Annotated in this window: 53 protein-coding genes and 5 pseudogenes (2 of these 58 cut by a window edge); 14 read left to right on the forward strand and 44 right to left on the reverse strand. The window is 35.7% G+C overall.

Annotated elements, in window-relative coordinates:
- The 5 genes from QUF93_RS19640 to hflX form a co-directional block, all read right to left on the reverse strand.
- A protein-coding gene (locus tag QUF93_RS19640; protein ID WP_289359907.1) for a PadR family transcriptional regulator crosses the window boundary here: on the reverse strand, nt 1-256 show its 5' portion. The gene continues 68 nt to the left of window position 1, outside the view; the window shows 256 of its 324 coding nt (coding positions 1-256); the start codon lies at nt 254-256; its stop codon lies beyond the left edge, outside the window.
- A 386-nt stretch (nt 257-642) separates the two neighbouring features.
- Nucleotides 643-1977 carry a type I glutamate--ammonia ligase gene (gene glnA / locus QUF93_RS19645; RefSeq protein WP_002121536.1) on the reverse strand — a complete coding sequence of 445 codons (1335 nt, stop codon included), beginning with the start codon at nt 1975-1977 and terminating at the stop codon, nt 643-645.
- A 48-nt stretch (nt 1978-2025) separates the two neighbouring features.
- Nucleotides 2026-2415, reverse strand: coding sequence for a transcriptional repressor GlnR (gene glnR, locus QUF93_RS19650; RefSeq protein ID WP_000656782.1), 390 nt, complete (start codon nt 2413-2415; stop codon nt 2026-2028).
- Between the two features lie 176 nt (nt 2416-2591).
- The gene (locus QUF93_RS19655) at nt 2592-3863 is read right to left on the reverse strand and encodes a methionine gamma-lyase family protein (RefSeq protein WP_289359951.1); all 1272 of its coding nucleotides are present in this window, start codon (nt 3861-3863) and stop codon (nt 2592-2594) included.
- Entirely contained in the window at nt 3856-5130 is a 1275-nt protein-coding gene (hflX, locus tag QUF93_RS19660) for a GTPase HflX (protein WP_289359952.1), read from the reverse strand. Before hflX ends, QUF93_RS19655 begins: the two co-directional genes overlap by 8 nt.
- A 92-nt stretch (nt 5131-5222) precedes the next feature.
- Between hflX and QUF93_RS19665 the strand changes: the two genes are divergently transcribed.
- Together QUF93_RS19665 and QUF93_RS19670 are read left to right on the forward strand one after the other, a co-directional pair.
- On the forward strand, nt 5223-5846 hold the full coding sequence (locus QUF93_RS19665) for a trimeric intracellular cation channel family protein (protein ID WP_002121542.1): 624 nt from the start codon (nt 5223-5225) through the stop codon (nt 5844-5846).
- A gap of 99 nt (nt 5847-5945) precedes the next feature.
- A complete protein-coding gene (locus QUF93_RS19670) occupies nt 5946-6083 on the forward strand; it encodes a hypothetical protein (protein WP_002111258.1) in 138 nt (45 codons plus the stop codon).
- Between the two features lie 33 nt (nt 6084-6116).
- Here QUF93_RS19670 and spoVK read toward each other — a convergent pair whose 3' ends face one another.
- Nucleotides 6117-7073 (reverse strand): stage V sporulation protein K, encoded by a 957-nt coding sequence (gene spoVK / locus QUF93_RS19675; protein WP_002111259.1) that lies wholly within the window; start codon nt 7071-7073, stop codon nt 6117-6119.
- Between the two features lie 265 nt (nt 7074-7338).
- On the opposite strand from spoVK, the gene QUF93_RS19680 reads away from it, so the two are divergent.
- Both QUF93_RS19680 and QUF93_RS19685 read left to right on the forward strand, forming a co-directional pair.
- The gene (locus QUF93_RS19680) at nt 7339-8301 is read left to right on the forward strand and encodes a tyrosine-type recombinase/integrase (RefSeq protein WP_289359953.1); all 963 of its coding nucleotides are present in this window, start codon (nt 7339-7341) and stop codon (nt 8299-8301) included.
- A 115-nt stretch (nt 8302-8416) separates the two neighbouring features.
- Nucleotides 8417-12047 (forward strand): annotated as a pseudogene (locus QUF93_RS19685) (Gly-Xaa-Xaa repeat protein).
- 80 nt (nt 12048-12127) lie between these two features.
- Here the strand turns inward: QUF93_RS19685 and hfq are convergent.
- Together hfq and miaA are read right to left on the reverse strand one after the other, a co-directional pair.
- Nucleotides 12128-12352, reverse strand: coding sequence for an RNA chaperone Hfq (gene hfq / locus QUF93_RS19690; RefSeq protein ID WP_000813896.1), 225 nt, complete (start codon nt 12350-12352; stop codon nt 12128-12130).
- 21 nt (nt 12353-12373) lie between these two features.
- Nucleotides 12374-13327 carry a tRNA (adenosine(37)-N6)-dimethylallyltransferase MiaA gene (gene miaA, locus QUF93_RS19695; protein WP_002121553.1) on the reverse strand — a complete coding sequence of 318 codons (954 nt, stop codon included), beginning with the start codon at nt 13325-13327 and terminating at the stop codon, nt 12374-12376.
- Nucleotides 13328-13507: 180 nt separating this feature from the next.
- Here miaA and QUF93_RS19700 point away from each other — a divergent pair, with 180 nt between their 5' ends.
- Complete coding sequence (locus QUF93_RS19700) at nt 13508-13753, forward strand: hypothetical protein (protein ID WP_033711949.1); 246 nt, start codon at nt 13508-13510, stop codon at nt 13751-13753.
- A 62-nt stretch (nt 13754-13815) separates the two neighbouring features.
- On the opposite strand, the gene entD is transcribed toward QUF93_RS19700, so the two are convergent.
- From entD to QUF93_RS19745, 9 genes are all read right to left on the reverse strand, one after another.
- On the reverse strand, nt 13816-14784 hold the full coding sequence (entD, locus tag QUF93_RS19705; RefSeq protein ID WP_289359954.1) for a cell wall-binding protein EntD: 969 nt from the start codon (nt 14782-14784) through the stop codon (nt 13816-13818).
- Between the two features lie 350 nt (nt 14785-15134).
- A complete protein-coding gene (locus tag QUF93_RS19710; RefSeq protein WP_289359955.1) occupies nt 15135-17003 on the reverse strand; it encodes a PTS fructose transporter subunit IIABC in 1869 nt (622 codons plus the stop codon).
- 13 nt (nt 17004-17016) lie between these two features.
- Nucleotides 17017-17928, reverse strand: a complete 912-nt coding sequence (gene pfkB, locus QUF93_RS19715) for a 1-phosphofructokinase (protein WP_289359956.1) — start codon at nt 17926-17928, stop codon at nt 17017-17019.
- A complete protein-coding gene (locus tag QUF93_RS19720; RefSeq protein WP_002121563.1) occupies nt 17925-18677 on the reverse strand; it encodes a DeoR/GlpR family DNA-binding transcription regulator in 753 nt (250 codons plus the stop codon). Before QUF93_RS19720 ends, pfkB begins: the two co-directional genes overlap by 4 nt.
- A gap of 155 nt (nt 18678-18832) precedes the next feature.
- Nucleotides 18833-19996, reverse strand: a complete 1164-nt coding sequence (locus QUF93_RS19725; protein WP_289359957.1) for an iron-containing alcohol dehydrogenase — start codon at nt 19994-19996, stop codon at nt 18833-18835.
- Between the two features lie 117 nt (nt 19997-20113).
- A complete protein-coding gene (locus tag QUF93_RS19730) occupies nt 20114-20656 on the reverse strand; it encodes a DUF420 domain-containing protein (protein WP_002121568.1) in 543 nt (180 codons plus the stop codon).
- 316 nt (nt 20657-20972) lie between these two features.
- Nucleotides 20973-21311 carry a hypothetical protein gene (locus QUF93_RS19735; RefSeq protein ID WP_128281296.1) on the reverse strand — a complete coding sequence of 113 codons (339 nt, stop codon included), beginning with the start codon at nt 21309-21311 and terminating at the stop codon, nt 20973-20975.
- Between the two features lie 310 nt (nt 21312-21621).
- Nucleotides 21622-22839, reverse strand: coding sequence for an amidohydrolase (locus QUF93_RS19740; RefSeq protein ID WP_289359958.1), 1218 nt, complete (start codon nt 22837-22839; stop codon nt 21622-21624).
- Between the two features lie 121 nt (nt 22840-22960).
- On the reverse strand, nt 22961-23854 hold the full coding sequence (locus QUF93_RS19745) for a metallophosphoesterase (RefSeq protein ID WP_289359959.1): 894 nt from the start codon (nt 23852-23854) through the stop codon (nt 22961-22963).
- Nucleotides 23855-24055: 201 nt separating this feature from the next.
- Here QUF93_RS19745 and QUF93_RS19750 point away from each other — a divergent pair, with 201 nt between their 5' ends.
- Complete coding sequence (locus QUF93_RS19750) at nt 24056-24328, forward strand: non-specific DNA-binding protein Hbs (protein ID WP_001043913.1); 273 nt, start codon at nt 24056-24058, stop codon at nt 24326-24328.
- Nucleotides 24329-24359: 31 nt separating this feature from the next.
- Here QUF93_RS19750 and QUF93_RS19755 read toward each other — a convergent pair whose 3' ends face one another.
- The 12 genes and pseudogenes from QUF93_RS19755 to QUF93_RS19810 form a co-directional block, all read right to left on the reverse strand.
- Nucleotides 24360-24827, reverse strand: a complete 468-nt coding sequence (locus QUF93_RS19755) for a GNAT family N-acetyltransferase (RefSeq protein WP_289359960.1) — start codon at nt 24825-24827, stop codon at nt 24360-24362.
- 164 nt (nt 24828-24991) lie between these two features.
- On the reverse strand, nt 24992-27409 hold the full coding sequence (locus tag QUF93_RS19760) for a heavy metal translocating P-type ATPase (RefSeq protein WP_289359961.1): 2418 nt from the start codon (nt 27407-27409) through the stop codon (nt 24992-24994).
- A gap of 95 nt (nt 27410-27504) precedes the next feature.
- Complete coding sequence (gene copZ / locus QUF93_RS19765; RefSeq protein WP_002121588.1) at nt 27505-27711, reverse strand: copper chaperone CopZ; 207 nt, start codon at nt 27709-27711, stop codon at nt 27505-27507.
- Between the two features lie 328 nt (nt 27712-28039).
- Nucleotides 28040-28342: a metal-sensing transcriptional repressor gene (locus QUF93_RS19770; protein ID WP_002121591.1), complete on the reverse strand. Its 303-nt coding sequence runs from the start codon at nt 28340-28342 to the stop codon at nt 28040-28042.
- 324 nt (nt 28343-28666) lie between these two features.
- Complete coding sequence (locus tag QUF93_RS19775; protein WP_149885211.1) at nt 28667-28894, reverse strand: hypothetical protein; 228 nt, start codon at nt 28892-28894, stop codon at nt 28667-28669.
- Nucleotides 28895-29153: 259 nt separating this feature from the next.
- Nucleotides 29154-29327, reverse strand: a pseudogene (locus QUF93_RS19780) (cation diffusion facilitator family transporter); the annotation flags it as partial.
- Complete coding sequence (locus tag QUF93_RS19785; RefSeq protein ID WP_289359962.1) at nt 29324-30142, reverse strand: alpha/beta hydrolase; 819 nt, start codon at nt 30140-30142, stop codon at nt 29324-29326. The pseudogene QUF93_RS19780 and the gene QUF93_RS19785, both read right to left, overlap by 4 nt.
- 13 nt (nt 30143-30155) lie before the next feature.
- Nucleotides 30156-30977 (reverse strand): ABC transporter ATP-binding protein, encoded by an 822-nt coding sequence (locus tag QUF93_RS19790; protein ID WP_289359963.1) that lies wholly within the window; start codon nt 30975-30977, stop codon nt 30156-30158.
- Between the two features lie 14 nt (nt 30978-30991).
- A complete protein-coding gene (locus QUF93_RS19795) occupies nt 30992-32014 on the reverse strand; it encodes a FecCD family ABC transporter permease (protein ID WP_289359964.1) in 1023 nt (340 codons plus the stop codon).
- Entirely contained in the window at nt 32007-33014 is a 1008-nt protein-coding gene (locus QUF93_RS19800) for a FecCD family ABC transporter permease (RefSeq protein ID WP_289359965.1), read from the reverse strand. The genes QUF93_RS19795 and QUF93_RS19800 overlap by 8 nt, the downstream gene beginning before the upstream one ends.
- 27 nt (nt 33015-33041) lie before the next feature.
- Entirely contained in the window at nt 33042-34007 is a 966-nt protein-coding gene (locus QUF93_RS19805; RefSeq protein WP_002121605.1) for an iron-hydroxamate ABC transporter substrate-binding protein, read from the reverse strand.
- 305 nt (nt 34008-34312) lie between these two features.
- Complete coding sequence (locus tag QUF93_RS19810; protein ID WP_289359966.1) at nt 34313-35071, reverse strand: exodeoxyribonuclease III; 759 nt, start codon at nt 35069-35071, stop codon at nt 34313-34315.
- Nucleotides 35072-35225: 154 nt separating this feature from the next.
- Here QUF93_RS19810 and QUF93_RS19815 point away from each other — a divergent pair, with 154 nt between their 5' ends.
- Genes QUF93_RS19815 through QUF93_RS19825 form a run of 3 tightly spaced genes read left to right on the forward strand, consistent with a single transcriptional unit; the run spans nt 35226 to nt 37241 of the window.
- Nucleotides 35226-35822, forward strand: a complete 597-nt coding sequence (locus QUF93_RS19815; RefSeq protein WP_289359967.1) for a bifunctional transcriptional activator/DNA repair enzyme AdaA — start codon at nt 35226-35228, stop codon at nt 35820-35822.
- Nucleotides 35803-36333 carry a methylated-DNA--[protein]-cysteine S-methyltransferase gene (locus tag QUF93_RS19820; protein WP_289359968.1) on the forward strand — a complete coding sequence of 177 codons (531 nt, stop codon included), beginning with the start codon at nt 35803-35805 and terminating at the stop codon, nt 36331-36333. Before QUF93_RS19815 ends, QUF93_RS19820 begins: the two co-directional genes overlap by 20 nt.
- Nucleotides 36330-37241, forward strand: coding sequence for a DNA-3-methyladenine glycosylase family protein (locus QUF93_RS19825; protein WP_289359969.1), 912 nt, complete (start codon nt 36330-36332; stop codon nt 37239-37241). The genes QUF93_RS19820 and QUF93_RS19825 overlap by 4 nt, the downstream gene beginning before the upstream one ends.
- A gap of 39 nt (nt 37242-37280) precedes the next feature.
- On the opposite strand, the gene pepT is transcribed toward QUF93_RS19825, so the two are convergent.
- The 4 genes from pepT to QUF93_RS19845 all read right to left on the reverse strand — a co-directional run bounded on the left by pepT (nt 37281) and on the right by QUF93_RS19845 (nt 40742).
- Complete coding sequence (gene pepT, locus QUF93_RS19830) at nt 37281-38513, reverse strand: peptidase T (RefSeq protein ID WP_289359970.1); 1233 nt, start codon at nt 38511-38513, stop codon at nt 37281-37283.
- 138 nt (nt 38514-38651) lie between these two features.
- The gene (locus tag QUF93_RS19835) at nt 38652-39227 is read right to left on the reverse strand and encodes a histidine phosphatase family protein (RefSeq protein ID WP_289359971.1); all 576 of its coding nucleotides are present in this window, start codon (nt 39225-39227) and stop codon (nt 38652-38654) included.
- Nucleotides 39228-39325: 98 nt separating this feature from the next.
- Entirely contained in the window at nt 39326-40132 is an 807-nt protein-coding gene (locus QUF93_RS19840; RefSeq protein ID WP_289359972.1) for an alpha/beta fold hydrolase, read from the reverse strand.
- Nucleotides 40133-40352: 220 nt separating this feature from the next.
- Nucleotides 40353-40742: a VOC family protein gene (locus QUF93_RS19845; protein WP_289359973.1), complete on the reverse strand. Its 390-nt coding sequence runs from the start codon at nt 40740-40742 to the stop codon at nt 40353-40355.
- Nucleotides 40743-41175: 433 nt separating this feature from the next.
- Between QUF93_RS19845 and QUF93_RS19850 the strand changes: the two genes are divergently transcribed.
- The 3 genes from QUF93_RS19850 (at nt 41176) to QUF93_RS19860 (ending at nt 45624) form a co-directional block, all read left to right on the forward strand.
- Nucleotides 41176-43899: a sensor domain-containing protein gene (locus QUF93_RS19850; RefSeq protein WP_289359974.1), complete on the forward strand. Its 2724-nt coding sequence runs from the start codon at nt 41176-41178 to the stop codon at nt 43897-43899.
- Between the two features lie 167 nt (nt 43900-44066).
- Complete coding sequence (locus QUF93_RS19855; protein ID WP_289359975.1) at nt 44067-45233, forward strand: DUF2515 domain-containing protein; 1167 nt, start codon at nt 44067-44069, stop codon at nt 45231-45233.
- Nucleotides 45208-45624, forward strand: a complete 417-nt coding sequence (locus QUF93_RS19860; protein WP_289361003.1) for a CBO0543 family protein — start codon at nt 45208-45210, stop codon at nt 45622-45624. Before QUF93_RS19855 ends, QUF93_RS19860 begins: the two co-directional genes overlap by 26 nt.
- A 10-nt stretch (nt 45625-45634) precedes the next feature.
- On the opposite strand, the gene QUF93_RS19865 is transcribed toward QUF93_RS19860, so the two are convergent.
- The 8 genes and pseudogenes from QUF93_RS19865 to QUF93_RS19900 form a co-directional block, all read right to left on the reverse strand.
- A complete protein-coding gene (locus QUF93_RS19865) occupies nt 45635-46057 on the reverse strand; it encodes a YfmQ family protein (protein WP_289359976.1) in 423 nt (140 codons plus the stop codon).
- Between the two features lie 65 nt (nt 46058-46122).
- Nucleotides 46123-46794, reverse strand: coding sequence for an LrgB family protein (locus QUF93_RS19870; RefSeq protein ID WP_289359977.1), 672 nt, complete (start codon nt 46792-46794; stop codon nt 46123-46125).
- Between the two features lie 23 nt (nt 46795-46817).
- Nucleotides 46818-47174: a CidA/LrgA family holin-like protein gene (locus tag QUF93_RS19875; RefSeq protein WP_289359978.1), complete on the reverse strand. Its 357-nt coding sequence runs from the start codon at nt 47172-47174 to the stop codon at nt 46818-46820.
- 51 nt (nt 47175-47225) lie between these two features.
- A complete protein-coding gene (gene pdxR, locus QUF93_RS19880; RefSeq protein ID WP_289359979.1) occupies nt 47226-48662 on the reverse strand; it encodes a MocR-like pyridoxine biosynthesis transcription factor PdxR in 1437 nt (478 codons plus the stop codon).
- Nucleotides 48663-48766: 104 nt separating this feature from the next.
- Nucleotides 48767-48955 (reverse strand): annotated as a pseudogene (locus QUF93_RS29070) (alpha/beta fold hydrolase); the annotation flags it as partial.
- A gap of 23 nt (nt 48956-48978) precedes the next feature.
- The gene (bshB2, locus tag QUF93_RS19890; protein WP_289375980.1) at nt 48979-49659 is read right to left on the reverse strand and encodes a bacillithiol biosynthesis deacetylase BshB2; all 681 of its coding nucleotides are present in this window, start codon (nt 49657-49659) and stop codon (nt 48979-48981) included.
- A 32-nt stretch (nt 49660-49691) separates the two neighbouring features.
- Complete coding sequence (locus tag QUF93_RS19895; protein WP_212936882.1) at nt 49692-49886, reverse strand: hypothetical protein; 195 nt, start codon at nt 49884-49886, stop codon at nt 49692-49694.
- Nucleotides 49887-50111: 225 nt separating this feature from the next.
- Nucleotides 50112-50362: pseudogene (locus tag QUF93_RS19900) on the reverse strand (UTRA domain-containing protein); the annotation flags it as partial.
- 68 nt (nt 50363-50430) lie between these two features.
- On the opposite strand from QUF93_RS19900, the gene QUF93_RS19905 reads away from it, so the two are divergent.
- Nucleotides 50431-51768: an NAD(P)-binding protein gene (locus tag QUF93_RS19905; RefSeq protein WP_289359980.1), complete on the forward strand. Its 1338-nt coding sequence runs from the start codon at nt 50431-50433 to the stop codon at nt 51766-51768.
- Nucleotides 51769-52167: 399 nt separating this feature from the next.
- Here QUF93_RS19905 and QUF93_RS19910 read toward each other — a convergent pair whose 3' ends face one another.
- Nucleotides 52168-54951, reverse strand: a complete 2784-nt coding sequence (locus QUF93_RS19910) for a dynamin family protein (RefSeq protein ID WP_289359981.1) — start codon at nt 54949-54951, stop codon at nt 52168-52170.
- A gap of 303 nt (nt 54952-55254) precedes the next feature.
- Here QUF93_RS19910 and QUF93_RS19915 point away from each other — a divergent pair.
- Nucleotides 55255-55393, forward strand: a pseudogene (locus QUF93_RS19915) (IS6 family transposase); the annotation flags it as partial.
- Nucleotides 55394-55490: 97 nt separating this feature from the next.
- Here QUF93_RS19915 and QUF93_RS19920 read toward each other — a convergent pair.
- Together QUF93_RS19920 and QUF93_RS19925 are read right to left on the reverse strand one after the other, a co-directional pair.
- Nucleotides 55491-56927, reverse strand: coding sequence for a glycosyltransferase family protein (locus QUF93_RS19920; RefSeq protein WP_289359982.1), 1437 nt, complete (start codon nt 56925-56927; stop codon nt 55491-55493).
- A gap of 46 nt (nt 56928-56973) precedes the next feature.
- Nucleotides 56974-57671 carry the 3' portion of an FTR1 family iron permease gene (locus QUF93_RS19925; protein ID WP_033731173.1) on the reverse strand. 208 nt of this gene lie beyond the right edge of the window, so 698 of the gene's 906 nt are visible here — the last part of the coding sequence; its start codon lies beyond the right edge, outside the window; its stop codon occupies nt 56974-56976.

A 57671-nucleotide genomic window follows, 5' to 3' on the forward strand; every position in this document is an offset into this window, starting at 1 on the left:
CTAATAATGTAAGTTGCATCTCTCCTTGCTCTGTTAGTTGATAATATTTACGGGGCGGTCCTTCCGTGGATTCTTTTAAATATGTTTGAAAATATCCCTCTTTCGTTAAACGACGTAATAACGGATATACAGAACCTTCCGATATTAAAAATTTATTAGAGATTTGCTGAACAAGTTCATAACCGTAACAATCCTTACGTTTTACAAGTGCCAATACACAAAGTTCTAACACACCTTTTTTAAACTGAACGTTCAAGGACAATCCCCCTTTCTCATTTCAGTACTGTTCAATACACGGTACCTAATTTATCCATAATATACCACTTGGTACTATTTATTGCAAGGTACTATATTTTCGCACTTTAATTTATCACTAAACACATCCACAACATCAAACACTGAACAAAACATACAATGCAATTGTTTTTCTATATATACCCATAGCCAGCACGCATATTAAATCCTTATTCAATCACCTCTTCCCGAACCGAAAAATGATTTAAAGTTTACTACGTTAAATTGAAGAAATACAATAGCACTTTAAATAATCTCCATGATTTTTTTCTGGGCATTTCGCAGGCACCTATTTTGCCCACAAATAAAAAAAGCCCTGATACCGTAGTATCAAGGCTTTATCATCTCTTAGTATAGAGACATATATTGATCGCGTTCCCATTGGTGAACTTGAGTTCTAAAGATATCCCACTCAATCTCTTTCGCTTCGATGAAGTGCTCAAGTAAATGATCACCTAATGCGCCACATACGATTTCATTAGATTGTAAAGTAACTAATGCTTGCGCTAATGTTGCTGGTAAGTCAACGATACCTGCTTCTTCACGCTCTTCTTTTGTCATTACGTAGATGTTACGGTCTACTGCAGCTGGTGGAGTTAATTTGTTTTTAATTCCGTCAAGACCTGCTGCTAATAATGTAGCCATTACTAAATACGGGTTTGCAGCTGGGTCAACACTACGTACTTCTACGCGTGTACTAATACCACGAGATGCAGGGATACGTACTAACGGGCTACGGTTTTGTGCAGACCATGCTACGTAACATGGAGCTTCATATCCAGGTACTAAACGTTTGTAAGAGTTTACAGTTGGGTTTGCTACCGCTGTAAATGCTGGTGCATGTTTTAAAATACCTGCGATGAAGTGACGAGCATCATCACTTAATTGTAAATCACCATTTTGATCAAAGAATACGTTCTCACCATTTTTAAATAATGATAAGTTACAGTGCATACCTGAACCGTTTACACCGTATAATGGTTTCGGCATAAATGTTGCATGTAAACCATGTTTACGAGCAATTGTTTTTACAACAAGTTTGAATGTTTGAATGTCATCACATGAGCGAATTGCATTTGCATATTTAAAGTCAATTTCGTGTTGCCCTGGAGCAACCTCATGGTGAGATGCTTCAATTTCAAAGCCCATTTCTTCAAGCTCAAGAACGATATCACGACGACAGTTTTCCCCTAAATCCATCGGTGCAAGATCGAAGTATCCACCGTTATCGTTTAATTCTAATGTTGGATTTCCTTTTTCATCAACTTTAAATAGGAAAAATTCTGGCTCTGGTCCAAGATTGAAATCTGAGAATCCTAATGCTTCCATTTCTTTTAACACACGCTTTAAGTTGTTACGTGGATCGCCATCAAATGGAGTACCATCAGCATTGTAAATATCACAGATTAAACGAGCTACTTTACCTTTTTCAGCTGTCCAAGGGAAAATTACCCAAGTATCTAAATCCGGATATAAATACATATCAGATTCTTCAATACGTACAAAACCTTCAATAGAAGATCCATCAAACATCATTTTGTTATCAAGAGCCTTTGTTAATTGGCTCACTGGAATTTCTACGTTTTTAATTACTCCTAAAAGGTCTGTGAATTGTAAGCGGATATACTTTACATTCTCTTCTTTCGCCAAACGGAAAATATCTTCTCTTGTGTACCTAGCCATTATAAATTCCTCCTTAGTCCCTCTAAACACCTTCAGAATCAGTTATCTTTAGTGAAAAAACCTTGAAATGTCACCTTGTCGCAATGAAGTTCGATTAAATCTACCTGTATGTTGTAGTTCATCTCGAAGTATTTTGCGAAGCTCAGTTTTTGAGATTTCTTTCGTTTCTTCTTTTATTTTCACCGCTTCTGTTTGATTTTCTTTCATTAGTAACACTTGTTTAATACCAGCCATATTTAAGCCTTGATCTAATAAATCTTTAATCTCTAACAACTTATCTACATCGTTAAATGAAAATAATCTACGATTCCCCTTTGTACGGGTTGGTGAAACAAGATTATGCTCTTCATAGTAGCGAATTTGACGTGCAGATAATTGTGTTAAATCCATTACTATACCAATAGGAAACAGCGGGGCAGAACGTCTATCTTCTTTCATCGTTTCAGTTCCTCCTTCGCCTTAACTGTTTCTCATTTTATACTATGTTATGTTTAGTGTCAATAGATGTTAGCTTTTCTTACATGATTTTTTTATAAATTTTTTCATTCTTTTTTCTAACGGCACAAATCCTTACTTTCACACGAAAAAAAGCTGCCGAAATCGACAGCTTCCCTTTAAGAAATGGTTAACAGATTCTTTTCAATTAACGCATCAATCGCAGAACAAATCGCAATTTTCACATGCGAATAAGTTAATCCACCTTGTACATAAGCAACATAAGGCGGACGAATTGGGCCATCAGCTGACAATTCGATACTTGCACCTTGAATAAACGTCCCCGCAGCCATAATTACATCATCTTCATAACCTGGCATATAGTTTGCGTACGGAGTGAAATGAGAATTAATTGGAGATGCATATTGAATCGCTTGACAGAACGCAATCATACGATCTTTATCATCAAATTGAACAGACTGAATTAAATCTGTTCTTGACGCATTCCACGCTGGTGATGTATTCATTCCTAACTTTTCTAAAAATGCCGCTGTAAAAATCGCACCTTTCAGCGCTTGCCCCGCAACATGCGGCGCTAAGAAGAAACCTTGATACATTTCTTGCAGACTGTATAAAGATGCCCCTGCTTCCGCACCAATCCCCGGAGATGTTAGACGATATGCACACGCTTCAACATACTGTTCTTTACCGACAATGTAACCACCCGTTTTAACAATTCCCCCGCCAGGATTCTTAATAAGAGAACCTGCCATTAAGTCCGCACCAACATGACACGGCTCTTTTTCTTCAATAAATTCGCCATAGCAATTATCTACAAATACAACAACATCAGGTTTAATTTCTTTAACAAACGCGATCATCTCTTTAATTTGCGAAACTGTAAACGACGGACGAGTAGCATATCCTTTTGAACGTTGAATACCAATCATCTTCGTGTTACTACGGATCGCAGCTGCAACAGCTTCAAAATCCACAAATCCCTCTTCAGTTAACGGAACTGCGTTATAACCAATATTATATTCTTTAAATGAGCCTACACCTTTTCCGCGCACACCAACGATTTCCTCTAACGTATCATACGGTTTCCCCGTTATGTATAATAACTCATCTCCCGGACGTAAAATACCGAATAAAGCTGTTGAAATTGCGTGAGTACCTGAAATAATTTGTGGACGAACAAGACCCGCTTCTGCCCCAAATACATCAGCATACACTTTCTCTAACGTGTCACGACCAATATCATCATAGCCATAACCTGTCGTCGGAATAAAATGCGAATCGCTAATTTTATGTTTACGAAAGCTTTCTAGCACACGAAATTGATTACTCTCAATCACTTCATCCACACGTTTATGTATTTCTGTAATTTGACTTTCCACTTCTTTTACGATTGGAGCCATTTTTTCTCCATTTTTCAAACGATCAAACATTATTATTTTCTCCTTCTTCCACTAAAAATCTCTTTAATTGTCCATTAAGCGATGAATGAGCAAATATATACCCTGTACAATCATATACAAATTCATCTTCTAGAAATTCCATTTTCGTTAATAGCGTTTCTGTCTTCAAAAGCGTTAACAATCTACCTTCACTAGGAGGAATCATCACTTTATAAACTTCCATCTCTTCCTTCATCTTCGTTTCTATCGCTTCTTTTACACGTAATAAATCACTTTCTTCAAACGCACTAGTCATTAAGAAATCACTTTTCGGAAACGGAATGAAATTTTGATGCAATTTATCTTTTTTATTATATAACGTAATAATAGGAATATGATTTATTTCAAGGTCTGACAATAATTGTTTTACCGTCTGCTCATGCCCTACATAATTAGAATCTGCCGAATCAACAACATGTAAAATAACATCGGCTTCACCAGCTTCTTCTAATGTAGATCGAAAAGCAGCGATTAGTGACGTAGGTAAATCTTGTATAAAACCAACCGTATCAGTCAAAAGCACTGTATAACCAGAAGGCAACGGCATCTTTCTTGTCGTCGGATCTAGCGTTGCAAACAATAAGTTTTCTTCAAACGTATCAGCTTCCGTTAATCTATTAAACAACGTAGATTTCCCTGCATTTGTATACCCAATTAACGAAACTTGGAACACTTTATTATCTTTCCTTCTCTCACGATATCTTTTTCGATGTTCTACAACAACCGCAAGTTGCTTCTTTATTTCATCAATACGTGATCGAATATGACGACGATCCGTTTCAAGCTTCGTCTCTCCCGGTCCTCTTGTACCAATTCCACCACCAAGACGTGATAAAGACAAACCTTGCCCCATAAGGCGCGGCATTGTATATTGCAACTGAGCTAACTCTACTTGAAGCTTACCCTCTCTCGATTTCGCACGTTGCGCAAAGATATCTAGTATTAACTGCGTTCGGTCAATCACTCTTGCATCTAATACTGAAGATAAATTCCGAATTTGGCTTGGTGTTAACTCGTTGTTAAAAATAATAACAGCTGGTTCTAATTCTTCAGTTAACAGCGTAAGCTCTTCCAGTTTACCTTTTCCTATATAAGTCGCAGGATGAAACTTCGGGCGCTTTTGCGTCGTTGATACTAACACTTCCGCTCGCGCAGTCTTTGCTAGCGATACAAGCTCTTTCATGGAATGCATAAATTTTTCATCATCATCTTGCGATAATTGACAGCCAACTAATATGACTTTTTCTTTTTCTTCCATCAAATATGTTCACTCATCCTTTTCGAAATTTAAACCTTCTAATATAATAGCAGAGGAAGCATATTTCATCTAGTTAGCGGGGGAGAAAATTCATGGCATGGGAGATTTTTAGCATCATAGGCACAATCGCCTTCGCACTAAGCGGAGCCATTGTTGCAATGGAAGAAGATTATGATATTTTCGGGGTATATATTTTAGGAATGGCAACCGCATTTGGGGGAGGTGCCCTTCGTAATTTATTAATCGGTTATCCAATCGTCGCATTTTGGCAACAAGACATGTTATTCCAAATCGCACTATTATCAATGACGATTATTTTTCTTTTTCCAAATAAATTAATTAGACATTGGAAAAAGTGGGAAAACATCACGGACGCCATCGGTTTATCAGCATTCGCTGTACAAGGAGCACTTTATGCTCAAAAACTAGATTTACCAATTAGCGCTACAATCGTAGCTGCTGTTTTAACAGGCATCGGCGGTGGTATTATTCGCGACCTTTTAGCTCGCAGAAAACCTCTTGTCCTCCGAGCTGAAGTATATGCATTTTGGACGATTTTAGCAGGTTTCTTAATTGGCGCTAAAATTATCGTTAGCGATTGGGCTCTATACACCTTATTCATTTTAATTGTTTGCTTCCGCATGATTTCTATTCATTACAAATGGCATTTACCGCATAGACGTATCGATACAAAGGAACGTTCAATGCATAAATAGCACTCTAACCTCTTTACATATCGTAAAGAGGTTTTTCTTTTCTAACGAGTTTTTCTTTACATAATGTTTATACTAATTTTTAAAGCGAGGTGAATACAAATGACAAACCATGTTAATAAAGGCGCTCAAAAAAGCTCAGTAGACCAAATTACACACGATCCTAATTCAGCACACGAAAAAAGCGCTAAAATGGAACGCTTCCATAAATCTTACCAAGAAAAAGCGAAAAAAGAATAACGTACTTATACATCAAAAAAACAGACGCACAGTTTACGTACTGTGCGTCTCCTCTTCAAGCATCAAATCCATACTTGATATCCCAATTAAATCATATTTATCATACGTATCCTCTTGTAACAATCGCATAGCTTGTGTGCGAATTGACTTTTCAACAATATTCCGTACGTATCGCCCATTACTAAACGATGTAATTTGTGACGAATACTTTACCGCGTGTAAATGATCTCTAAATTTCCACTCTGCTTCTTTCGACAACTGATATTCACGCTCTTCATACATTCTCTTTCCAATTTCCAACAACTGATTTACCGAGTAATCCGCAAATTCAATAATAAACGGAAAACGAGATTGTAATCCTGGATTTAACGAAAGAAAATGATTCATCTCTCTTGAATATCCAGCTAAAATTAATACAAAACCGTGCTGCTTATCTTCCATATGCTTCACAAGTGTATCAATAGCTTCCTTCCCAAAATCCTTCTCTCCACCCCGCGCTAATGAATACGCCTCATCAATAAACAAAATCCCTCCCATAGCCTTCTTTATTAAATCTCTTGTCTTTTGTGCTGTATGACCGATATACTCACCTACAAGATCAGCACGTTCAGCTTCAACTAAATGCCCCTTCGATAAAATATTCATCTCAAACAACAATTTCCCTATCATTCTAGCAACGGTTGTCTTCCCAGTACCGGGATTCCCCCTAAATAACATGTGAAGCACTTGCTTCTCAGACTTCAACCCCACCTCTTGCCTTTTTTTATTTACATAAATCCAAGCATAAATTTCTTTTATTATCTTTTTTATATCATCCATCCCAACAAGTTTTCCCATCTCTTCTTCAATTCTCTGCAACATCTCATGTTTAGTAGTCGTTTCACTTGAAATTACCGTTTTATTTTCTGATGCCGGTAACGAAATTTTCTTTCGATGGTTTAATACAATATTAATTTGATTGTTATTTTTCTTACGCATCGATTGTTCCATACAATCACCTCATTTTATCCCGCTATTTGCGGGCAGTAAGAGCCCCACCTTAAAATTCAGCAAATGCAAGGAAGTTAGGCGGGAGATAACTGCCCGCAAATGCCCGATTGGTTCAACTAATAATCAGCGGGGGATGAACAGAATCCCCACTGATTAAAGTTTCACTTTATCCACTCACCACATATTATTATTCCAGTCCCTCTTGCAAATGCCTATTTTCAGAAAAGTTTGCTATAATATAAGAAATAATTAAGGTGGTGGGACTATGGAAACAACGGAATTCCATGATACAATACAAGCCTTTTCTATTTTTTTATTGAATAAAGGCCGAAAGTCTTCAACCATTAAACGTTATGTTTATGACATTGAAGATTTTGGACATTGGTTAGAAAAAAACAAAAAGCTCCCTTCCAGTAATATATGGGCAACACTTTGTACAAAAGACTATGAAGATTACTTTTCAGACTTAAAAAAGAATCGACACTACTCAGAAAAAACAATGCATCGTGTATTTATTGTATTAAATAGAATGCATCATTTTCTTAACATTCCAAATCCATTAAAGAATATGGAAATTACTATTCAACCAAACCGCGCACTGCGTAATGAAGATTTCATTTCATCCGATGAAGAAAAAAGATTAAAGCATATAGTCACTTCATTAGAAGGACTTTCAGAAAAACAACGTCCTGTTCGTCCATTACTAATGGATCGTAATATCGCCATTTTAAGTCTATTAATCGACTACGGACTATCCTTACAGGAACTTACAGCATTAACTATGCATCACGTTCATTTTGAAACTAATACACTTTCTATTCCAGCAACCGCAGGAGTAGAAAGAACAATCACATTAGCAACCGAAGACAAAAAACAACTGTACACATATTATAAAAGTATTCCAGAACCAGTTCGTCCTAAATACCATAGTAATGACCCGTTGTTTGTTGCATTCGATTTTAACCGCGGAACTTACAGATGGGTATATGAAAACGACGCACCAAAAGCACTAACAGAAATCGCTATTCAAAAAATGATCCGACTTGAAGTAGCAAGAGCGAATTTACGTAAAGGCATTTCTGGACAACATTTCCGGAACACGTTTATTTTACGCCTAATAAAAAAACAAACCCCAGAGCCAGAGATCATAAAATTAATTGGCTTCAAATCAAAAATTTCACTAAAACGATATTATCAATATGTTGAAAATAAAAAAAACGCCCTATAATCAGGCGTTTTTTTATTTTTTCTCGAAACAATCAATTTTACTATGACCATTTAACTATTCTCTGCATCTACTATGATGAGTTTTGTTCACACTCTTATTAGAAAGGAGAGATTTAATGTCTCGCTTTAACGACAATCAGAATAAATACTCCAATCCATGCTTTCCAACTAGTGCTGGACGAATTCCAACTACCCCAACGATTCCAATTACTAAAGCCCAAATTAGAACATTCCGCGCAATCATTAACGATTTAATAAAAATAATCCCTAAACTTTTCGCCAATCCATCCCAAAAAAACATAGAGGATCTAATAGATACATTGCAGCTACTAAGCAAATTCATCTGTTCACTAGACACTACTTCCGCTCTGAAAGCACAAGGATTAGCCATTATCAAAAACTTAATAACTATATTAAAAAATCCGACCTTCGTAGCAAGTGCTGTATTTATTGAACTTCAAGTCCTAATTAATTACTTACTATACATTACAAAACTATTCCGAATTGACCCTTGCACACTCCAAGAACTTCTTAAACTAATAGCCGAACTACAAACCACCCTAGTTAATTCAGCTTCTTTCGGCAGAGGGGCTACCGGACCTACCGGAGCTCAGGGACCAGCAGGCAATACTGGCGCTCAGGGACCAGCAGGCGCTACTGGTGCTCAGGGACCTCAAGGCAATACTGGCGCTCAGGGACCAGCAGGCGCTACTGGTGCTCAAGGACCTCAAGGCAATACTGGCGCTCAAGGGCCTCAAGGCAATACTGGTGCCCAAGGACCAGCAGGCGCTACTGGCGCTCAGGGACCTCAAGGCAATACTGGCACTCAAGGACCAGTAGGTTCTACCGGAGCTCAGGGACCTCAAGGCAATACTGGCGCTCAAGGACCTCAAGGCAATACTGGTGCTCAAGGGCCTCAAGGTAATACTGGTGCTCAAGGACCTCAAGGCAACACTGGCGCTCAAGGACCTCAAGGCAATACTGGTGCCCAAGGACCAGCAGGCAATACTGGTGCCCAAGGACCAGCAGGCGCTACTGGCGCTCAGGGACCTCAAGGCAATACTGGCGCTCAAGGACCAGCGGGTTCTACTGGTTCTACTGGTGCTCAAGGGCCTCAAGGCAATACTGGTGCTCAAGGACCAGCAGGCGCTACTGGTTCTCAGGGACCTCAAGGCAATACTGGCGCCCAAGGACCAGCGGGTGCTACCGGAGCTCAGGGACCTCAAGGCAATACTGGCGCCCAAGGACCAGCGGGTGCTACCGGAGCTCAGGGACCTCAAGGTAATACTGGTGCTCAAGGACCAGCAGGTTCTACTGGCGCTCAAGGACCTCAAGGCAATACTGGTGCCCAAGGACCAGCAGGCGCTACTGGCGCTCAGGGACCTCAAGGCAACACTGGTGCTCAAGGACCTCAAGGCAATACTGGTGCTCGAGGGCCTCAAGGCAATACTGGTGCCCAAGGACCAGCAGGCGCTACTGGCGCTCAGGGACCTCAAGGCAACACTGGTGCTCAAGGACCTCAAGGCAATACTGGTGCTCGAGGGCCTCAAGGCAATACTGGCGCTCAAGGACCAGCAGGCGCTACTGGTGCTCAAGGGCCTCAAGGCAATACTGGTGCTCAAGGACCAGCAGGTTCCACTGGCGCTCAAGGACCTCAAGGCAATCACTGGTGCCCAAGGACCAGCAGGCGCTACTGGCGCTCAGGGACCTCAAGGCAACACTGGTGCTCAAGGACCTCAAGGCAATACTGGTGCTCGAGGGCCTCAAGGCAATACCGGTGCTCAAGGACCAGCAGGCAATACTGGTGCTCAGGGACCTCAAGGCAATACTGGCGCTCAAGGACCAGCAGGCAATACCGGCGCTCAGGGACCTCGAGGGCCTCGAGGGAATACTGGTGCTCAAGGACCAGCGGGCGCTACTGGCGCTCAGGGACCTCGAGGTAATACCGGCGCTCAAGGACCAGCGGGCGCTACTGGCGCTCAGGGACCTCAAGGTAATACCGGCGCTCAAGGACCAGCGGGCGCTACTGGCGCTCCAGGGACCTCAAGCGTACACCGGCGCTCAAGGACCAGCGGGCGCTACTGGCGCTCAGGGACCTCAAGGCAATACCGGTGCTCAAGGACCAGCGGGTTCTACTGGTGCTCAGGGACCTCAAGGCTGCAATACCGGCGCCTCAAGGACCTCAAGGCAATACCGGCGCTCAAGGGCCTCAAGGCAATACTGGCGCTCAGGGACCTCAAGGCAATACTGGCGCTCAGGGACCTCAAGGCAATACCGGTGCTCAAGGACCAGTAGGTGCTACTGGCATCGGGGTTACCGGATCTACAGGACCTCAAGGACCGGCGGGTGGTGCCACTGGACCTACGGGACCTCAAGGCAATACCGGCGCTCAAGGACCAGCAGGCGCTACTGGCGCTCAAGGGCCTCAAGGCAATACCGGTGCTCAAGGACCAGCGGGTTCTACTGGTGCTCAGGGACCTCAAGGTAATACCGGCGCTCAAGGACCTCAAGGCAATACCGGCGCTCAAGGGCCTCAAGGCAATACTGGCGCTCAGGGACCTCAAGGCAATACTGGCGCTCAGGGACCTCAAGGCAATACTGGCGCTCAGGGACCTCAAGGCAACTACTGGTGCTCAAGGACCAGTAGGTGCTACTGGCATCAGGGTTACCGGATCTACGGGACCTCAAGGACCGGCGGGTGGTGCCACTGGACCTACGGGACCTCAAGGCAACACCGGCGCTCAAGGACCAGCAGGCGCTACTGGCGCTCAAGGGCCTCAAGGTAATACCGGCGCTCAAGGACCAGCGGGTGCTACTGGCGCTCAGGGACCTCAAGGCAATACTGGCGCTCAAGGACCTCAAGGCAATACTGGTGCTCAAGGACCTCAAGGCAATACTGGTGCTCAAGGACCAGCAGGCGCTACTGGCGCTCAAGGACCAGCGGGTTCTACTGGTGCTCAAGGGCCTCGAGGGAATACTGGTGCTCAAGGACCAGCAGGTGCTACTGGCGCTCAGGGACCTCAAGGTAATACCGGCGCCCAAGGACCAGCGGGTGCTACTGGCGCTCAGGGACCTCAAGGCAATACTGGCGCTCAAGGACCTCAAGGCAATACTGGCGCTCAGGGACCTCAAGGCAATACTGGTGCTCAGGGACCTCAAGGCAATACTGGTGCTCAAGGGCCTCAAGGCAATACTGGTGCTCAGGGACCTCAAGGCAATACTGGTGCTCAAGGGCCTCAAGGCAATACTGGTGCTCAAGGGCCTCAAGGCGCTACTGGCGCTCAGGGACCTCAAGGCAATACTGGGGCTACAGGCATTGGCGTTACAGGACCAACTGGACCTACTGGAACTGGCTTCCCAGTAGCAACAATTGTTGTAACAAACAACATTCAACAAACTGTACTCCAATTTAGCAACTTCATTTTTCATAAAGTATTTAACGCAAATAATATTACCTTCAACGGCACAGATACAGTTACTGTTATCAATGCTGGTATTTATGTAATTAGCGTATCCATCTCTACAACTGCACCAGGATGTGCTCCGCTCGGAGTAGGAATTTCAATAAATGGAGCAGTCGCAACTGACAACTTCTCTTCAAATCTAATAGGCGACTCACTTTCATTTACTACAATTGAAACGTTAGCAGCTGGTACAAATATTTCTGTCAAATCTACCCTTAGCGAAATCACAATTCCCGAAACAGGCAACACTAACATCCGACTTACTGTATTTAGAATCGCTTAAATTCCACTATTTATTGTTTATGACAAATAAAAAAAGAGCGAGAAACTCGCTCTTTTTTTGTTATGTACAATAATTCATTACTACTCTAATTCAATTGAAACATTTTTTTGTGGCACAAATGTAGAAATTGCATGTTTATAAATAAGCTGTTGCTTACCTTCTGTTTCCAGCAGGACTGTAAAATTATCAAATCCTTTAATTAATCCACGAAGCTGAAAACCATTTAATAAGTACAGCGTAACGAACGTATTCTCTTTGCGGAGTTGATTTAAAAACTGATCTTGAATATTGATTGATTGCTTCATGTCGAATCCTCCTCTTTTTCTCTACTTACTATTATTCGACTTTAGTTGTAGCTTTCCTTCTATGTATCGTAAAATTTCTGACGTTTTTTCACCATCAGTAACATCGAACCACGCGACATCCATCTTATTACGGAACCACGTTAATTGACGTTTTGCGTAACGGCGTGAATTCGTCTTTAATTGTGATACCGCTTCTTCTAAAGATACACGATTCTCAAAATAATCATATATCTCTTTATAACCAATCGCTTGAATAGATTGACAATCTCGCACTCCTCTTTCATGTAGACCTTTTACTTCTTCTAATAAACCTTGTTCAATCATTAGGTTAACACGTAAGTTAATGCGATCGTATAGCATTTCTCGATCCATTGTCAAGCCAATTAATGAAACATCGTACAGTAACTCATTTTCTTGTTTTTCGAGCTGGTTACTCATTTTTTCACCCGTCGTGTGAAAAATTTCTAACGCCCGAATAACACGCCTTACATTATTAGCATGAATACGCTCCGCACTTTCTGGATCTACTTCTTGCAACTTTTTATGTACATATTCCACACCGCGTTCTAATGCTAACTTTTCCATCTGTTCTCGGTATGTAGCGTCCCCAGCCTCATCTGTAAACTGGTAATCGAATAGAACAGATTGTATATATAGACCGGTTCCACCAACAATAATTGGTAATTTCCCGCGCTCTGTAATTTCTCGAATGCACTTACGGACACGTTCTTGAAATTCCGCCACAGAAAATGAATCTTCCGGATCTTTTATATCAATCATATAATGCGGAATTCCGTCCATCTCATCTGTCGTCACCTTTGCAGTCCCGATATCCATCGTACGATAAATTTGCATCGAATCACCACTAATAATCTCACCATTCAACGCTTTTGCAAGATCGATACTTAATTTCGTCTTTCCGACAGCAGTTGGTCCAATGATGACAGCAACTTTTTCGCGTTGCACTTCTCCCATATAACTCAACTCTCTTTATGTATTATACTCCATCTAACATTATACCCAATCTTACCAATTTTAATGGTATGATTGCAAGTTCTTTCAATTCAGTACATGAAATTATACATAAAAAAAGAGCATAGCTTGTCCAATTCTGCATATACATGATAAAAATAGCTCGGAGAGGGTGCAATGAATATGAAACAAGCGACTATTGATTTTCCATTATTAATAAAAGACCTTATTTTAGCTACCGCTACAAAAGAACAAAATTGTTCACAAGAAGAATTATACTTCGCACTAAATTGTTTACTACGTTCCTTTCATTCTACTCTTCAAGAAACAGCGTTACATCCAGAAAGTAAAAATACAGAGTATATGCAAACTCAATTTTGCACGGCGTATAAAATTATTACAGGTAAAACAATTTACCCTTTTCAATAATTCTTATATAAAAAAAGCGGCCGCTTAGACATTTTCAAGCAGCCGTTTTTTATTTTAATAAACTATTTTATAACTTTCACTTTAACTGATTTACGCCCCCAACTATCAGCAGTGCTATCTGAACCGACTAAAACATCAATACGGTTTCCTTTAATCGCGCCACCAGTATCTCCAGCAATTGCTTCTCCATATCCTTCCACCCATACTTTTGATCCAAGAGGAATTACTTTCGGATCAACAGCAATAACTTTCATATTTGGATTCGCCGTTAAATCATGCCCCATCGCAGTTAACACACGACCACCATATGTACCATTTTCACTCGGATTAGCTGTGTAAGCTGTCGCCTCTACTGTTATTTCACGACCACCAGCAGGTGCACTTGTTTCAGTAGATTTCGCCACTGGTTTAGCTACCGGCTTCGCTTGAGCTACTGGTTTACTTGATTCTCCACTTTTAACAGATTCTTTTCCGTTAACTGCCGTATCATTTTTAGCCGGAGTTTTCCCCTTAACTGCCGTATTATTTTTAACCGCCGTTTTCTCCTTAGTTGGTGCTTCACCTTGAGCTGAAACTTCTTTTCTTTCAATAACAGGTGCTGTACCTGTTAAAAATGGTACGTGAACATACGCCGCTTTCCCACCATATTCGAATTGTAACCATTCGTTTTGTACTTGATTTGTCGTTTCAATCAAGTCATCTTTTTTAAGCGTGCCAAGAATTTCTGAATCAGTATTCGCTCCAGCACGAACGTTTAATACGCTTGCTGTTACATAATACGTACTTTTCGTAAACTCAGCACTTACAAACGCTTCTTTTCCATCTAATTTAATTTTGGACCATCCGTTTTCTGTATTTATAACATCTAATTTATTTCCACTTAACATTTTACCTACAAGCTTTGACTCTACAGTTGGGTTTTCTCTAACATTTAATACATCTGTTGTTACAATCGTTTCTGCTTTCGCAGAACCCGCAAAAATCCCAAGACCAAAAACTGCTGCTGTTGCTATACCTAATAATTTTTTCATGAATAGCCTCCATTTGCTTTGTTTTCGTGTTCTCATTATAGCAACAGTTTTTTGCAGAATTTCGAAAATCACACAATTACAAAGCATTCGTAATAAACGATTAATGATTTGTAACATAAATTTCCATATTAAAGAATTGTATTTCTACCAAAATTAGCAATAGTTTTCATATATTTCTCGCACATTAGTATAAGAATTTTTTTCCAGAAAAAATTACAGTATTACTGTTTTGTTACAAAAAAATCACTTTTCATTACATCTTTTACCAAATTCCATCATAATCCAATTATTAAATTACTTTTTTGTAATGAAAAAGGAACAACTCCTATTAGCTGTCCCTTTTTTATCCTTTATTTAACTTTTTTCTTCCAAACACCTATCATAATAGCTGAAACAATCGTCCCAATTAATATAGAGAAAATATATAGCAATGGTTTATTCACTAATGCGATAACAAACAATCCACCATGCGGTGCCGGTAATGTAATTTGGAATAACATAGATAACGCACCTGCAATACTTGAACCAACAACACAACTTACGATTACTCGAACCGGATCTGCAACTGCAAACGGAATCGCACCTTCTGTGATGAACGATGCTCCCATAATATAATTTGTTAAACCAGATTTACGTTCCGCTTCTGTAAACTTTGATTTAAAGAATGTAGTTGCAAATGCAATCGCAAGTGGCGGTACCATACCACCAGCCATAACTGCTGAGTGCACTCCAAAATTCTGTGCTTCTATTGCAGCAATACCAAACGTAAATGCCGCTTTATTAATTGGACCACCCATATCAATTGCCATCATACCACCTAAAATAAGACCTAGTAATATAGCATTCGTACCGTTTAAACCATTTAACCACCCTGTCAACATTTCATTTAATGCTACTACAGGCGGAATTACTACTTTTTGCATTACAACTCCTGTAATCAATAATCCAAAGACTGGATATAACAAAACAGGTTTAATTCCTTCTAATTGTACTGGTAGTCCTGAAAATAATCTTTTCAACCCTAAAACAACATATCCAGCTAAGAAACCAGCAATTAATCCACCCAAAAATCCAGCATTCGCATTCGCCGCTAAAAATCCACCTACAACACCGGGCATAAAACCAGGACGATCAGCAATAGAACTTGCAATAAATCCAGCTAAAATTGGTACAAGGAATAAAAACGCACCTGTTTTTCCTCCTCCAATTGACATGAACAATTCAGCTAAAGGACCTTCCGCCTTTATACCACCAAACGAAAACGCTAGCGCTATTAAAATCCCGCCACCAACAACGAATGGAAGCATATTACTTACACCGCTCATTAAATGCTTATAAATTCCTAATCCTTTTTCTCTCTCAATACTTTCTGATTTCCCGTCCTCTTTTACACCTTTAAAGATTGGTGCATCTTGTTTGACAGCTCGTTTAAGCAGATTTTCCGTTTTTCTAATCCCATCAGCAACTGGCACTTGAATGACATGTTTACCAGCAAAACGATTCATTTCTACTTGTTTATCTGCCGCAACAATAATAGCTGTTGCACGTTCAATATCCTCTTTCGTTAAACCGTTTTTAATACCTGTTGATCCGTTTGTTTCAACTTTAATCGCTATTCCTAACTCTGCCGCTTTTGCTTTTAAGCTATCCGCCGCCATATATGTGTGAGCGATTCCAGTTGGGCAAGCTGTAACAGCTAGTACGTACGGTCCATTCCCTTCTGGTTTTGCGACTTCAATCTCTTCTTCTTTTTCATTCTCTTTTTCATTCTCTTTTTCATCAAATAAGCGCAGAAGTTCAGCTTCATCCTTCGCTTCTAATAATTGCTTGCGAAACCCTTCATCCATTAATAATGTAGAAAGACGGGACAATGTTTCTAAATGAGTATTATTCGCCCCTTCACTCGCAGCAATCATAAAGAATAAATGTGCATGCTGTCCGTCCAGCGATTCGTAGTTGATACCGCTTACACTTCTACCGAAACAAATCGATGGTTGTTTAACAGCCTTCGTCTTCGCATGAGGTATTGCAATACCTTCCCCAATTCCAGTCGTACTTTGAGACTCCCGCTTTAAAATAGCTTCTTTAAATTCGTCTTTACTATTTAAACGATTTGCCCCGTTTAATTTCTCAACTAATTCATCTATGACAGCTTCTTTATTTGAAGCTGTCAAATTCATAATGACTGTATCCCTTTTTAATAGTTCTGTAATTTTCATATGCTGTTTCCCCCTATCGCTTAGCTACAATTACTTGCGACAATAATTCTTCTACTTTTTCCTTTTCACATAAATCTGCTGAAAATGCTGTTGCACTCCCTGTTGCAACACCATATTGAAATGCTTTTTCAATATCTTTTGTCTGTTCATATTTACCTACAAATCCAGCAACGAGGGAATCTCCTGCCCCAACCGAATTAATAACGACACCTTTCGGAACAGTTGCTTCATATATACCGTCTGCTGTAAATAATAAAGCTCCATCTCCTGCCATTGAAACGATGACATGTCCTACACCTTGTTCAATTAACTTTCTTCCATACGGTAAAATGTCTTCTACTGTTGAAAGCCGTACTCCAAACAACTCACTAAGTTCATGATGATTCGGTTTTATTAAAAATGGTTTATTTTTAATTACATGCTGCAGCGCACTACCACTCGCATCTACTACTACACGAATACCTTTTTCTGCTCCAAACGCTGCGATTGATTCATAAAAGGTAGTCGAAATAGAAGCTGGTACACTTCCAGCTAATACAACACAATCTCCGGGTTGCATACTTTCAATTTGTTTCATTAATTGCTCGAATTGCTCATTTGTCACAATAGGACCTTGCCCATTTAATTCCGTTTCTTCTTGCCCTTTTATTTTCACATTAATTCGAGAATCTCCGTCTACTTGGACGAAGTTTGTTGTTACACCTTCCGTCTGTAATACATCTTTAATAAATTGACCAGTAAATCCACCAGTAAATCCAAGCGCTACATTTTCAACACCTAAACGATGTAGAACACGAGAAACATTAATCCCTTTTCCCCCAGGAAACTTCATATCTTTCCCTGCTCGATTTACTGTTCCTAAATTGAAAGAATTAACTTGCACTACATAATCAATAGATGGGTTTAAAGTAACTGTATAGATCATTGTTTATCAGCCTCAATCACATTTGTTTGTCTTCTATATTTTTCTAAATCAATTTCTAAATGGTTTGTAATAATACTTGCATCTTCAACATTTGCAATTTTTGCAAATGCAACTTCTGAAAACTTACTTTCATCAATTAAGAAATATCCTTCATTTGCTAATGTTAATGCCATTTGCTTCAAGAGCGCCTCCTCTGGATCTGGCGTTGTAAAACCAAGCTGTTCATGTACACCATTCGCTCCTAAAAAACATTTATCAAAACGATATTTCTGCATACTTTCCTGCGCCATAGCACCGATTAAAGCTTTCGTCCTACTCTTCATCATCCCGCCTAGTAAATATGCACGAATATTATTTTCGACTAAAGCTTCAATATGCATAAGCCCATTTGTTACGACAGTAACATCTTTATTTATTAAAAATGGAATCATTTCAAATGTTGTACTTCCTGCATCTAAATAAATGCAATCACCTTGTTCAACAATGCCAGCCGCATACTTGGCAATTTGTTGTTTTATATGAATGTTTTTGGATGATTTTTCAACCATCGTTGGTTCCTGTCCTTTTCCTGTTAAAACAGAGGCACCACCATGAACTCTTTTTAATAACCTTTGTTTTTCCAATTGCGCTAAATCACGACGAATTGTCGATTCAGAGCTTTCTGTTCTTTCGACTAATTGCTGTAATTTAACAACCTTCTGTTCTTTTACAAGTTGCAATATCATTTGATGACGTTCAGGAGTTAACATTTTCTTCACCTCTTCTTTGATTACAGTATAATGAAAACGATCACAAAAATCAACCAAAAACAATCAAAAATAATCACAAACATCCAAAAGCGTTTATAAATAACAAAGAAACCTATTTGATCCAATAATCAAATAGGTTTCTTCTTTCGATCCACTTATAGAGAAGCTTTATATATATTTAGAACATCATCTTTATTTAATATTTTAAAGTTACCAAATTCACCATAAGCCATTGCTTTATCCGCCATTAAGTCAATTTCATTTTCCCCAATACCGTAATCAGCCAGTCTTACTGGTGCTTCAATTGAAGTCCAGAATTGACGCAGTGCCTCAATTCCTTCTAGCGCAATCTCTTTATCCGCTTTTCCTTCCGTTTCTATATTGAACACACGCACAGCAAATTGTTTAAAACGATTCACATTTTCATCTAGAACATGTTTCATCCAATTTGGGAATAAAATTGCTAAACCGCCCCCATGCGGTATATCATGAACAGCGGAAACTGCATGCTCAATATTATGAGTTGCCCAGTCTCCTTTTACTCCCATCGCTAAAATTCCATTTAATGCCATCGTTCCGCAATATAAAATTGTTTCCCTATGCTCATAATTTTCTAGATCATTTAACAGCTTAGGAGCTGTTTCAATTACTGTTCTTAAAACAGATTCACAATAACGATCTTGTAGTTCTGTATTTGTTCCATGATGGAAATATTGTTCTAATACGTGTGACATAATATCTACCATACCGTAAATTGTTTGATCTTTCGGTACAGACGCAGTATGAACTGGATCTAAGATTGAAAACTGTGGGAAAGTAACCGCACTGCCCCATCCGTACTTTTCATTCGTTTCCCAGTTTGTAATTACAGATCCTGCATTCATTTCAGAGCCTGTCGCGGCAAGAGTAAGAACAGTACCAAATGGTAACGCATCACTAGCAAATGCTTTTTTCGTTACAATGTCCCATACATCTCCATCGTACTTACTACCAGCTGCAATTGCTTTCGTACAGTCGATTACACTTCCTCCACCAACCGCTAAAATAAATTCAACATTATTATCTTTACAAATTTGAATCCCTTTCTTTACAGTTGATAAACGAGGATTCGGTTCAACACCTGTCAATTCAAATACTTCCGCATTTATATCTTTTAAAATAGAAATTACATTACCATAAATACCGTTTCTTTTAATACTTCCTCCTCCATATACGAGAAGAACTTTTTTACCAAACTGTGGAATCTCGGTTTTCAACTGTTCTAACTGTCCTTTACCGAAAATAAGTTTCGTTGGATTACGAAATACAAAATTTTGCATATACCTTTACCATCCCTTCCATATAAAAAGCAACTATACTTTTGTATACCATATTTTTCTCATTTCACAAAAATATTTGCTTAACAAAAAAATCCCAGCCTATAAGGCTGAGACTTTTTATTGATAATAAGGTGAGATCATTAAGTAAACAATAACACCAGATAAACTTACATATAACCAAATCGGCATCGTCCAACGTACAATTTTACGATGACGTGTTAATTGATTTGTAAAACCAAATACAAGTGCGAACAATGCAAGTGGCACAATAATCGCCGCAAGGATAATATGTGTAATTAAAATGATGAAATACACATATTTAATGAATCCTTCTCCACCAAAATGTGTAGCTGGCGCCAAGTAATGATACGATAAATAGGAAACACAAAATAGCAAAGTTGTTGTAAATGCTGCAAGAATAAAACCACGGTGCATTTTTACATTCTTTTTAATAATAGAGAATAAAGCTGCTAATAAAAATACAAACGTAAAACTATTAAAAATTGCATTTAACATTGGTAAGATAGTTACATCAAAATGTAATTCTCCTTCATAGCCAACAGGTCCAAAGAACAAAAATAAAATAATCGCGTTTACAATTACAGAAAGCGTTATCACAATAGGAGCATAGCTTTTCTGATTTGTTGATTGATCCACCAAATTGGTCACTCCTCTTCTTTCAAATATGTATAATTAACCTCACTATTTTAACATATTATTCACGGTGTAAATGTGACAATAGTTTGACACAGTAAGACAGGGCAAAGAAAAAATCCTTCTTAACAATACTTCTTAAGAAGGATTTTATCGCTTTATTATTCAAATAGCAATGCGATTAGTTTTTATTAAAAAACGTATTGCTATACGCTTGATATATTTCAGACACTTGATATCCCATTAATGAAATTGCTGTTAATGAAAAGAAACCAATCATAAGAAATCGAAACCACATATAAATCTCCTCCTTGTATTTAGCTTAAAAAGCGTTGGCTACATAACAAGTTGGATGGCATTCTTCTTCATCACTTTCCTTCTTCTTCACAATCGCCGTTATAAAACGAATCATAAAGAATATAACAAAAGGAAATTGTTCGTAATTTACATTGGCATAGTTTTGCAACGGCTCACGTTGCAAATCCGACGGGGATGAGAAGGAATAGAACATACCTTGCTCTTCCATATATACAATTACAATTTTCATGCAAAATAATATCCCAAGAAACGAAACAATGTCTTGCCATTCTGTCGTATATAACAGGTTATACAGCTCTAATACGTACTCTTCCATCATCATCCCCCCTTCCTTTTTTACCATTCTGCTCTCCTTCATATAAAAAGTCAAGAAAAAAGTTTATTTCCACTATGACAATAGTAATTATTTATTTCTTTACATATATATGAATCTTTTCTAGCAATGATTGGATATAACTTCCTTTGAAAACAAGAAATTAGCATCGAAAAAATTCTTCATTTCTATTTTTATTTCTATTAATTGGGATGCAAAAAATAACTTTGAATTCTCAAATAATTACAGGGCATACGTTGATGCTATCCCCTCGTAAAAATAATAAAAAACAACAATGGGTTACTTTGCATAACCTATTGTTGTTTTTTATTTATGTAAATTACTTTGTCACATCCACATCTAAATTATGAAGAGATTCTTTTTCATCTCTTAAATAACTATTTACAAGAGTTAAAAGCAATTTACCACCAACTAACATTGCCCGTTCATCAAAATCAAATTGAGGATGATGATGTGGATATGTTGCACCTACTTCTTCATTACCTGCACCTGTAAAGAAAAATGCTCCTGGAACATTTTCTAAATAATACGCAAAATCTTCACCACCCATAATCGGTGGCACTTCGATGACTCTGTCTCTTCCAAGATCACGTTCCGCAAGCGCCATAAAATAACTCGTTTCATCTAAATGATTTATTAATATTGGATAACCCCGTTTATATTGAATATTAACTTCAGCATGAAGAGACTGACAAATCCCCTCAACAACTCGTTTAAATTCCTTCTCCATAAACTCTCTCACTTCAGGGTCTAACGTCCGAATTGTTCCTGTAAATGTAGCAGTATCCGCAATAATATTATCCGCTTGACCAGCATGGAATGTACCAACTGTTAATACAGCAGATTGTAACGGATCTACTTTTCTACTAACTAATAGTTGCAACTGATTAATAACTTGCGTCGCAACGATAATGGCATCTACAGTATGATGCGGCATACCTCCGTGACCGCCTCGCCCTTGAATCTTCACTTCAAAAGTATCCGCTGCTGCCATCATCGCTCCAGCCTTCGCACCAACAATTCCTAATGGCATTTGAGAAGATAAATGTGTACCAAAAACAACATCTACTCCTTCTAAACAACCGTCCTCAATCATAGCAATTGCCCCGCCAGGTTCTTTCTCTTCTGCATGTTGATGTATAAGTACTATTTTTCCAGAAAGCTGGTCTCGGTTATCACTTAATACTTTTGCAACTCCTAAAAGTGTTGCTGTATGTCCATCATGCCCACAAGCATGCATTACCCCAGGAACCTTTGATTTATATGAGACTTGTTTTTCATCTTGAATAGGTAGCGCATCAAAATCAGCACGTAACGCTATCGTCTTCCCAGGTCTTCCACATTCAATTACGCCAATTATACCTCTTCCACCTACATCTGTTTTCACATCAATATGAAAACTTTTTAAGATTTCAACTATTTTTTTCGGTGTTTCTATTTCTTGAAACGATAGCTCTGGGTATTGATGAAAATCTCTTCGCCACAAAACCATTTGGTTATATAAACTTTCCAATTCTTTATGCCATGTTTCTATCATAGAAATTCCCCTTTCTTTTAACACTTTAAATAAAAAGGTACATAATATTCTGATTTAAATCAATAAAAAAGAACTTTCTATTAAAAGTTCTCTTCTTTTCAAACATGTTAAACACCCTATTCTAATTACTATTTTGCTTCAATACAAAAACTGAAAGTTCCGGTACACTCCAAAATCTTACAGGCATTCGAGTCGTCCCAATACCGCGATTTACATATAAATGTAACGGCTTACTCTTCCCTTCTAATTCATACATTCCTTCAACATACTTCTCAGCTAATTTTGTGGTAATTAAAGGCCCTGCAAAGGGAAACTGAACTTGTCCTCCATGACTATGTCCTGACATTTGAAAATCAACTGGATAACGAGCTACTTTGTCTACAACATCAGGCTCATGTACTAATAGCATATTGAAATCTTGTTGTCTTAAGTTTTTTAAAGTCGAGTCTATTTGCGGTTTCCCTAATAAGAAATCATCCAAACCTGATATTGTAATATACTTGCCATTTTCCACTTTAATTTTCTGCACTTCATTTACTAAAACAGAAAAACCAGCTTCCTCCATGTACTTTTTGTAAAATAAACTACCGCCCCCACCTCTATCATGATTCCCAAACACAGCATATTTCCCTAGGGGAGCATGAATTTTCTGCAAAATCCCTTTCGCTTCTTCTCTTTCCGCATTATAAGATCCAAACTTATCTATTAAATCTCCTGAAAAAACTACTATATCTGGATGTAAATCATTCATCTTCTCCACCAAATTTTCTAGTTGTTTCAATGTAAATTCTGGCCCTAAATGTACATCTGAGAATTGCAATATCTTTTTATTATTAAACTCTTTAGGAATCGTAGGAGCTTCTATTTCATTCCACGTGACCGATACCAATCTTCGTTCTATTTCTGTTGCATAGAAATACAAGCTTACTGGAATAATTAATATACTTATTAAACTAATAATAAATTTCTTTAAGATTGATTTTTTTGGATTTTTCTTTACATGATGCGTATTCACGTTTTCACCTCTAGATGTAGTTTAAAACCTTTTTGTTACATCGGTGTGACAGCATGAAAAATTGAATGTCTATAAAGTGACCCTAAAAAATATTACAAATTTCATTTTTTTCGTGAATATATCTACGTACACTTGTTCTCGAATGTTTTATACGTTATAATAACAACTTAAATAGCATTATTTACATATGAGGTGAAAAACATGAATAAAACAGAATTAATTAAAAGCGTAGCACAAAATGCTGAGATTTCTCAAAAGGAAGCTACTGTAGTTTTACAAACTGTAGTAGAATCAATCACTAACACTTTAGCTGCTGGTGAAAAAGTACAACTTATCGGATTCGGTACATTCGAAGTTCGCGAAAGAGCTGCTCGTACAGGCCGTAACCCACAAACTGGTGAAGAAATGCAAATCGCAGCTTCTAAAGTACCTGCTTTCAAAGCTGGTAAAGAACTAAAAGAAGCTGTAAAATAATGAAAAAATAGCCTTCTCATTTATGAGAAGGCTATTTTTTCATTACATAATTAATAAAAATCTGGCCATTGTGCTGTTTCTTTTGTTCCTTTATACAAATAAAACCGTTACTTTCAAAGAAAGGTTTTGCTGTAATACTCGCCTCTGTATATATATCCCTATGCTGCAAGTTCACTGCTTCTTTTTCTAACTTCTGCAGTATGTATGAAGCTATCCTTTTTCCTTGATAATCTTTATGCGTAAATAAGCGATCTACGTAATGAGCATCATTATAATCCCCAAATCCTACTATCACACCTTTATAATCAGCAACGTAACAAATATTCTCTTCTAAAGACTGTAGCCATCTCTCTCTATCTAGTCGCTCTGGAGCCCACGCCTGTAGCTGTAACTCGTTATAATCTTTTGCATTAACCGTATGAACCGTTTCATAGAACAATTGTAATACTTGTTCTAAATCCTCTTTCTGGAATCTTCTAATTATAATATCTTTTAACATATAAAAAATCTCCTTTTCAAACTACCACTTAACTTTTCTACTCTATACTGTTCAATACTCATACTTCATTATATATTTTCTATACGAACAAAAAACAATACTTATTTTAAGTATTGTTTTTTGTAAAAAGTCATATTCAATTACTATATTAATTGAGTTTTTTATTATTTTAATTTCACTCTTTGTAATCGTAATGCATTTAATACGACCGATACAGAACTAAATGCCATCGCTGCACCTGCAACCCAAGGTGCCAAGAAACCAAACGCCGCAATCGGAATTCCTAAGCCGTTATAAGCTAACGCCCAGAATAGATTTTGCTTAATATTTCTTATCGTCATTTTACTCATGAAGATCGCATCTGCAATACTATTTAAGTCACCGCGGATTAACGTAATATCAGCTGCTTCCATCGCTACATCCGTTCCTGTTCCAATTGCCATACCAATGTCCGCTGTAGCAAGGGCAGGAGCATCATTAATTCCATCTCCAACCATCGCTACTTTCTTACCTTTTGCTTGAAGTTTTTTCACTTCTTCTGCTTTTCCTTCTGGTAATACTTCCGCAATGACGTGGTCAATACCAACTTGCTTTGCAATTGCCTGAGCAGTTTGTGTATTATCCCCTGTAATCATAACGACATCTAGACCCATTTTCTTAAGCCTTGCGATAGCTGCTTTTGAAGTATCCTTTACAGTATCTGCAACAGCAACTATTCCAGCATACTCCTTATCTATCGCTATTAACATTGCTGTTTTTCCTTCTCGCTCTAATTCTTCCATCGATTTAGAAACTTCTTCAATATCAATATTGAATTTTTTCATTAATCGGCGTGTCCCAATTAATAATTGTTTTCCTTCTACAACCGACTCAATACCAAAGCCAGGAATTGCTTCAAACGTTTCTGAACTTGGGATATCAATTCCCTTTTCTTTAATTCCTTCTACAATCGCTTCTGCAAGTGGATGTTCAGAATTTTTTTCTGCTGCACCGACTAATTTTAATATTTCCTTCTCATCAAATCCATCTGCTACTATTACATCTGTTAATACCGGTTTTCCATTTGTCACTGTACCCGTTTTATCCAGAATGACCGTATCTAATCGGTGCGTTGCTTCTAAATGCTCTCCACCTTTAAATAAAATACCATACTCAGCTGATCTTCCTGATCCAGCCATAATAGATGTAGGTGTCGCAAGACCTAAAGCACATGGACAAGCGATAACAAGTACTGCTATCATTTTCTCAAGTGCCCCGCCAAAATCACCAGGTGTAACAAATACCATCCATACTACAAAAGTGATAATAGCAATCCCAACTACAACAGGTACGAAAATACCTGAAATTTGATCCGCTACCCTTTGAATAGGAGCTTTCGAACCTTGAGCCTCTTCTACTACTTTAATAATTTGTGCTAATGCAGTGTCTCTTCCTACTTTAGTTGCCTTAACTTTTAAAAATCCATTTTTATTCATTGTAGAACCGATTACTACGTCTCCGATTGTTTTATCAACTGGAATACTCTCACCTGTTAACATCGATTCATCTATCGCTGATTTTCCTTCTACAATTTCCCCATCTACTGGGATTTTTTCACCAGGTTTTACATAGACGATATCACCTGCTACCACTTCTTCGATTAAAATTTTTATTTCTGTTCCATCTCGTACAACTGTAGCAGTTTTAGCCTGTAATCCCATCAATTTTTTAATAGCTTCTGATGAACGTCCTTTTGCTTTTGCCTCAAATAATTTACCTAAAATAATTAATGTAATAAGTACCGCACTCGTTTCAAAATATAAATCTGTCATATGTTCTGAGGAACCAATTGATTGAATACTTAAATAAACACTATAGAAATAAGCTGCGGACGTTCCAAGTGCCACGAGAACATCCATATTCGCACTTTTATTGCGTAATGCTTTATAAGCCCCAATATAAAACTGACCTCCAATGATAAACTGTACTGGAGTTGCAAGTGCTAGTTGTACCCATGGATTCATAAGCATATCTGGTAAATAAATAAATGATGTAAATGAGAAATGGCTCACCATTGCCCACAATAATGGGAATGATAATATAAACGAAATAATAAACTTCTTCTTTTGTCGTTCAATTTCTTGTAAGCGATGATCTGTTGATCCATCTTGCTCATCTAATTTCACTTCTAATTTATACCCTAACTTTGAAATTGTACTCTTCATTTCACTGACATTAATTTCATCCGGATTAAAGTCTACCGTTGCCGACTCTAAAGCGAAGTTAACCGTCGCTTTGTTCACACCATCTAACTTATTTAAACGCTTTTCAACTCTATTCGCGCATGCTGCACATGTCATTCCTGAAACAGTAAACTCAGCTTTATCACTTACGATACCATATCCTAACGATTCAACTTTCTCTTTAAATTGTTGCGGATTTGTTTTAGTTGGATCGTACAAAATTTTTGTTTTTTCAAGCGCAAAATTTACATTTGCCTCTTGAACACCTTCTACTTTTTTAAGACCTTTTTCAATTCTATTCGCACATGCGGCACATGTCATTCCTGATATTTGAAGATTGGCCTCTTTTTGTTCATTCATGTCTCTCACCTCTATATACCCTCATGAGGTATAATTATTAGCAAAATAAATCGTACTTCGTTTAAAGTACGATTTATTTCCTTATCTAAAAATAATTATTGAACATCGTATCCCTGATCTTCAATTACAGCAACGATATCTTTTAACGTTACGACTGATGAGTCAATAGTAACTTCAACAGTTCCTTCTGTTAATTGAACTTTCACTTGTTCAACACCGTTTAGTTCTTTCACATTACTTTCAATAGAATTTACACAATGGCCACAAGACATACCTTCAACTTTTAATGTTAACTGTTCCATTTAAAATCCTCCTCTTGTTTCTTCATTGTTTATTAATCACAACTACATCTTACCATACCCCCCTAAGGTAATCAATGGTTTTATATAATGACTTTTATATTTTTTTATAAATTCCTTGTTTTCTCTTATCCCACACAGCATTCTTTGAAAAAAAACCATTCATTCTACGACAAAACATACATATACCCTTTATAGGTATATGACAGGAATTTAATCAATCGAACTATTACGTACACTCTGAAATTCCCTAGTCTTCTTGCTGTCGCTAAGCTTTACGGTAAAGGTCTTAAATAAACAAAAAACAAGCTAGTTAGATACTAGCTTGTTTTTAAGCCTTTGAAAACCGTTCAAATACGGTCATTAATTCTTCAATTGCTTCATCACCATTACCATCCTTAATAGCACCTGAAACACAATGACTTGTATGATTTTTGAGAACACCCATTCCTACTTTTTTCATCGCTGCATTAATCGCTGAAATCTGCACTAAAATATCTACACAATAGCGATCATTTTCAATCATATTTTGAATACCACGGACTTGTCCTTCAATTCGCTTTAATCTATTTATAATTTGCTCTTTTTCTTTATCTGATCTATGTGTTACCGCTTCATGTTCTTTATGATCCATATTATCACCTTCTTAAAGTTTCTCTTCATCTGATAAAAATAAATGTCTTTTTGAGTATATCAATTATAGCATTAAATATCTATGTATTGATACCCCATATGAGTATCTAATGTTTATATGATTATTCTTAACAAATTATTAGCTTCTCAATCTCAATTATCATTATACCCTGTCCCTTTTCCAAAAACCATTTAAGTGAAACTTTAATCAACGAGGGCTTTGTTCATCTCCCACTCATTATTAACCCGCGAATAACTGGATAAATAAAAGCCCCAATCTTCACATATTTGAATTGAGACTTTTTTCTTCCTATTATATATAAAGTTATTGTTGATCACATACTTTTGTGTCATTCACTACGGAAGTCCCTTCAACAGTTACCGTATGAAAACAGTCATTTACTCGAACAGTAACAACGTTATCTTGTCGATCAATGATATGATATTCATTAAATTTTTTATTAAGAGCACTGCGAATTTGCTCTCCTTCATAAATTGGAATGCCATGTGATAAAACCCAAATAAGCCCAGCGATAGCAAGAATAGTTTTCATACGATCTACCTCCTTGAGAATAAAGTGAACTTTTAATCGTTGTTTATTTCAGCCCTACTAATCATTAGTTGAATCAGTCGAGCTTTTATGGGGTAAGTTCATTTCGTCTATTTTATGTTTATGCTAATTGTGACGGAATTGTGACAACTTTTTGTCTCTTTAGACGAAAAATTGAAACAAAACTTTCAAAAAGGACAATTCTACTTACACAACTAAAAGGCTATGGAGAAATTCTCCATAGCCTTTTAGTTGCATTTTATTAAACAATCATTTCGTTATGTTTAATTTTAAGCGTTTCAATTTGAATTGTAGCATGTTCAATATGGAACTGTTGTTTTAACATATCAATCATATTTTGAGGAACTTCGTGATTCTCCTGTTTTTTATCAAACGTCCAAATATGAAGAGTATGCATATCTCGTACACATTCTACACACAACTAATAAATCGTAAACCCTTACTTAAAGAAGTCGGTACAACTGATGCATGATTCTCTCCTTCAGCCTCATAAAACTTAAATATAAACTTATTGTGTTTTACTTGGAGAAGGCGTTCTGATAATGCATTTGCATCTACAACCATATGCTCTCGCTCCGATGATCCCACTGTAAGGAATACTCCCGTTTCAATCTTCGCTTCATTTAATTCATTTATAAGATTCTCTTCTTTTTCAAGTATGGATTGATTATTCCACCAAATAGACGGGCTACTAATAAAATAATTTTGAAAAGCATTTACATTTGTAAATAGTATATGTAATGCAAATAATCCGCCTAGCGAATGACCAAATAACGTTTGCTTTTCTTTATCGATTTCAAAAACATTTTCAATTTGTGGTTTCAATTCTTCTTCAATAAAAGTAAAGAAGTTATGCGCTCCACCTGTTTTAGGCCACGGTTTACCATCCGGTTTTAAAGGAGCATCTTTTGAAATTACGGCAGGTGTAAAATCATAGCATCTTTCTTCACCTGAAAATGCCCCTTCAATTGGATAACCAATACCAACTATAATGGCTGGTGAAACACCTGTTTTTTCCGCTCTAACCGATTGTATTTTAACCGCTTCATGGAACGTTTGGAAAAAGGCATTGCCATCTAATACATATATGACCGGGTATCCTGACTCTGGTGCTGGTTGCTTCGGCTTTGAAATATGAATTTGATATTCCTTACCTTCTAATTTTGAATACATTTTCCACTGTTCTGTATTAGATATAATAATCTGCTGTTTTTCGATAGTGGTATTCATTGTAAATCCCCCTTTAACTCGTTACATACATTTCTACTTTTTCTTCTTGCGATACAACGCTATCGTAGCCGAAACAAACCGGAGAGCCGTTATACGGATCAATCATGACACGCGCATCAATATGAAATACTTCTTTTAATACTTCATTTGTGATGATTTCTTCTGGACTACCAGTTGTAACGATTTCCCCATCTTTCATTGCGATAATTTCATCTGAAAATCTCGCTGCGTGGTTAATATCATGTAATACCATTACGACCGTACAATTATGTTCTCTATTTAACTTCTCTACTATTTGCAATACATCTAATTGGTGAGACATATCAAGATATGTAGTTGGTTCATCTAGTAGTAACACTTCTGTCTCTTGTGCTAAAGCCATCGCTAGCCATACCTTTTGTCGTTGACCACCTGATAAATTTGCAATTTGTCTCGTTCGAAATTCAGATGTTTTCGTTATATCTAATGCCCAATCGATCATCTCTTTATCTTTTGAAGTTAACTTATTTACGTTATTTCGATGTGGATAACGTCCATAAGAAATTAATTCTTCTACTTTAAGTTCTCCTGGTGCAATCGGAGTTTGCGGAAGTAAAGCTAACAGCTTGGCAATTTCTTTCGTTGGAATTGTATTTAAATCCTGTCCTTGCAAATACACTTTACCGCTTTTTTGCTTTAAAATTCGTCCCATTGTTTTTAATAATGTTGATTTACCACACCCGTTCGGCCCTATAATTGTCGTTACTTTCCCTTCTTGTATTTCCACATTCAAATCGCGAAACACTGTAAGCTTTTCATAACTCGTTTCTAAATTTTTTGCACTTAAAATACTCACTTTTATTCCTCCTCTTACGCTTTCGCCTTATAAAGTAAATATAAGAAATATGGTACACCGACAATAGAAATAACGATTCCAACTGGTAACTCTACAGGTGTGAAAACTGTTTTTGCAATAAAGTCTGAAGCAATTACTAAAAACATTCCGATTACTCCACACGTCGGAATGATATGCTTATGCTGAATACCTACAAGTCTTTTCGCTATATGCGGTGCCATTAAGCCAATGAAACCAATACTTCCTGAAACAGCAACACATGCGCTCACAAGCCCGATACTACTTAATAGTAAAATTGATTTCTCTCGTTCTACTGAAACACCTAAACTTGTAATACTCGTTTCTTCCAATTGAAATAAATCTAATAAATAAGCTTTCTTTTGTATAAGCGGAATTAATATAATAAGCCACGGCAGCATAGCAACAATATATTTCCAGTTTGCACTATATATACTTCCAGACACCCAAACTGCAGCCATCTCGAAATCAGTTGACTTCATTTTGAGTGATAAATACATAGAGAATGCTCCAAACCCTGAACCGATTGCAATCCCTGTTAATAAAAGTCGCTGCGGGTCTAACTTACCGTTTTTCCAAGAAAACAGATAAATTATTATCGCCGCACCTAACCCGCCAACTAGGCCAAACATCGGCATCATCATAATAGAAACCCAGTCTGTACTCTTTAATTGCCCTTGAAAGAAAAACATAAAAATTACGATTGCTGTACCTGCCCCTGCATTCACTCCTAAAATACCCGGGTCCGCCAATCCATTTCTCGTAATCCCTTGAATTACAGCACCCGCAACGCCTAGACCCAATCCTACTAATCCAGCAATTACAATGCGCGGAAGACGAAACTCAAAAATAACTAAATCATGTTCTGGTACTGGATCTATTCTAAAAAGTGTTTTAAATACATCTGTAATCGTAATATCAAACGTACCATTCGTTAAACTAATATAAATAGCACATAAAATTAAAAATACAATAATCCCAATAGTCATTACAAAACGTTGACTTGAACTTTTAGGCATGTCTCTCTCCTCCTTTTGTACGGATTAAATAAAGGAAGAAAGGAATACCAATTAATGATGTAACAACTCCAATTGGTGTTTCAAATGGATAATTTACAAACCTACTTAAAACATCACATAATGCTAAGAAAACGCCACCAATAACGCCTGCGCATGGCAAAATCCATTTATAATCTACCCCAATTATAAAGCGAGTAATGTGTGGAATAATTAAGCCTACAAAACCAACTTTCCCCACTAAAGCAACTGCCGTTCCTGTTAAAAAAATTACTGATAAAATCGCCATCGCTTTAACTAATTTTGTACGCTGCCCTAGATTAATAGAAACCTCTTCTCCTAAAGAAAGAATGGTAATAGATTTTGATATGAACAGTGCTAAAATTATCCCAATTATCCCGAAAGGTATCGTGATTTTAATGATATTAGGGTCTACTTGGTCTAACTTTGCATTAAACCAAAAACTAACATTTTGAGAGATTTGAAAATACGAAGCCATCGCAGCCGATACACTGCTTAAAAATGTTCCTATAACTGTCCCTATAATTGCTAACCTAACAGGGGATAAGCCATTTTGAAGGAGTGAGCCAAAACCAAACACTATACCGGCTCCTAGTGCCGAACCAATCATTGAACATAAAACCATACCGATCGATGACATTCCCGGAAGAAAAATCATACTAAGTGTAATAACAAAGGCTGCACCATCCGTCACACCCATAATAGAAGGGGATGCAAGATAGTTTCTTGTCATCCCCTGCATAAGTGCTCCTGATATTGCTAGAAATGCTCCAACTAAAAGAGCCGCAACTACCCTTGGTAAACGTGAAGTAATAATAATATTATGATCCACATCGCTTGGATCAAAATGAAATAATGCATTCCACACTGTTTCAACATCAATACTTTTCGCCCCATACAAAATAGAAAGTATAACTGTAAATAAGATGAGTATGGGTGCTATACATAATATGGTTACTGGTACTGCATTCGTTTTCTGCATATCATTCAACGCACCTTACTTATTGTATTATTTAGATAAATTTTTCACTGCTTCTTTTAAGAATGCTGTTTTACTCCAAGCTGTACCACCTTGTGCCATTGGATCTACAACGTTTACAAATACTTTCTTTTCTTTCGCAGCATTCATACTTTGCCAAATTGGATTTTTTTCAATGTCTTCTAGCACTTTCGGTTTATTATTTTCGCTTGCTTCATATTGTAAGAAAACATAATCCGGATTAATTTCTGCCAGTTTTTCTAAGGAAATTTTTTCTTGTGCTTTTACAGTTTTAAGTTGTTCTGGAGCAGTTAGTCCAAGATCTTTATAAATTACAGGATTAAAGTATACTCCTTCTGGATATAGGAATAGGTCGTTTGCTCTTAATCTAATTACAAGTACTTTTTTATCTTTTAATTTATCCCCAAGTTTTGCTTTTGCTTTTTCAGCGTCCGCATTGTAATCTTTAATAATTTTTTCTGCTTTATCTTTTTTACCAGTTAGTTCTCCCATTAACTTTAAGTTATCTTCCCAATTTGTTGAAACGTGTGATACTGGGAATGTAGGAGCTACTTTCGTAAATTTTTCAGCTGTTTCTGCTGGGAATTTCGTACTTGATGTAATAACATCTGGCTTTAATTGAAGTAATGTTTCGAAATTCGGTTCCATTTTCTCACCTACAGATTTTGCACCTTCTAAATCTTTTTCAAGATACTTTGGTAATTTACCACCTACAGTAATCGCCCCTACTGGCTTAATTCCAAGCACTGCCGCATCTTCCATCGACTCTAAACTAGCTGTCGCAATTTTATCTACTTTTGCTGGTACTGTATATTCTTTACCTAAATATGTAATTTTTCGCTTTTCATCTTTTTTCGTTTCTGTAGCTTTTGTCTGTTGTTTTTGCTCCCCAGAAGTTTTATCTGCACTATTACACGCTGCTAAACCTACACTTAAAACTGTAACCATCCCTAATGTAAATAATTTCTTGTTCATATTTATTTATCTCCTCTCGAAACCTTTAAATATATTATTCCAACAATAAAATTTAATTATATGAAACATAATCCTCATCTATATTTCACATTGTTAACAAATCTACGTAAAATGGAGAGCCATTCTCGTTCACTTCCCCTAGTATTAAATTCTTTACAACCCTCAACCAACGATAATCGTTATCATTGATAATGATTATCGTTATTAAGTATATATTTAATATCAGATTATTTCAAGAATGATTTGAAAAATTTTAACAAACTGAACAAAAAAAAGTATCTCCTTTTTCAAGAAGATACTTTTTTTTAGAAATCCATACGTAATTCAACTGGACAATGGTCTGATCCCATTACTTCACTATTAATTTTCGCATCGAGAATTTTATGTTTTAACCTTTCGGAAATGATAAAGTAATCTAAACGCCATCCGATATTTTTCGCCCGCGCTCCCATGCGGTATGACCACCATGAATACGCCCCTTCTTGTTCAGGGTATAAATATCGATATGTATCAATAAACCCTTCCTCTAAAACACGTGTAATTTTTTCTCTTTCTTCATCGGAAAAACCAGGATTTTTCCGATTGCTTTTCGGGTTTTTTAAATCTATTTCTTTATGAGCAACATTTAAATCGCCACAAAAAATAACTGGTTTCTTTTCATCTAATCGCTTAATATAAGCCCTGAAATCATCTTCCCATTCCATTCTGTAATCTAAACGTTCTAATCCTCGTTTAGAATTTGGTGTATACAGCGTTATCATATAAAAATCATCAAATTCTAACGTAATAACTCGTCCTTCTTGATCATGCTCTTCAATCCCTAAACCGTATGTAACAGAAATCGGTTCTTTTCTTGTAAAAATAGCAGTTCCCGAATACCCTTTTTTCACAGCGTAATTCCAGTATGTATAGTATCCTTCTATATCTAAATCGATTTGTCCACTTTGTAATTTAATTTCTTGTAAACAAAATATATCTGCATTAGATTCTTCTAGATATTCTAGAAATCCGCCTTTTGCAATAACTGCTCGCAAACCATTTACATTCCATGAAATCAACTTCATTTATGTTCCTCCTCTTGATGTGCATTTTCAATTTTCATGCTAACACAAAATAGAAAAACAATCATATTTTCATCTTTGTAATCTTGCTCTTACATTTGTGAATACGTACATATGCACATTATTCAGGTTATACTAATTTCAGAGGTGATGTTCTTTGCACAATAAAGGGTTTACGTTAACAAGTGAGCATTGGCAAGCAATTATTCATAATGATTCTTCCTATGATACCAAATTCTTTTATGCTGTGAAATCGACTGGGATCTTTTGCCGACCATCGTGCAAATCGAGAATACCGAATAAAAACAACGTACGAATTTTTCTAAATGCAGAGCAAGCATTGCATGAAAACTTTCGTCCGTGCAAACGTTGTAAACCAAATGGGATCACTTTACCTAATGAAGAGTGGGTAGAACAAATTAAAGACTATATTGAAAAACATTATGACGAAGGGTTAACTCTCGACCTACTCGCGGAAATGTGCCACGGTAGCCCATTTCATTTACAACGCACTTTCAAAAGACTGATAGGAATAAGTCCAATAGAATATATACAGCAATTCAGGATTGTTAAAGCCGCAGAATTCCTTTCACATACAAATCAAGCCGTTAAGGAAATTAGTACTGCTGTCGGGATAGAAAACCCAGAGTATTTCGCAACTCTATTTAAAAAGAAAACCGGATTTACTCCTACTGAATATCGAAAAAAAAACGAAATGAAAGAGGGATACAATAATGAATTCCCACAAAAATAAATCTATATATTGGACGCTATTTACACATAAAAATTGGAACTTTCATATTGCTGCAACTGAAAATGGACTATGTTTCATAGGATCCCAAGACGAAAACTTCGAAGAACTAAATATATGGGCTAGAAAAAAACTGCCACAACATATATTGACCCGCAACCCAGACTACTTGCAAACATATACGAGAGAAGTTATCGAGTATTTAGAAAACAAGCGAGAAACTTTTACATTCCCTATCGATGCTTACGGAACGGACTTTCAATTATCTGTTTGGAATACGGTACGTGAAATTCCTTATGGAAAAACATATTCTTATACAGAAATTGCTGAAAGAATTCAAAAACCTAAAGCTGTGCGCGCCGTTGCTTCTGCTATTGCTGCCAATCCTCTTCTCATTACAATCCCTTGCCATCGCGTTATAGGAAAAGATGGAAAACTAACTGGTTTTAGAGGAGGGTTAGAGATGAAGAAAGAATTGCTTACATTAGAAAAGTTACAGGTGGAATCCATATGACAGCAGAATATAATAGCACATTAACTTTAGTAGTTCCAAAAGAATTTAGTTTCCAAGAAAACTTACGCTATCTTTCACGTTCTAACAATGAATGTATGTTTCATATTGAAGATAACAAAATTTATAAAGTTATCCCTGTTCAAGATGTAAACCCTTTAGTTGAAATTAGTATGAATACCGATGGCAATATTCAAATACGTTTTTTAGGAGAATCATATATCTCTGAAAAATGGATATGTGATGTTGTAGCTAACTATGTAAAAGAGTGGTTTGATTTAACTACGGATTTAACTCCCTTTTATAAATTAGCAAAACATGATCCACTCCTTCAAGGACCTATTCAAAAGTATTATGGACTTCGTACATTAGGTATTCCAGATTTATTTGAAGCACTTTCCTGGGGAATTATCGGTCAACAAATTAACCTCACATATGCTTATACGCTAAAAAGAAGATTAGTCGAGCAATTTGGGAAGTATGTAGAATGGAACGATAGAAAACATTGGATATTCCCCTCTCCTGAAACGATTGCAACTCTACATGTAGAGGATCTTAAAAAATTGAAGATGACAACTAGAAAATGTGAATATTTAATTGGTATTGCGCAGTTTATTACAGAAGGGAAACTATCAAAAGAATCTTTACTACAAATACAAGATGTGAAACATGCTGAAAAACAATTAACTGCTATCCATGGTATAGGGCCGTGGACTGCCAACTATGTTTTAATGCGCTGTTTACGGTTCCCTTCAGCTTTTCCAATTGATGATGTTGGTTTGCATAATGCAATTAAATTTATAACAGGTTCCGAAAATAAACCGACTAAAAATGAAATAAAAGATTTCGCATTAAATTGGATTAACTGGGAATCTTATGCAACTTTTTATTTGTGGCGAGTGCTATATTAAAAAGAACCAAGTAGCACATTCGTACTACTTGGTTCTTTTTTAAGCTTGTTCTTCAAATCGTCTTGCGATTTCTACAATAACTTGAACAGCTTTTTCCATAGTATCTACCGAAACATACTCAAATTTACCGTGATAGTTTTCACCACCAGTGAAAATATTTGGCGTCGGTAATCCCATATATGATAATTGTGATCCATCTGTTCCACCGCGAATCGGGTGAATGTTCGGTTCGATATTTAAACTTTTCATCGCTTCATACGCAATATCAACAATTTCTCTCACTGGTTCAATTTTTTCAAGCATGTTATAGTATTGATCATTCATTTCTAAAACGACTGCATCTTGCCCATACTTCTCTTGCATTTGCTTCACAATATTTTCAACGTTATTTTTACGCGCTTCAAAATTTTCACGATCAAAATCTCGAATAATATAATACGCTTTACTTTGCTCAACATCACCATTTAAAGAAAGCAAATGATAGAATCCTTCATAGCCCTCTGTATATTCCGGTGCATCTTCTACTGGTAAATGCCCATTAAACTCCATAGCAAGTTTAGTTGCATTACGCATTTTATTTTTCGCTGTTCCAGGATGTGTATTCGTTCCGTTAAACGTTAACTTAGCACCTGCAGCATTAAAGCTTTCATACTCTAAACCACCTAATGGACCTCCATCCATCGTATAAGCAAATGATGCACCAAATGCTTCTACATCAAAATGCGATGGTCCACGGCCAATCTCTTCATCTGGTGTGAATGCTACTCTTATTTTCCCATGCTTAATTTGCGGATTATGTATTAAATAATTCATTGCTACCATGATTTCTGTAAGACCAGCTTTATCATCTGCTCCAAGAAGTGTTGTACCGTCAGTTGTAATAATTGTATGTCCTTTATATGATGGTAGTTCTGGGAACTGTTCTGGCGTTAGCACAACGTTTAACTCTTCATTTAACGTAATTGCTTTCCCATCAAAATTTTCATGAATTTGTGGTTTTACGTTTTTCCCCGTAAAGTCTGTTGCTGTATCTAAATGTGCTAAAAAGCCGATTACAGGAACATCCTTATCCGTATTAGCAGGAAGTGTTGCCATTACATAACCGTTATCATCCATCGTCACTTCTGTTAAGCCAATCTCTTTTAACTCTTCTACTAATAACTTACCAAATTCAATTTGTCCAGGCGTTGTTGGTACTGTATGGCTTTCCTCATTTGATTGTGTATCAATCTTTACATATCTCGTAAATCTTTCAATAAGTTCTTGTTTCAAATTCGTTCACTCCCTTTTATATTTCTTTCTCTATTATAATCCTTATAATGAAATATTTTAACTTTTTTGACTGCAATAATGCTATGAAAAAAGTGTGTTTTCAAAGTAACTTTGAAAACACACTCCATATTATCCATTTCATTCTTCTCTCCACAATCTCTCTACATTCATTAATTGATCTTCTTTGAATCCCATCTTATATATATCCGGTTTTGATGTATTCATTAAAAATTCAAATCCATATTGATTATCAAAATAATTCATCATTAGTGTCATTACAAGACCATGTGTACCAATTACAATTTTATGTCCTTGAAAATGTATTAATATTTCTTCTAACACTTTCACTACCCTTCTCTGACATTCTGCATATGACTCTCCTTCAGTTAGTGCAAATTCCGGATTAGAAAACATCCTCTTTACAAGTGGATACACTTCCTTGTCTGATACAATCTTATCCCTACTTGAAAACCTACACTCTTTAAGATTTTCATATACTACTATTTCTTTTTCATAAAAATTAGCTGACTCTTCTATCGTTAACATAGCCCGATTATACGGACTTGAAATAAAAGTATCAATTCCCTCCGCTTTTAATATCTCAGTTACTCTACGAGCATCCATATGTCCCTTCTCAGTTAATCCACGCGTTCTTTCATTTCCTTCTAATTTTGGTGATTCACCATGCCTAACCATATAAATATATGTAGTCATACTTCCCCCTTGAAAATATTTATAAGTTAATAAATTACTTTAATCTAAACCTTCCTAAAATCTAGGAAGAATCTATATATTTATTTTTTCAAGCTACTTTATTCGACTGTTCGTCTAATCCACTCTCCCACTAAACTCTCAAATAATTCCGGCTGTTCAATTTGTAAATTATGTCCTGCCATATCTAACACTGCTAATGTCGCTCTTGGGTACTCCTCAATTATTCCTATAATATCTTGATATCCTACCGATATATCTTGCCTTCCTGCTAACAGGAGAACTGGTTTCTCATATTTATTACTATGAAACTTTAAAGAAAGGGGATAGTTCTTTTGCAAACTCTTAATAAATTCATTATTAGCAACTTCTAGTCCTGACTTAATCTCTTCTTTAAATCGCTTATATGTATATTCATTTGCTACCACTGCTAACTCACAAAATTCTTCCCTTTCGGTTGAAGTGAGCGTTTTTAAAAATTCCTCATCTCTTACAATTACCTGTTTATCTGGTAGAAGTCTTTTCCCTGGTTGCGCTACAACAACAGGACATACTAATAATAATCCATTAACTCTCTCAAACATCTTTGAGAGTAACCCTCTAGCTAAATATCCCCCATAAGACTCTCCTACTAGTAAAAATTCTTCAGTTGGAATGATTTTCTCAATAAATGTAGTTAACACTTCTAATATACGATCTGAACTATTTATCCATTCTGGAGCATTCGATTTTCCCATGCCAGGTAAATCCATATAAATTCTTTGATAACCTTCATATTTCTGAAATACTGATTCCATACACCTCTTCATTAACCTATGGTCAGGAGTACAACCATGTATGATAATGACTGGTTTACCTTCTCCCACAATTTCATAGTATATTTCTGCATCCTTAATTCGGCATATCATAAAAAGTCCTCCGTTTTTATATCTTTCTTTAAAGACAAAGCCATAAGAATATGCGTTCTTATTTTATAATATTCGATAACTTTTTAAAATGAGAAATTTCAGATTATAAATACAAAAAGGCTTTCCTTTAAGTTTCTACCCTTACTAAGGAGCCTTTTTATATTTTCTTTTATCCAAATTGAAAGTCGAACTCTCCTCCTTCTAACAGTTCCGTTACACCTTATTCTTCTATTTGCATCAACACAATTCTCCAACCATCCGGATCCTCTATTGTAATTCCTTTTTCTTTCCAATACGGATTTTCTGGCTCTACCTCTTCGTATCCCATTGCATGCAGCCTCTTACTCACTTTTTCTATTTCACTATATTCTTGCATATAAAATACTAGTAAATTATCTTTTGTTGGAGCCGGACATGGACTTCCATCTATATGTCTTGTAAATTCTAAATGATACTCTTCATCTGGTAGACCGAACATGATCCCATCATAGCCTTCATGATCGTAGAATTCACCTATACGTTTTAAGCCTAATCCTTTTTCATAGAATGCTATAATCTCTTCAAACTTATCTGTTGGACGTGCTATTCTAAACTTCACCCAATTTTTCATGCTCTTCCTCCCATACTAAAAACTTTATGAAGTGTTTCATATTATTGTATATACTTAACACCTTTCTGAAATCCCTCATTAGTATGAGAATAGATGCATACAAAAGTCTTACTTAATATCCTATAACAACAAAAAACTCCCCTCACCTAGAAAGAAGTTTCCTTTCATTTTATATGCAATTTTGCATCTCCACTTGCAAATCACTAAAAAACCTTTAAAATCTACAGGATGACTAAATATACAATTTCAATCTACATTCCTTATAAACTAAAAATTATTGAACGTAATATTTTTTCAACTTCAAGAAATATCACACTATTCAATTCTTTCCTTATAATCATGATTTTTATAAGGAAATCTGATACAATTTTTAAGTAATATTATTATGTATAGATATTACGAACATAGCGCATACTTAAAGAAGGTGATTTTATTGAAATTAAATAAAAATTTACAACTATGTATATTAATCACAACATTGATATGCTATTCCATCTATTTTATGTTTTTCTTTCTATTCCCTACTCATTTTTCAAATTTCAATGTACGCTTCGCTTCACTCATCGTTGAAGCCATTACATTTATATCATTAATTTACTCTATATATTCTAAAAAAGTTAGTTCAAACCCTTTTTGGATATGTATCACAATAGCAATTGGTAGTTTTTTATTAGGAAAAATAGTATATACGTATCAAGATAACTTTTTCGAAATTCCAATACATCGTTTTACTGTTTCTGATGTATTTTACATGTTTTTTCTATTCTTCTGCCTTATCGCTTTCTGCTATAAAATTTTAAAAGAGTGCAATAAATGGGAAAAAGCGTTCTTTATTTGTGATATATGTATAGTACTTACTTCTATATTCACATTAGAATGGTATTTATTTAATCAGCCAAATTTAAATATATTCTCTCTTTCACTGGGAGATGTTTTCCTTTCATTTCTATATCCAATTGTAGATTTACTATTTCTTCTACTAGGTGTTAGTCTCTTTTTCCGCCCAACAATTTTTAATTCTAAACGGAAAATTTATATTTTTATTTTTGTATTAATAAGCTCTGCAACTTTTAACTATATTTATTTTTACTTACATAACCATTTATCAACTGACACGATAACATTATTACGTCTTTTATATAGAATACCTATATTACTTATCGCAATAGCTGGGGCTATTTCCGAGGATTATAATAGTCATAAAAATTATTTCATTGTAAACCCTTTACTAGGAAAAAAAGTTTTAGTCGTATTTCCCTATCTTGCTGTTGCAATACTAATCGGATTTACATTAAAAGAACAAACATCATCTTCAACTCTCATTACAGGAAATTGTATTACTTTTGTTTTCGTACTCATTCGTCATTCTATTGTACGTATGCAAAACAATTCCCTAACAAAACGTCTACAAGCGTTTAATGCTCAACTGGAAGAAAAAGTTACTTTAAGAACCTCTGATTTAGTCCAAAAATCAGAGGCTTTATCTCAAAAACAACAAAAATTTAAATCTTTATATGAGTATCACCCTGATCCTATTTTTACGATTGATTTAAATGGAATATTCTTAAATGTAAATAAAGCAGGAAGTGTATTACTCGGAGCACCAACGAACGAGTTACTCGGTGAAACATGTTTTTCGATTATTTTAGATGAAGATAAACATAAACTAGCATCTGCATTAGAAAAAGTTAAACAACAAGAATCAGCATCCTTACAACTTAGTTCTCAATATAAAGATGGCTTTACTTATTTTTTATACGTTACCATCGTTCCTATTATGATAGATGGACAAATTTCAGGAAGCTACATTATGGTAAAGGATATTACCGCACTAAAAAAACAACAAGAAGAAATAAAATATTTAGCATTCCACGATACTGTAACGAAAATTGGGAACCGATCCTTTTTCCATAGGAAGTTAAGAAAATTTATTAAAAATGCTCAAACAACACAAAGTGAGTTTGCATTATTATATTTAGATTTAGATCGCTTTAAAGTAATTAACGATACACTTGGACATTCTTCAGGTGATTACATATTAGAAGAAGTAGCAAAACGTTTCCAATTATGTCTTCCATCACATACTCATCTGTCAAGAATCGGTGGCGATGAATTTACAATTTTAATCGAAAACTATACGGACCATGATTCCTTATTCAAGTTATGTAACCAATTATTTGAAGACATGAAAAAACCATTTGTCATATATGAGCATAAATTAACTTTATCACTGAGTATCGGCATCGCTATTTATCCACATTCTGGAATCGATACCGCTACACTTCTGAAAAATGCTAATGTTGCAATGTATGATGCAAAGGCAAAAGAGCTTAACTCTGTCTCTATTTATGACGATGTAATCGCTAAAAAAATCGAAAGACGTTTACGACTAGAAAAAGATTTACCAAACGCAATACAAAATGAAGAATTGTTCCTTTTATATCAACCTCAAGTTGATAGCAAATCTAACAAAATTATCGGTGCTGAAGCTTTAATCAGATGGAATCATCCCGAATTAGGTGTTATTTCTCCATATGAATTTATCCCGATTGCCGAAGAAACACTACAAATTATTCCAATAGGAAAATGGACATTACAGCAAGCCTGTCAGCAAATGAAACGTTGGCACGCACTCGGATATTCACATTTAAAAATAGGTGTAAATTTATCTGCTAAAGAATTTGAACAAGAAGATTTTGTAAAGTCTATTTCTTCTACTTTAGCAACTACAGGTTTACCAGCAAGTTCTCTCGATCTTGAATTAACAGAGCGAATTGCAATGATGGATGAGCGAGAAACATTGATAAAACTGCGTACACTAAAAAGTTTAGGGATTCACATTTCAATCGACGACTTTGGTACAGGCTATTCTTCCCTAGCCTACTTACCTTTATATCCAATCGATACGTTAAAAATCCCGAGAGAATTTATTACAATGTCTGAAACGTGTGAAGATGGAATGGAAATCATTAAAACGATCATCACATTAGCACATACATTAGGAATGTCTGTCATTGCTGAAGGTATAGAAACGAAAGAACACGTAAATTTCCTTCAAAAAAATAAATGTCAGTTTATTCAAGGTTATTATTACAGTAAACCTATTCACGCTGATTCATTTTCTACTCTGCTGGAAAAAGGAATTCATTCTTTATAGCTTTACTTTATAATCTTTAACGCAAATAAATACAAGAAAAAGGAAAGAAGAGCCCGTCTCCTCTTTCCTTTTTCTGTACTTTGCAACTTTTCATTTCCCTCACATATCATTTATTTAAGTAGTTACTAATACATTTATGATAACAGACTTGAATAGGAGGGAATTACATGCACCACGACAATCCAAATAATAAACTTTACAAAAACACCCCTCTGTCCCTCTTCTCTATAAAAAATGAACTGAAACAAAAATGCACCAACGCAAATAGCTTTCTTTATAATCTTTCGAAAGAGGAAGAAAGATTGCTACATACAATTAAAGAACGAACAAAATTATTAAATCAAAATAATGTGACAAGAACTCGCGCTTACTATCAATTTTACAAAAGATATCCTGAAATACATTGGGCTTTGCTTGGACATATGGTATCGCGTAACGGCGGTTGGAGCATGACAGATTTAAAAGGGGATTTGTATACGAAGTTGTTATCTGAGAAAGATCAATTTACTTTTTTTTCTTTTTTAGAGCGAGGAAATTGGCTTATCTTTCAAGATGTGTATCCACAATTTTTGTTATATGAACAGAGTTTAAAAACATCCACAAATCTTTTTCACCTCCTCCCTCATCTTAATGTTTCAACATTTATGGAAACGATGTGGAACTTTTTCTGGAAAACTGGAAACAAAAAAGTATTAGCAATTGCGACTATTATTAATGAGCAAAACTACTTAGAAAAAAGAGTGATTCAAAATACACACTTCAAAAAAAAAGTACTAAATAGTATTGGATTCAGGCTTTTTGATTTCTTTCAATTTAATCATATCCTTTTCCCTTTCTATGAAGAAAATTCCAAACAGAAAATACTATTAATTGGTGATACAATGAAACATTTCACTTCCTTGCACGAACGAATTTTACTCGGAAAAAGATTATATGCATTATTATTTCATGATGAGTATGTTTTAGCTTCTATACTACAATGGGCTGATACTCATCCACACACTGGATCCCGAAAAGATTATTGGCCGCATTTATTTTCAAGTGTAAATGAATCCTTTTCACGAGAGTTTTATAAACGAAGAATAAAGAGGTGCCAATTAAAAAGTGATTCCTATCGTATATACAGCCCTGCGCTTATTTACGCATGGAAAAATATGAAACACGAGGAAACAAAACATGAAGATTGGTTTAACGACTGGCAAATCATACATTATTTAACTGATAAGGAGGAAAGGATACATGGACAAATTACAGAAGACTACTGTAAAACACTCGAAAAAATTGAACTCGCAATTCTCGCAAAGAAAAATGTTCTCCTTCGAGAAGAAGAATGATTTTCTAGCATTAGCAGTTACAATCTTTCTCTCTTCTATTATCGGAACTTGCTTAGATATTTTCTTCATTAATAGACAAATATATACCTTTCCAATTAGACCCTTTCCATCCATATTTTCAGTTAACATAGCTTTTACCTTGTTCATACTGCCGATTTTAACAACCTCTTTTATACAAATTTCAAGAAAATTATCTACAGCTTCTAGAACTCTATTTATTATTTTAATAGGTGTTTGTGCTAGCATTTTTGAACAAGTTGCTGAGAGATTGGGTTTATTTGTACATAGTATGAATTGGCAGCACAGTTATTCTTTGTTTGGATATATCATTTTCTTTTCTCTTATTTGGAAATTTTATAATTGGATAAAAATAAAGAGACCGTTTTTATAACGGTCTCCCCTTAAGCATACTCTTCTGTTACTGCTACTGAACGACTTTGAAGGCTTTTTGATCGCAAACGATATGCAACTACTTTCTTCTTATATTGCTTTACTACATCAACGTGTTCCACGTAGCTATATATAGAAAATCTAATCTCTTTTTTTCCTTTCTTTGTCTCAATGACTATTGGTGTTCCTTCTCCTTGCGGCGGAAAATAATGTTTATCTAAAAATAAAGCCTCGTTAAAGTCATTTATAACTTGAAGTTTCATTTCTCCTTCTATACTTTTTCCATCAACTGTTATAATCGTATTTTCCTCATCAAGTTTTTGATGTAATTCAAATCTACTAATAATTGATTCTACAACAGAAGTCGGCATACTAGAAACTAGTACTTTAAGAGCACCAAAAATAAATAATGTAACTATAAACCACGTTGTCACTTTCATCATCTCCATTACGTTCTAAAATGAGTAGTGTTATACTCCTTATTACGATTCATTAATTTTCAAAATAAAAATTTCATTCCATAAGGTACGAATATACTAATAAGTATCCCTGTTACAATCATCGTTACCGAACCGATAGTTGCTTCTTTCTCGCCTTCTTTCACTAGACGACTCACACCGATGATATGTGATGCACAGCCCATCCCTACTCCTTTTCCAATTATACTTGTTATACGGAAAAGCTTAAGTACTGTCGGTCCTATAATAGCACCTGTTATTCCTGCAACAACTACAAAACTAGCTGTCATAGATGGGATACCACCAATTTGCTCAGCTAGCGAAACTGCAATGGGCATCGTCGCTAATTGCGGTATCGTTGTTAATATAAGTTCTTTATCTATATTCAACATTTTCCCAATCACTACATTCACACTTATTAAAGCTACTATTCCGATTGCTACTCCTATCAGTATCGATAATAAATTTTTCATCAGTATCTTTCGTTCCTTAAATAGCGGTATAGCTAAAGCTACAATTGCTGGGCTCAAGAAACTGGAAAGAAAATCTCCCCCATTTTCCTTATACTCATGATGAGAAATCCCAAAAGTAAGAAATATACAAATCATAATTGCCGTAACTGTTAACACCGGTAGAGTAAATGGAAACGCAAATTTTTTATATAGCTTTGTCGCCAATATATAAATCACTACAGTAATAAAAATTAAGACCATTTGAATAGCGCACCTTGTCAATTTTATTTTTTTGATGTTATTAACAATTGACTTACATAACCTGAAATAATCAATGTTACTAAAGTACTTACAACAACTAGAAAGAACACAATACTGCCCTTACTTAAAAGGAAAGAACCGTATTCCATTAATCCAGTCGTTGAAGGAATTAAAAATAATGGTAAAAATACTATTAGTTTTTCCGCCCCTATCTCAAACCATTTTAATGGCAAAATACGAGTGGAAAGAAGAAGAAAAAGGATTAACATTCCTATTAAACTTCCTGGCATAGATAGGTGAAATACTTCCCGGATCCATACGCCTGCTAAGCTAAATAAATATAGTATCCCTACTTGAAGTAAGAGCGTCAAGTACTTCAATTGCTTACCCCCGTTTCAAAACCATGTGCCCCCATATCTTCTATAACGCACTTACTCTTGTATCTCATTTAAGGTCTCTGCAAACCTTTTAATTCCAACCTCAATTTGTTCTACATTTGCTCTACCAAAAGTAAATCGTATATATTCCCTTTTCGAGCCTAGAACACTTCCTGGAACAAACGCTACCCCATTTTGTATAGCTTTACCTAATAAATGATATTCATCAAAAGAGCCTTGAACTTTACACCATACATGTATTCCGCCCTCAGGAACAAAAAACTCAACTCGGTCCCCTAATAATTCTTCAAGACTTGCAATTAACTCGTCTCTTCTTTGTTTCAATTGTCCACGAAGCATTGTAATATGCGTATGAAAATCCTCGGATTCTAAAAATTGATTTGCTACCCACTGTGTAAAAACACTATGCCCAAAATCAACTTGCTGCTTCGCATCTGCCAATCGTTCAATTACGCGCGTGGGGCCAATTACCCAACCAATACGTAATCCTGATGCAACAATTTTTGATAATGAACTTACATATAGAACATTTCCATTTTGGTCCATCGATTTTAATGTCGGATTTACTTCTCCATTAAAAGAAGTCAAACTATACGGATCATCTTCTACAATCGGTATACCAAATTCAGAAGATAGTTCTAAAATCTTTTTACGTCTCGATAATGAAAGCACCGTTCCAGTTGGATTTTGATAATCTGGATTTAAGAACACCATACGAACGCGGTGCTTTTTGTGCAAATCAATTAAATCATCTGGATTCATACCATGCTGATCAACTGATAAATGGTATATTTTTAATCCTGCTGATTTAAACATCGGAAGTGAAAAACAATAGGAAGGATCCTCAATCGCAATCGCATCACCAGGCTTTAGCAAACATTGAACGATAAGATTAAGTGCCTGCTGGGCTCCAGATGTAATAAGAATAGAACATGAATCAGCTTCTATTTGTTTATATTGCTGAACATGTGCTGCAATTGTTTTTCTCAACATTTCATTTCCAAGTGGATGGTCATAACCGAGGTTTCCCATAAATGTTTTCTCCGACAAAATCGTTCGAAATCTACCGCTCGGAATTAACTCTGGTGACAATTCACCACTCGCTAAATTAATTAAGTCATCTTTTTGTGTTTCCGTTCGAATTTGTTGAACGAGTGGTACATTAGGTAAGAACGATCCATCCTCAACGTACCTACCCCAGTTCGGTATTCGTTTATGCGACACACCCCATATGTCTGTATTGACCCTCGTTCCGCTTCCTTTTTTCCGTTCTACTACCCCAAGTGATTTCAATTCTTCATACGCAGCCACTATCGTACTCCGATTCACTTGTAACTCCTTTGCTAGCATGCGCTCGGAAGGTAATTTACTATCAGAAGGAAATTCACCTGAAGAAATACCTCTTTCAATATAATCAGCAATTTGTTTATAAAGAGGTGTCTTATCTGCACGATTTAGTTTCCATTCCATCTATTTCCCTCCTCTTAAAACCGACGTCTCTAATTCATTAATAACAAGTATTCACTGTATAAATAGTATTAATCAATCACATGGTTTACAAATGTCTCAACTGTCTCATTAAAACTAGTAGGCTGTTCTAAATAAGGCAAGTGTCCACTATTTTTCAACTCAATGAAAGTCGAATACCGCCTTTGATATAACCAATTATTTGAATTTCCTCCAAGACCGTGTAAAAACAATATAATTGGTCCCGATCCTTCTATATTGTAATAAACCTTTTGATTCTTATATATAAAATAGATATAAATCCCCTTCAGTTATAGCACTACATTTTCTTATTCTTTAATGGATATATCCAAAACGGCTCTTTTTCTAACCACTCAACTATTTCTGGAACACCGCCTTCATACTCTCTTTCCAGCTCCTCCGCCTTAGTTGCAAACTGTGATGTATGTGCTCGTAATGCCTCTAATTTTTTTGGAACATATTCTTTCACTTCATTTTTAAAATCCGGAGGCCCAATTTCAGCTTCATGATTATTCGAAAAAGCTACCGCATAAAAAGTCGGTCGTTTACTTTCCGGAATATTAGCTAATGCCTCTACTACCGCTTCCCCTGTTGCATCATGATCTGGATGAACTGCATATCCTGGATAAAAAGAAATAACTAACGAAGGATTCAATTCTTCGATACAATTTTGAATTAAACTTCTTAATTTTCCGGGTTCTTCAAATTCTAGAGTTTTATCACGATATCCCATCATACGTAAATCTTCAATCCCTAAAATATTTGTAGCTAGCTTTAACTCTTTCTCTCTAATAGCATATAAAGATTCACGTGTTGCATATGGTGGATTTCCCATCGCTCTTCCCATTTCACCAAGTGTTAAGCAAACATAAGTAAGAGGGATTTTCTCCTCAGTATAAGCCAAAATGGTGCCAGCCACGCAATACGACTCATCATCTGGGTGCGGGAAAACAACTAAAACGTGGCGCTCATTTTTCATCAATACATTAACTCCTCCATCATATACAAACTCTATAAAATAACGACCGCATACCATGTAACCCCCACAAGTAGTCCTAAAAGAAGGATGACATAGATAGCAGATAAATTTTTCACATTCCTCTTTGTAGACTTACCGTAATTCTCTTCCACATTTCGTGCGACTAGTACGGTCCCAAACAGTGATACAACTACAATAATAACAACTAGTGAAATTGCAAAACTCATTGTCTTTTCACCTCTCTAACACCAGTCTATTTAAACAAAGGAGATACATATAAAATGTCCTTCTTAAGGTATCAATAAAATACTACCTTTCTTCTCTTATCATAATAGAAGTTTGCAAAAAACGGACCAACCACTTTTAGGTTTTTTTGCTCATCCACTTCAAAATAAAAAGCAACTGATCTCCTAGAATCAGTTGCTTTTTTACAAGTCTAATTATATTCATTTTCACTTAAAATTAATCCGATTTAAAAATTTGGTCTTTTCATAATGAAACATCGATTGAGATAACTCAAAAATTGTTCCACTTACAAGACAAACTATATTTTAAATAAGAAGCGCCGGATCACCTTCATTTAGTTCTAAAAGCTGTGCATTTTCGTTATTTACTTTTCACAACTAATAACTTTATCGGCAAAGCCAATATTTAATCGTAAATCTTCAATGAAATAACTGTATACAGAACTTAATGCTATTTCCTACCTTTCATAATTTGTTATACACTAGGAAAATAGCAAACAAACTATTCGGTAGCAGGTGAAAAAATATGTATGATATTACAATTATCGGTGCTGGAGTGAGTAGCATTTTTATGGCTTATACATTAGCCAAAAGCAACAAAAAGGTTTTAATTCTTGATAAAGGCAAACCTTTAGAACATCGAAATTGCTCTTTAGAACAAGGGGAAATATGTAACTGTACTGCATGTGATAAATATTTCGGTTTTGGTGGCTTAGGAAAGTCTGAAGGGAAATTTAATTATACAAATGGATTTGGAGGCGAACTCGAGCAAAAGGTAGGTAAAAAAGGCTTTATACAACTCATGGATGAAGTAGATGAAATTCTATGTCAGTTTGGCGGAAGTTCAGTTTCAAAATATTCTACAGAAAATCCAACTCTCACTAAGAGAGCTGAAGCGTGTGGTTTACAAATGCTAACCACAGAAGTAAGGCATCTAGGTACTACACTTTCAAGTAACATTTTTCAGCAGCTCTATGAATTTTTACTTACCAAAATAGATATCCAATTTCATATAGATGTACAAAATATCGTTAAGCAGAAAGACCATTTTAAAATATATACAAATCAAGAAACTGTCCATTCTAAGAAATTAGTATTTGCAACCGGTCGTTCCGGGGCGGATTGGTTAAAAGAAATGTGCACTTCTCTTAATATTTCTCAGGAGCAAACTCGTGTAGATTTAGGTATTAGAGTAGAGATGAAAGAAAATCAATTACGTTCTATATTAAAAGATACATTTGAGACAAAACTTTCTTATGAGCATGAACATTTCACAGCAACTACTTACTGTATGAATCCAAAAGGACGCATCATTCGAAAGTACGAAGAAGGTTTAGTTATGCCTGACGGTCAAAATTTTCGAGAGCAAGGAACTGGCACTCCTAACTTAAATTTCACTTTATTTATCCCGCGCTATTTTCCAACTCTCCAAGAAGCAAATGTATACACAAGTTCAATTATTAAAAGCATTAACCAAGGACGAGATCGGATTGTTATACAGCGCTTAGAGGACTTATTAAAGAAACAACCTACAGTGGAAAACGGCATGAAACATAATCGTATACAACCTACACTACACGGTGATTATGGAAATTTGAATAAAGAAATCCCTCCACTATATATTGAAGGGCTCAAAGAGTTTTTATTACGCTTAGAACAATTTATACAAGAACCTATCGATAAAGATACTTTATTATATGGAATTGATGGAAAATTCTATGCTCCTACCATAAAAGTCAATAACCATTTTGAATCAACTATGAATGGGCTATTTTTAATTGGAGATTGTTCAGGCGTCACTCATTCATTATCTCAAGCAGCTGCAAGTGGACTGTATGTTGGAAAATATTTATCTGACATTTAAATACTCTAATTAAGGTGTGTTTTCAATTAATTTAAGGTTTCATTAGTACTTTGCTTATCTAGCAATAGCATCATAAAGTGAAGATTTAATCAGTGGAGGTTTTGTCCATCCCCTACTGATTATTAGCCCTCACCAATCGGGATTTTACGAGTAACTCAGCTCCCACCTAACTATCTCGCATTCACCGAATTTTGTGGTGGAAGTCTAACTATCACTGCGGGATAAACATTATATATATGAAAAGGGAGCAACTAATTACTATTGCCCCCTTTTCCCTATTTTTTCTCTTATAACACATGATACAATCTGCTATTAAAAAGAACGTACATATTATACAGATTTAAACAAAAAACAACTCCAAAATCAACTTTCATTGTATATTTTGGAGTTACTTTACGTTTATTCTACGATTGTTTCTAAAGATAAATCTGTATAGGAATTATCCTCACCTATATTCAAGATTACTTCACATTGACGTAATCTCAATTCAAAGAGTTTTATAGGATCATGATAAACTTCAGGGTTTGATTTCATTTTATGCAGCTTATCTTGTTTTTCTTTTATTTCTAAATGAGTATTTTCTACAGCTTGTTCCAACGCGCCAAATGGATTTCTAAAGAACATATTAATATCCCGCTCTTGTGTGTTTTCAAACAGCTCAAATTGCAAGAAAAACTTCTTCATAATAGAAGCCGTTACATCGGTATAATCTTCATTTTCTAAATACTGTTTGTATTTGTTATATAGCATAGCTTTATTTTTAGGAAGAACTCCAAATAATTTACCGGCACTTTTCAGTAAAAATTGTGCTGGTGTAAATCGGCGTAAAATATTTACTTCTTCCATTTGTATTCTAGTTGTCATTCTATCAGTATCTCTGCGCCAGTCATCAATTACTTTAAAGTCACATTCTAACTGTATTCGATTTTCTCCAAATAAAGAATTAAGTCCTTCACTGGTTTCTTCTAAGTACAATTGACTTTGAAGGAGCTCGTTATTAGAAGTCGCAATCCAATTTTGCATAGAGCGAGCAAGATTAGGTAATACAGTTTGTTCTAGATATTGTTGCACTCTTTCATTCATCGCTGTGTTTAGTTCAATATCAATGTGACCAAAATCGCTTTCTTCACTAATTAAATCGGAACAACTCTGCAATAGTTTCGGAATATGTTCTGTAAGATCATTAGTAATTTCGTTTTTCATTGTACGATATGATTCTGTAATTAAATGAATTTTGTCCTTCTCAAAAGCAGTAAGGTTATTAATACAACCATTTAGTTTAACTAACATATCTTCATTCCAATTAATAGAATCCACTAAATTGTTTTCCCTCTCGACCCGTTTATCCAAAAGATATGTAATTGTTTTTCGAATGAAAAACAATAGCTTTTCATTCCGTTCTGCATCGATATTTTTATGGTTAAAGTTAAAATGAATAAACTCAGTTAAATCGTTTAATTGTTTACTATTTGTATATAACGAAGAATACGGGAAAATTCTTGCATTAGGGAAATATGTATTTATTCTCACTTGCGTATCTTGTATAACTCTTTTTGCTTCTGCTTCATTGTAAATGTTATCGATTTTATTTAATAAGAAATGAACTTGTAGATTTGGTGTATGTTCTTGAATACTTAATAGAATGTCACGTTCTTTGTCAGTAAAAGGTGAATCCGCATTCAATACGAATAATAACTCATCTGTAGAATTTAAATATTCAAATACCTCATCTTTTGCGTCATTGTTCCTATTAAAGCTAGGTGTAACAACGAATGTAAGTTTGTTTTTACTTAAAAATCTGCATGGTAACTTAAATTCAACACATGCTCTATCTCTATATGTTTGACGGTGCACTGCCATCATGTTATGGAAATCAGAGAAATTCTCAGTTGTTGTAATTTCCGCATCTGTTATAGCGTTAATTTCTGTATAAGCGTCATTTTTAAAAACAACTACATTTGAGATTGAGTTTTCTAATATATTTTCTCCTAAAATAGAGTTAATAAACGACGCTTTTCCGTTTCCTGAAGTTCCAGTTACTAATAGGCGATTTGTTCTTAAATCTGCAAGCTCGCCAACTAACCAGCTAAATCGGTGGCCCATTTCTAAATCATGTTCTTGTGCCCAGTATGTAATAGATTCAAAAAGATGTAAACTATACTCTAAGCCATTCACATGATTAATAGAATATGACAGTAGGTTTTCCGCATCTTTTATATCCGCTGAATCTATTTTAGAAGGAAAAATCTCATCCCATGCCAATACTGCTGCAGATGGAAATACAGCATGAGAGGGATTGACTACCTTTAACCAATTTGTTAACAGATTTGGAATGATATCGTGTAATTGTCTAAGCATATATTGACCTTGAATTAATTCAAAGTATGTTTCTTCGTAAAGAGAAGAAAGTTCGTCCCATATATCGGACGAATGTATTTCGATATGTATGAAAAATTCATTTATTGTGTTAAGCCATAATAAGTAATTTTGTTCATCTTTATAGCTGCGCCAAAGTGATGAAACTATTTGCGTAAATTGTACTTGATCTACATTATTTAATGTTACTAATACTTTATAAAAATAATCTGGTGAAATATTTTTAGTAAATCCTTTATCGATATATTCTTTTAGAACCTCAAACCACGGATAAGATTCTGTTCGAATTAACTCGTTCACAGCAAGCTCTACTGCACTATCAAAATCTTGCTGTTCTTCATAAAAGGAACGTGCAATTGTTGTGACGTTTGGATAATCTGGATTTAAAGAAACCGCTTCTTTTATAACAGCGAAAGCTGAATCAAAATTATTTTGCTCGATGTAAAGAGACAGTAATTGCAGTACAATTTCGGTCATCAGTATTTTGTTATCAGTAGTAATGGAAGTATACACGTTTTCAGCAACTGATAATTGGTTAAGTTCGAAGTAAGCATCCGCAATATTTTTTTGTGCCCATGGTGCTAATTCATTACTAACTTTCTCCCATTTAAAAATAGCTGCTTCAAAATCTTGATGGTGATAATAAAATTCACCTTGTGCAAAACGAATATAAGATCCATCGGAAATCTCATTTTTTTCTTCGTTTAAATAAGCTTCTCCAAGTACTTGAAGAGGTGGATATGTTCCATTCTCCATTAGGAATGTTTCATAATACATCTTTTTTATTAATTGTTTTTCTAATCTCATCTTTTCCCCCACTATATCTTGAAAATACATTCTTCTCCATATGTCAATACTTTTTTGTATGTATGCTTTTTATCTTAACAAAGAATTTCTTTTGGAAAATTTCATTTTCCTTTCATTTTTCAAGTAAGATTGAATTTTTATGAGAAAAGTTTCAGTTCTTTTTCAATTCCCTTTCAGTTGTGAAACAACATTAAATGTTCCTAATAACCTAATACGAGTATAATATCCTACATTAAATTATTAGGAATATTTTAATGTAGAACTCTTTATAAAAACAATATATAGTGAATATATATGCTATGTGTTATAACATTCAATAAGAATCCCGCTTTTCCTATAGCAATTGAACAGTGAAAAAAAGCATACCTAACGGTATGCAACTTAGACAAAAAAATACTTGAATAACATAGTAGAACAAGATCATCGCTTTATAAAAAAACGAACCGAAATCTGAACCCAAGTTTCTGTTTTTCGAGGTATGATGAATTACAAATTTTATTAATCATCGAATAAAATCAAGAACTTTTAGCTAGGTTACTCTATTCTTGAATAAACTTTGCAACAGAATCCTTTTTCCACTTATATAAAACTATTTTATGATAAACAGGATCAAATAATGGATTTGAATAAAAGACGGCTTCCTTTTCAACTTGTCCTTCTATATTAATCCCTTGTTTTTGAAACCCTTCAATAAGATGATTCGTAACATATATATTATCATTTTTATGATATTTTTTATCTTGTAAAAAATATGAATATGTGTAAAACCGTTTATGTTCATACGGCACTTGTAAATATTCCATAACCCTCGTCTCTTCCCAAGTGTATACAATAAACGGCTCTTGTTTCTCCTCCAAATATGACGCGAGTTGATATGTTGCCGGTACCTCCACTTGTTGTTCTTTCATGAGCGGTATACTCACCATAAGTTGACTGGTTGCAAACAAAAGCAATATAATACCACGATGGCTTTTTAACCATGAAATAGCAAGTACACATAGTAACATCGCTACAATCGGATAAGAGTGACGAGGTTTATCGATATTTTGTCCAAATAAATTCCAAAGAAAATAGAAAATTCCAAGAGCAATCAAAACCTTTGGATAGCAACGTATGTTTTTCCATTGTAAAACAAACAAAAACAAAAAGAACAAAAAGAAAGCTACCAAATAATAAGAGTGGATACCTATTCCTGCAAAGATGATGTTTTCAGAAAGCAAACGATAGAGGCGTGAAATAAGTGGTTCACTCGTATCTGTAACTGCTCCACCCCATTCGGTAAAATGTCCTTCTACAAATCCAAAAGAAATTTCCCATAGCCCCTTGATTCCACCAATGTTCCAAATAAGAGCACTGACCCAAACTAGTTGCGAAAGGACAGCTGTACAAAATAAGATTATAAATCGCCATTTTTCTTCATGCCATTGTTGCCATAATAATAAAATAAGTACAATTCCAAACGGTGCATATGATAACCGTATACCCATTAATAGCGCAAAGAAGAGAATTGGCCAGAATTGAGCTTGAAAACACTTTGTACGAAAGGCACGTTCTATACTCCATATATACCACCATACAATTGCTAATGCTGCACCTTCTGACATAGGCTGCGTTACTAAAATAGAGAAATACCCGCTCGTTTGTAAGACAGCTACAACAATAAGAGCGCTCGTTTTACTTACATAATAACGTGCAATCCAATACATCGGAAACGCTGCGCCGAGTGCCATGATGGCATTAAAAACGCCTAACGATTGCACAGGATTTTCTATAAAAACATGCGTTATCATTCCCCCTAAAATAAAAAAAGGATACCCTGGGAAATGGGGCTGCATCGCCAATATGTCATATTGCTTTAATGCAAGTGTAAAATCGACTTCGTCCCACGTTGCTGCAAACGGACTTGCGTAGAAAAAACGAATACAAATCACACTAATAACAAGGATAACTGCCCATATACGTAGTACTTGTTTCATCTCATTTCCTTTCTTCAAAAAAAGTACAAGGAAAACACCTTGTACTTTAACTAACTGACTTATTTTCTTCAATTATTTCTTTCTTTTTTTTAACAGGCTTTTTAAAGACAATTAACATATACAACACAACAAAATATCCGATATACACAAGTACTTCTTCAATAGATGGCATCGAAGAATATCCTAAAAATGCTTTTAAGAAAATGCCGATATCACCAGAAAGAAGTGGTGCAGTACCATGATCGCGAAGATAATGAGCATAATCAATAGGATGCTCTGGTAATAGCCATGTAATATCATATACGTGCGGCATTACGCTGCCAAGTATCTTTAAATCTTGAAGCATAGAAACACCTTGTACAAGAAGTCCTGCTGCAATTAATACGATAAATGCACCTGTTACTTTAAAGAATACTTTGAGTGAAATACGCATCGTTCCTTTAAAAAATAAGAAGCTAACAACTGCTGCAACGAGTAGACCAGATATAGCTCCCCAGCCTTTCATCGCTTCCCCGATGTTTCCTCCTGTAATCGCTGCAAAGAAAAAAACTGTTTCTACACCTTCTCGAAGTACAACAAGAAAAGAATGCACAACCATTCCAATTATATTTCCAGCCGTAATATACTGATTCATTTTATTTTCCATATTGGCTGTCATATTCTTACTATGTTCTGCCATCCAAAATACCATTTGTGTAAGTAAAATGGCTGAAACGAAAATAATGGATATTTTTAAATACATTT

Source organism: Bacillus hominis (genome assembly GCF_030348325.1).
Taxonomy (GTDB): domain Bacteria; phylum Bacillota; class Bacilli; order Bacillales; family Bacillaceae_G; genus Bacillus_A; species Bacillus_A hominis.

What these genes read in the sequence shown, in the direction of transcription:
- QUF93_RS19725 (WP_289359957.1), bottom strand. Translation starts at nt 19,996, where the DNA reads ATGCAAAATTTTGTATTTCGTAATCCAACGAAACTTATTTTCGGTAAA.
- hfq (WP_000813896.1), bottom strand. Translation starts at nt 12,352, where the DNA reads ATGAAGCAATCAATCAATATTCAAGATCAGTTTTTAAATCAACTCCGC.
- QUF93_RS19750 (WP_001043913.1), top strand. Translation starts at nt 24,056, where the DNA reads ATGAATAAAACAGAATTAATTAAAAGCGTAGCACAAAATGCTGAGATT.
- QUF93_RS19895 (WP_212936882.1), bottom strand. Translation starts at nt 49,886, where the DNA reads ATGAGTTTTGCAATTTCACTAGTTGTTATTATTGTAGTTGTATCACTG.
- QUF93_RS19665 (WP_002121542.1), top strand. Translation starts at nt 5,223, where the DNA reads ATGGCATGGGAGATTTTTAGCATCATAGGCACAATCGCCTTCGCACTA.
- QUF93_RS19855 (WP_289359975.1), top strand. Translation starts at nt 44,067, where the DNA reads ATGCACCACGACAATCCAAATAATAAACTTTACAAAAACACCCCTCTG.
- QUF93_RS19825 (WP_289359969.1), top strand. Translation starts at nt 36,330, where the DNA reads ATGACAGCAGAATATAATAGCACATTAACTTTAGTAGTTCCAAAAGAA.
- miaA (WP_002121553.1), bottom strand. Translation starts at nt 13,327, where the DNA reads ATGGGAGAAGTGCAACGCGAAAAAGTTGCTGTCATCATTGGACCAACT.
- QUF93_RS19920 (WP_289359982.1), bottom strand. Translation starts at nt 56,927, where the DNA reads ATGAAACAAGTACTACGTATATGGGCAGTTATCCTTGTTATTAGTGTG.
- pdxR (WP_289359979.1), bottom strand. Translation starts at nt 48,662, where the DNA reads ATGGAATGGAAACTAAATCGTGCAGATAAGACACCTCTTTATAAACAA.
- QUF93_RS19735 (WP_128281296.1), bottom strand. Translation starts at nt 21,311, where the DNA reads ATGGTAAAAAAGGAAGGGGGGATGATGATGGAAGAGTACGTATTAGAG.
- spoVK (WP_002111259.1), bottom strand. Translation starts at nt 7,073, where the DNA reads ATGGAACAATCGATGCGTAAGAAAAATAACAATCAAATTAATATTGTA.
- pfkB (WP_289359956.1), bottom strand. Translation starts at nt 17,928, where the DNA reads ATGATCTATACAGTTACTTTAAACCCATCTATTGATTATGTAGTGCAA.
- QUF93_RS19710 (WP_289359955.1), bottom strand. Translation starts at nt 17,003, where the DNA reads ATGAAAATTACAGAACTATTAAAAAGGGATACAGTCATTATGAATTTG.
- QUF93_RS19860 (WP_289361003.1), top strand. Translation starts at nt 45,208, where the DNA reads ATGTTCTCCTTCGAGAAGAAGAATGATTTTCTAGCATTAGCAGTTACA.
- QUF93_RS19820 (WP_289359968.1), top strand. Translation starts at nt 35,803, where the DNA reads ATGAATTCCCACAAAAATAAATCTATATATTGGACGCTATTTACACAT.
- QUF93_RS19720 (WP_002121563.1), bottom strand. Translation starts at nt 18,677, where the DNA reads ATGTTAACTCCTGAACGTCATCAAATGATATTGCAACTTGTAAAAGAA.
- glnA (WP_002121536.1), bottom strand. Translation starts at nt 1,977, where the DNA reads ATGGCTAGGTACACAAGAGAAGATATTTTCCGTTTGGCGAAAGAAGAG.
- QUF93_RS19905 (WP_289359980.1), top strand. Translation starts at nt 50,431, where the DNA reads ATGTATGATATTACAATTATCGGTGCTGGAGTGAGTAGCATTTTTATG.
- glnR (WP_000656782.1), bottom strand. Translation starts at nt 2,415, where the DNA reads ATGAAAGAAGATAGACGTTCTGCCCCGCTGTTTCCTATTGGTATAGTA.
- QUF93_RS19680 (WP_289359953.1), top strand. Translation starts at nt 7,339, where the DNA reads ATGGAAACAACGGAATTCCATGATACAATACAAGCCTTTTCTATTTTT.
- QUF93_RS19795 (WP_289359964.1), bottom strand. Translation starts at nt 32,014, where the DNA reads ATGCCTAAAAGTTCAAGTCAACGTTTTGTAATGACTATTGGGATTATT.
- QUF93_RS19835 (WP_289359971.1), bottom strand. Translation starts at nt 39,227, where the DNA reads ATGACTACATATATTTATATGGTTAGGCATGGTGAATCACCAAAATTA.
- QUF93_RS19810 (WP_289359966.1), bottom strand. Translation starts at nt 35,071, where the DNA reads ATGAAGTTGATTTCATGGAATGTAAATGGTTTGCGAGCAGTTATTGCA.
- QUF93_RS19700 (WP_033711949.1), top strand. Translation starts at nt 13,508, where the DNA reads ATGAAACAAGCGACTATTGATTTTCCATTATTAATAAAAGACCTTATT.
- QUF93_RS19760 (WP_289359961.1), bottom strand. Translation starts at nt 27,409, where the DNA reads ATGAATGAACAAAAAGAGGCCAATCTTCAAATATCAGGAATGACATGT.
- QUF93_RS19870 (WP_289359977.1), bottom strand. Translation starts at nt 46,794, where the DNA reads ATGGTCTTAATTTTTATTACTGTAGTGATTTATATATTGGCGACAAAG.
- QUF93_RS19840 (WP_289359972.1), bottom strand. Translation starts at nt 40,132, where the DNA reads ATGATATGCCGAATTAAGGATGCAGAAATATACTATGAAATTGTGGGA.
- QUF93_RS19755 (WP_289359960.1), bottom strand. Translation starts at nt 24,827, where the DNA reads ATGTTAAAAGATATTATAATTAGAAGATTCCAGAAAGAGGATTTAGAA.
- QUF93_RS19800 (WP_289359965.1), bottom strand. Translation starts at nt 33,014, where the DNA reads ATGCAGAAAACGAATGCAGTACCAGTAACCATATTATGTATAGCACCC.
- QUF93_RS19670 (WP_002111258.1), top strand. Translation starts at nt 5,946, where the DNA reads ATGACAAACCATGTTAATAAAGGCGCTCAAAAAAGCTCAGTAGACCAA.
- QUF93_RS19775 (WP_149885211.1), bottom strand. Translation starts at nt 28,894, where the DNA reads ATGAAAACTATTCTTGCTATCGCTGGGCTTATTTGGGTTTTATCACAT.
- QUF93_RS19770 (WP_002121591.1), bottom strand. Translation starts at nt 28,342, where the DNA reads ATGGATCATAAAGAACATGAAGCGGTAACACATAGATCAGATAAAGAA.
- hflX (WP_289359952.1), bottom strand. Translation starts at nt 5,130, where the DNA reads ATGGAAGAAAAAGAAAAAGTCATATTAGTTGGCTGTCAATTATCGCAA.
- copZ (WP_002121588.1), bottom strand. Translation starts at nt 27,711, where the DNA reads ATGGAACAGTTAACATTAAAAGTTGAAGGTATGTCTTGTGGCCATTGT.
- QUF93_RS19805 (WP_002121605.1), bottom strand. Translation starts at nt 34,007, where the DNA reads ATGAACAAGAAATTATTTACATTAGGGATGGTTACAGTTTTAAGTGTA.
- QUF93_RS19845 (WP_289359973.1), bottom strand. Translation starts at nt 40,742, where the DNA reads ATGAAAAATTGGGTGAAGTTTAGAATAGCACGTCCAACAGATAAGTTT.
- QUF93_RS19785 (WP_289359962.1), bottom strand. Translation starts at nt 30,142, where the DNA reads ATGAATACCACTATCGAAAAACAGCAGATTATTATATCTAATACAGAA.
- entD (WP_289359954.1), bottom strand. Translation starts at nt 14,784, where the DNA reads ATGAAAAAATTATTAGGTATAGCAACAGCAGCAGTTTTTGGTCTTGGG.
- QUF93_RS19910 (WP_289359981.1), bottom strand. Translation starts at nt 54,951, where the DNA reads ATGAGATTAGAAAAACAATTAATAAAAAAGATGTATTATGAAACATTC.
- QUF93_RS19740 (WP_289359958.1), bottom strand. Translation starts at nt 22,839, where the DNA reads ATGATAGAAACATGGCATAAAGAATTGGAAAGTTTATATAACCAAATG.
- QUF93_RS19655 (WP_289359951.1), bottom strand. Translation starts at nt 3,863, where the DNA reads ATGTTTGATCGTTTGAAAAATGGAGAAAAAATGGCTCCAATCGTAAAA.
- bshB2 (WP_289375980.1), bottom strand. Translation starts at nt 49,659, where the DNA reads ATGAAAAATGAGCGCCACGTTTTAGTTGTTTTCCCGCACCCAGATGAT.